Origin of the sequence: Paracholeplasma brassicae, assembly GCF_000967915.1 — a bacterium.
Classification (GTDB): Bacteria; Bacillota_I; Bacilli_A; order Acholeplasmatales; family UBA5453; genus Paracholeplasma; species Paracholeplasma brassicae.
In genome coordinates this window covers 1,038,084-1,095,754 of sequence record NC_022549.1, presented here as the reverse complement: position 1 = coordinate 1,095,754, position 57,671 = coordinate 1,038,084, and the positions used below count along the sequence as shown (strand labels likewise).

At 35.1% G+C, this 57,671-nt stretch carries 59 protein-coding genes, 2 riboswitches and 1 other annotated feature (2 of these 62 cut by a window edge); of the genes, 49 read left to right on the top strand and 10 right to left on the bottom strand.

Annotated elements, in window-relative coordinates:
• From cmk to BN853_RS05065, 5 genes are all read left to right on the top strand, one after another.
• A protein-coding gene (gene cmk, locus BN853_RS08755; protein ID WP_030004884.1) for a (d)CMP kinase crosses the window boundary here: on the top strand, positions 1 to 1,337 show its 3' portion. The gene continues 742 nt to the left of window position 1, outside the view; the window shows 1,337 of its 2,079 coding nt (coding positions 743-2,079); the start codon falls outside the window, past its left edge; it ends in the stop codon at positions 1,335 to 1,337.
• A gap of 16 nt (positions 1,338 to 1,353) precedes the next feature.
• Positions 1,354 to 2,661, top strand: a complete 1,308-nt coding sequence (der, locus tag BN853_RS05080; RefSeq protein ID WP_030004883.1) for a ribosome biogenesis GTPase Der — start codon at positions 1,354 to 1,356, stop codon at positions 2,659 to 2,661.
• A gap of 3 nt (positions 2,662 to 2,664) precedes the next feature.
• Complete coding sequence (locus tag BN853_RS05075) at positions 2,665 to 3,666, top strand: NAD(P)H-dependent glycerol-3-phosphate dehydrogenase (RefSeq protein ID WP_030004882.1); 1,002 nt, start codon at positions 2,665 to 2,667, stop codon at positions 3,664 to 3,666.
• A 129-nt stretch (positions 3,667 to 3,795) separates the two neighbouring features.
• Positions 3,796 to 4,071: an HU family DNA-binding protein gene (locus BN853_RS05070; protein ID WP_030004881.1), complete on the top strand. Its 276-nt coding sequence runs from the start codon at positions 3,796 to 3,798 to the stop codon at positions 4,069 to 4,071.
• A 104-nt stretch (positions 4,072 to 4,175) separates the two neighbouring features.
• Positions 4,176 to 5,129 (top strand): ankyrin repeat domain-containing protein, encoded by a 954-nt coding sequence (locus BN853_RS05065; protein WP_030004880.1) that lies wholly within the window; start codon positions 4,176 to 4,178, stop codon positions 5,127 to 5,129.
• Here the strand turns inward: BN853_RS05065 and BN853_RS05060 are convergent.
• Complete coding sequence (locus BN853_RS05060) at positions 5,104 to 6,258, bottom strand: CPBP family intramembrane glutamic endopeptidase (protein ID WP_030004879.1); 1,155 nt, start codon at positions 6,256 to 6,258, stop codon at positions 5,104 to 5,106. The genes BN853_RS05065 and BN853_RS05060 overlap by 26 nt on opposite strands.
• A 156-nt stretch (positions 6,259 to 6,414) precedes the next feature.
• Between BN853_RS05060 and BN853_RS05055 the strand changes: the two genes are divergently transcribed.
• The 8 genes from BN853_RS05055 to BN853_RS05020 all read left to right on the top strand — a co-directional run bounded on the left by BN853_RS05055 (position 6,415) and on the right by BN853_RS05020 (position 13,195).
• The gene (locus tag BN853_RS05055) at positions 6,415 to 7,068 is read left to right on the top strand and encodes a potassium channel family protein (protein ID WP_030004878.1); all 654 of its coding nucleotides are present in this window, start codon (positions 6,415 to 6,417) and stop codon (positions 7,066 to 7,068) included.
• Positions 7,069 to 7,131: 63 nt separating this feature from the next.
• The gene (gene rdgB, locus BN853_RS05050; RefSeq protein WP_030004877.1) at positions 7,132 to 7,725 is read left to right on the top strand and encodes an RdgB/HAM1 family non-canonical purine NTP pyrophosphatase; all 594 of its coding nucleotides are present in this window, start codon (positions 7,132 to 7,134) and stop codon (positions 7,723 to 7,725) included.
• The gene (locus BN853_RS05045) at positions 7,703 to 8,143 is read left to right on the top strand and encodes a metallophosphoesterase family protein (protein ID WP_052591272.1); all 441 of its coding nucleotides are present in this window, start codon (positions 7,703 to 7,705) and stop codon (positions 8,141 to 8,143) included. The genes rdgB and BN853_RS05045 overlap by 23 nt, the downstream gene beginning before the upstream one ends.
• Before the next feature lie 2 nt (positions 8,144 to 8,145).
• The gene (locus tag BN853_RS05040; RefSeq protein ID WP_030004875.1) at positions 8,146 to 9,000 is read left to right on the top strand and encodes a choline/ethanolamine kinase family protein; all 855 of its coding nucleotides are present in this window, start codon (positions 8,146 to 8,148) and stop codon (positions 8,998 to 9,000) included.
• A gap of 3 nt (positions 9,001 to 9,003) precedes the next feature.
• A complete protein-coding gene (locus BN853_RS05035) occupies positions 9,004 to 11,211 on the top strand; it encodes a hypothetical protein (protein ID WP_030004874.1) in 2,208 nt (735 codons plus the stop codon).
• On the top strand, positions 11,139 to 12,086 hold the full coding sequence (locus tag BN853_RS05030) for an EAL domain-containing protein (protein ID WP_052591270.1): 948 nt from the start codon (positions 11,139 to 11,141) through the stop codon (positions 12,084 to 12,086). Before BN853_RS05035 ends, BN853_RS05030 begins: the two co-directional genes overlap by 73 nt.
• Positions 12,087 to 12,108: 22 nt before the next feature.
• Positions 12,109 to 12,807: a hypothetical protein gene (locus tag BN853_RS05025; RefSeq protein ID WP_030004872.1), complete on the top strand. Its 699-nt coding sequence runs from the start codon at positions 12,109 to 12,111 to the stop codon at positions 12,805 to 12,807.
• A 52-nt stretch (positions 12,808 to 12,859) separates the two neighbouring features.
• Positions 12,860 to 13,195 (top strand): hypothetical protein, encoded by a 336-nt coding sequence (locus BN853_RS05020; RefSeq protein ID WP_030004871.1) that lies wholly within the window; start codon positions 12,860 to 12,862, stop codon positions 13,193 to 13,195.
• Between the two features lie 27 nt (positions 13,196 to 13,222).
• Here BN853_RS05020 and BN853_RS05015 read toward each other — a convergent pair whose 3' ends face one another.
• Positions 13,223 to 13,825, bottom strand: coding sequence for a DUF1836 domain-containing protein (locus BN853_RS05015; protein ID WP_030004870.1), 603 nt, complete (start codon positions 13,823 to 13,825; stop codon positions 13,223 to 13,225).
• A 134-nt stretch (positions 13,826 to 13,959) separates the two neighbouring features.
• Between BN853_RS05015 and BN853_RS05010 the strand changes: the two genes are divergently transcribed.
• On the top strand, positions 13,960 to 14,625 hold the full coding sequence (locus tag BN853_RS05010; protein ID WP_030004869.1) for an SGNH/GDSL hydrolase family protein: 666 nt from the start codon (positions 13,960 to 13,962) through the stop codon (positions 14,623 to 14,625).
• Between the two features lie 26 nt (positions 14,626 to 14,651).
• On the opposite strand, the gene cls is transcribed toward BN853_RS05010, so the two are convergent.
• The gene (gene cls, locus BN853_RS05005; RefSeq protein WP_030004868.1) at positions 14,652 to 16,166 is read right to left on the bottom strand and encodes a cardiolipin synthase; all 1,515 of its coding nucleotides are present in this window, start codon (positions 16,164 to 16,166) and stop codon (positions 14,652 to 14,654) included.
• Between the two features lies 1 nt (position 16,167).
• The gene (locus BN853_RS05000) at positions 16,168 to 16,866 is read right to left on the bottom strand and encodes a YaaA family protein (protein ID WP_030004867.1); all 699 of its coding nucleotides are present in this window, start codon (positions 16,864 to 16,866) and stop codon (positions 16,168 to 16,170) included.
• Between the two features lie 112 nt (positions 16,867 to 16,978).
• Here BN853_RS05000 and BN853_RS04995 point away from each other — a divergent pair, with 112 nt between their 5' ends.
• Together BN853_RS04995 and BN853_RS04990 are read left to right on the top strand one after the other, a co-directional pair.
• Positions 16,979 to 17,698: a DsbA family oxidoreductase gene (locus BN853_RS04995; RefSeq protein WP_030004866.1), complete on the top strand. Its 720-nt coding sequence runs from the start codon at positions 16,979 to 16,981 to the stop codon at positions 17,696 to 17,698.
• A 107-nt stretch (positions 17,699 to 17,805) separates the two neighbouring features.
• On the top strand, positions 17,806 to 19,242 hold the full coding sequence (locus tag BN853_RS04990; protein ID WP_030004865.1) for a nicotinate phosphoribosyltransferase: 1,437 nt from the start codon (positions 17,806 to 17,808) through the stop codon (positions 19,240 to 19,242).
• Positions 19,243 to 19,354: 112 nt separating this feature from the next.
• Here BN853_RS04990 and BN853_RS04985 read toward each other — a convergent pair whose 3' ends face one another.
• Entirely contained in the window at positions 19,355 to 20,488 is a 1,134-nt protein-coding gene (locus tag BN853_RS04985) for a glycoside hydrolase family 88/105 protein (RefSeq protein ID WP_030004864.1), read from the bottom strand.
• Positions 20,489 to 20,659: 171 nt separating this feature from the next.
• Here BN853_RS04985 and BN853_RS04980 point away from each other — a divergent pair, with 171 nt between their 5' ends.
• The 8 genes from BN853_RS04980 to BN853_RS04945 all read left to right on the top strand — a co-directional run bounded on the left by BN853_RS04980 (position 20,660) and on the right by BN853_RS04945 (position 27,862).
• The gene (locus BN853_RS04980; protein ID WP_030004863.1) at positions 20,660 to 22,075 is read left to right on the top strand and encodes an MATE family efflux transporter; all 1,416 of its coding nucleotides are present in this window, start codon (positions 20,660 to 20,662) and stop codon (positions 22,073 to 22,075) included.
• Positions 22,047 to 23,006, top strand: a complete 960-nt coding sequence (locus tag BN853_RS04975; RefSeq protein WP_030004862.1) for an epoxyqueuosine reductase — start codon at positions 22,047 to 22,049, stop codon at positions 23,004 to 23,006. The genes BN853_RS04980 and BN853_RS04975 overlap by 29 nt, the downstream gene beginning before the upstream one ends.
• Positions 22,981 to 23,517 carry a tRNA (cytidine(34)-2'-O)-methyltransferase gene (locus BN853_RS04970; RefSeq protein ID WP_030004861.1) on the top strand — a complete coding sequence of 179 codons (537 nt, stop codon included), beginning with the start codon at positions 22,981 to 22,983 and terminating at the stop codon, positions 23,515 to 23,517. Before BN853_RS04975 ends, BN853_RS04970 begins: the two co-directional genes overlap by 26 nt.
• Entirely contained in the window at positions 23,510 to 24,142 is a 633-nt protein-coding gene (gene trhA, locus BN853_RS04965; protein WP_030004860.1) for a PAQR family membrane homeostasis protein TrhA, read from the top strand. The genes BN853_RS04970 and trhA overlap by 8 nt, the downstream gene beginning before the upstream one ends.
• Positions 24,143 to 24,249: 107 nt before the next feature.
• Positions 24,250 to 25,425, top strand: a complete 1,176-nt coding sequence (locus BN853_RS04960; protein ID WP_030004859.1) for an acetate/propionate family kinase — start codon at positions 24,250 to 24,252, stop codon at positions 25,423 to 25,425.
• Between the two features lie 88 nt (positions 25,426 to 25,513).
• A complete protein-coding gene (gene rlmD, locus BN853_RS04955) occupies positions 25,514 to 26,842 on the top strand; it encodes a 23S rRNA (uracil(1939)-C(5))-methyltransferase RlmD (RefSeq protein WP_030004858.1) in 1,329 nt (442 codons plus the stop codon).
• A 124-nt stretch (positions 26,843 to 26,966) separates the two neighbouring features.
• Positions 26,967 to 27,314: an SdpI family protein gene (locus BN853_RS04950; protein ID WP_157869938.1), complete on the top strand. Its 348-nt coding sequence runs from the start codon at positions 26,967 to 26,969 to the stop codon at positions 27,312 to 27,314.
• Positions 27,311 to 27,862, top strand: coding sequence for a hypothetical protein (locus BN853_RS04945; protein WP_030004856.1), 552 nt, complete (start codon positions 27,311 to 27,313; stop codon positions 27,860 to 27,862). The genes BN853_RS04950 and BN853_RS04945 overlap by 4 nt, the downstream gene beginning before the upstream one ends.
• Before the next feature lie 47 nt (positions 27,863 to 27,909).
• Here the strand turns inward: BN853_RS04945 and BN853_RS04940 are convergent, their stop codons facing one another.
• On the bottom strand, positions 27,910 to 28,437 hold the full coding sequence (locus BN853_RS04940; RefSeq protein ID WP_030004855.1) for a phosphatidylglycerophosphatase A family protein: 528 nt from the start codon (positions 28,435 to 28,437) through the stop codon (positions 27,910 to 27,912).
• 158 nt (positions 28,438 to 28,595) lie between these two features.
• Here BN853_RS04940 and BN853_RS04935 point away from each other — a divergent pair, with 158 nt between their 5' ends.
• Together BN853_RS04935 and BN853_RS04930 are read left to right on the top strand one after the other, a co-directional pair.
• The gene (locus tag BN853_RS04935; protein ID WP_030004854.1) at positions 28,596 to 29,213 is read left to right on the top strand and encodes a formate/nitrite transporter family protein; all 618 of its coding nucleotides are present in this window, start codon (positions 28,596 to 28,598) and stop codon (positions 29,211 to 29,213) included.
• Between the two features lie 12 nt (positions 29,214 to 29,225).
• Positions 29,226 to 30,296: an endonuclease/exonuclease/phosphatase family protein gene (locus tag BN853_RS04930; RefSeq protein WP_030004853.1), complete on the top strand. Its 1,071-nt coding sequence runs from the start codon at positions 29,226 to 29,228 to the stop codon at positions 30,294 to 30,296.
• A 32-nt stretch (positions 30,297 to 30,328) separates the two neighbouring features.
• On the opposite strand, the gene pdo is transcribed toward BN853_RS04930, so the two are convergent.
• Both pdo and BN853_RS04920 read right to left on the bottom strand, forming a co-directional pair.
• The gene (gene pdo, locus BN853_RS04925) at positions 30,329 to 30,967 is read right to left on the bottom strand and encodes a protein disulfide oxidoreductase (protein ID WP_030004852.1); all 639 of its coding nucleotides are present in this window, start codon (positions 30,965 to 30,967) and stop codon (positions 30,329 to 30,331) included.
• 4 nt (positions 30,968 to 30,971) lie between these two features.
• Positions 30,972 to 31,937, bottom strand: a complete 966-nt coding sequence (locus tag BN853_RS04920; RefSeq protein ID WP_030004851.1) for an NAD(P)/FAD-dependent oxidoreductase — start codon at positions 31,935 to 31,937, stop codon at positions 30,972 to 30,974.
• Between the two features lie 123 nt (positions 31,938 to 32,060).
• On the opposite strand from BN853_RS04920, the gene BN853_RS04915 reads away from it, so the two are divergent.
• The 7 genes from BN853_RS04915 to BN853_RS04885 all read left to right on the top strand — a co-directional run bounded on the left by BN853_RS04915 (position 32,061) and on the right by BN853_RS04885 (position 36,550).
• The gene (locus tag BN853_RS04915) at positions 32,061 to 32,444 is read left to right on the top strand and encodes a DUF952 domain-containing protein (protein WP_030004850.1); all 384 of its coding nucleotides are present in this window, start codon (positions 32,061 to 32,063) and stop codon (positions 32,442 to 32,444) included.
• Between the two features lie 28 nt (positions 32,445 to 32,472).
• A riboswitch (SAM riboswitch) is annotated at positions 32,473 to 32,561 on the top strand.
• Between the two features lie 60 nt (positions 32,562 to 32,621).
• Positions 32,622 to 32,978, top strand: coding sequence for an ATP-binding cassette domain-containing protein (locus tag BN853_RS08810; RefSeq protein ID WP_030004849.1), 357 nt, complete (start codon positions 32,622 to 32,624; stop codon positions 32,976 to 32,978).
• A 1-nt stretch (position 32,979) separates the two neighbouring features.
• Entirely contained in the window at positions 32,980 to 33,588 is a 609-nt protein-coding gene (locus BN853_RS08750; RefSeq protein ID WP_030004848.1) for an NIL domain-containing protein, read from the top strand.
• Positions 33,581 to 34,234, top strand: coding sequence for a methionine ABC transporter permease (locus tag BN853_RS04900; protein ID WP_030004847.1), 654 nt, complete (start codon positions 33,581 to 33,583; stop codon positions 34,232 to 34,234). The genes BN853_RS08750 and BN853_RS04900 overlap by 8 nt, the downstream gene beginning before the upstream one ends.
• 13 nt (positions 34,235 to 34,247) lie before the next feature.
• Positions 34,248 to 35,060: a MetQ/NlpA family ABC transporter substrate-binding protein gene (locus BN853_RS04895; RefSeq protein WP_030004846.1), complete on the top strand. Its 813-nt coding sequence runs from the start codon at positions 34,248 to 34,250 to the stop codon at positions 35,058 to 35,060.
• Between the two features lie 23 nt (positions 35,061 to 35,083).
• A complete protein-coding gene (locus BN853_RS04890) occupies positions 35,084 to 35,521 on the top strand; it encodes a methylated-DNA--[protein]-cysteine S-methyltransferase (protein ID WP_157869937.1) in 438 nt (145 codons plus the stop codon).
• A gap of 54 nt (positions 35,522 to 35,575) precedes the next feature.
• Positions 35,576 to 36,550 carry a sensor domain-containing diguanylate cyclase gene (locus BN853_RS04885; RefSeq protein ID WP_030004844.1) on the top strand — a complete coding sequence of 325 codons (975 nt, stop codon included), beginning with the start codon at positions 35,576 to 35,578 and terminating at the stop codon, positions 36,548 to 36,550.
• A 66-nt stretch (positions 36,551 to 36,616) separates the two neighbouring features.
• Here BN853_RS04885 and BN853_RS04880 read toward each other — a convergent pair whose 3' ends face one another.
• Together BN853_RS04880 and arcA are read right to left on the bottom strand one after the other, a co-directional pair.
• Positions 36,617 to 37,465, bottom strand: a complete 849-nt coding sequence (locus BN853_RS04880) for an NAD(P)-dependent oxidoreductase (RefSeq protein WP_030004843.1) — start codon at positions 37,463 to 37,465, stop codon at positions 36,617 to 36,619.
• Entirely contained in the window at positions 37,462 to 38,682 is a 1,221-nt protein-coding gene (arcA, locus tag BN853_RS04875) for an arginine deiminase (protein ID WP_030004842.1), read from the bottom strand. Before arcA ends, BN853_RS04880 begins: the two co-directional genes overlap by 4 nt.
• A gap of 146 nt (positions 38,683 to 38,828) precedes the next feature.
• Positions 38,829 to 39,035: a binding site (T-box leader), on the top strand.
• Positions 39,036 to 39,232: 197 nt separating this feature from the next.
• Here arcA and BN853_RS04870 point away from each other — a divergent pair.
• The 16 genes from BN853_RS04870 to BN853_RS04795 form a co-directional block, all read left to right on the top strand.
• A complete protein-coding gene (locus BN853_RS04870) occupies positions 39,233 to 40,036 on the top strand; it encodes a transporter substrate-binding domain-containing protein (RefSeq protein WP_030004841.1) in 804 nt (267 codons plus the stop codon).
• 1 nt (position 40,037) lies between these two features.
• Complete coding sequence (locus BN853_RS04865; protein ID WP_030004840.1) at positions 40,038 to 40,709, top strand: amino acid ABC transporter permease; 672 nt, start codon at positions 40,038 to 40,040, stop codon at positions 40,707 to 40,709.
• Positions 40,699 to 41,451, top strand: coding sequence for an amino acid ABC transporter ATP-binding protein (locus BN853_RS04860; protein ID WP_030004839.1), 753 nt, complete (start codon positions 40,699 to 40,701; stop codon positions 41,449 to 41,451). Before BN853_RS04865 ends, BN853_RS04860 begins: the two co-directional genes overlap by 11 nt.
• 97 nt (positions 41,452 to 41,548) lie before the next feature.
• Entirely contained in the window at positions 41,549 to 42,154 is a 606-nt protein-coding gene (locus tag BN853_RS04855; protein WP_030004838.1) for a hypothetical protein, read from the top strand.
• Positions 42,155 to 42,263: 109 nt separating this feature from the next.
• Positions 42,264 to 42,812 carry an acetate uptake transporter gene (locus tag BN853_RS04850; protein ID WP_030004837.1) on the top strand — a complete coding sequence of 183 codons (549 nt, stop codon included), beginning with the start codon at positions 42,264 to 42,266 and terminating at the stop codon, positions 42,810 to 42,812.
• A 143-nt stretch (positions 42,813 to 42,955) separates the two neighbouring features.
• The gene (locus BN853_RS04845) at positions 42,956 to 44,086 is read left to right on the top strand and encodes a GGDEF domain-containing protein (RefSeq protein ID WP_052591263.1); all 1,131 of its coding nucleotides are present in this window, start codon (positions 42,956 to 42,958) and stop codon (positions 44,084 to 44,086) included.
• A gap of 113 nt (positions 44,087 to 44,199) precedes the next feature.
• Complete coding sequence (locus tag BN853_RS04840; protein ID WP_030004835.1) at positions 44,200 to 47,241, top strand: glycoside hydrolase family 3 protein; 3,042 nt, start codon at positions 44,200 to 44,202, stop codon at positions 47,239 to 47,241.
• A gap of 166 nt (positions 47,242 to 47,407) precedes the next feature.
• Positions 47,408 to 49,957, top strand: coding sequence for an EAL domain-containing protein (locus BN853_RS04835; RefSeq protein ID WP_030004834.1), 2,550 nt, complete (start codon positions 47,408 to 47,410; stop codon positions 49,955 to 49,957).
• Position 49,958: 1 nt separating this feature from the next.
• Positions 49,959 to 51,395: a bifunctional diguanylate cyclase/phosphodiesterase gene (locus tag BN853_RS04830; protein WP_030004833.1), complete on the top strand. Its 1,437-nt coding sequence runs from the start codon at positions 49,959 to 49,961 to the stop codon at positions 51,393 to 51,395.
• Between the two features lie 61 nt (positions 51,396 to 51,456).
• Positions 51,457 to 51,530, top strand: a riboswitch (cyclic di-GMP riboswitch).
• 55 nt (positions 51,531 to 51,585) lie between these two features.
• Positions 51,586 to 52,296 carry a hypothetical protein gene (locus tag BN853_RS04825; RefSeq protein WP_030004832.1) on the top strand — a complete coding sequence of 237 codons (711 nt, stop codon included), beginning with the start codon at positions 51,586 to 51,588 and terminating at the stop codon, positions 52,294 to 52,296.
• Positions 52,293 to 53,261 (top strand): hypothetical protein, encoded by a 969-nt coding sequence (locus BN853_RS04820; protein WP_030004831.1) that lies wholly within the window; start codon positions 52,293 to 52,295, stop codon positions 53,259 to 53,261. The genes BN853_RS04825 and BN853_RS04820 overlap by 4 nt, the downstream gene beginning before the upstream one ends.
• 52 nt (positions 53,262 to 53,313) lie before the next feature.
• The gene (locus tag BN853_RS04815; RefSeq protein WP_030004830.1) at positions 53,314 to 54,333 is read left to right on the top strand and encodes a hypothetical protein; all 1,020 of its coding nucleotides are present in this window, start codon (positions 53,314 to 53,316) and stop codon (positions 54,331 to 54,333) included.
• Positions 54,242 to 55,147 carry a hypothetical protein gene (locus tag BN853_RS04810; RefSeq protein WP_052591259.1) on the top strand — a complete coding sequence of 302 codons (906 nt, stop codon included), beginning with the start codon at positions 54,242 to 54,244 and terminating at the stop codon, positions 55,145 to 55,147. Before BN853_RS04815 ends, BN853_RS04810 begins: the two co-directional genes overlap by 92 nt.
• A 177-nt stretch (positions 55,148 to 55,324) precedes the next feature.
• Positions 55,325 to 56,047 carry a signal peptidase I gene (locus tag BN853_RS04805; RefSeq protein WP_030004828.1) on the top strand — a complete coding sequence of 241 codons (723 nt, stop codon included), beginning with the start codon at positions 55,325 to 55,327 and terminating at the stop codon, positions 56,045 to 56,047.
• A gap of 18 nt (positions 56,048 to 56,065) precedes the next feature.
• Positions 56,066 to 57,586: a hypothetical protein gene (locus BN853_RS04800; protein WP_030004827.1), complete on the top strand. Its 1,521-nt coding sequence runs from the start codon at positions 56,066 to 56,068 to the stop codon at positions 57,584 to 57,586.
• Positions 57,587 to 57,601: 15 nt separating this feature from the next.
• Positions 57,602 to 57,671: the beginning of a DUF2357 domain-containing protein gene (locus BN853_RS04795; RefSeq protein ID WP_030004826.1), read on the top strand. 1,925 nt of this gene lie beyond the right edge of the window; 70 of the gene's 1,995 nt are visible here — the first part of the coding sequence; the start codon lies at positions 57,602 to 57,604; its stop codon lies off the right edge, out of view.

Below are 57,671 nucleotides of genomic sequence, written 5' to 3'. Positions count from 1 at the left end.
ACAACGTTATCTATTTGACACTCGAAAACTTTGAAGAAGGCAGAATGTTCGTAGAGTTTTACGGTAAGAATATTACCTCTTTTAAAGATGTAGTGAAAGAAGGAGACAAAGTAACTGCAATCATCACAAAAATGAATGATGAACCTTCTTATATTTTATTAAGTCGTTTACCATTACTAAAAGACGAAAGTTTCAAAGTAATCGAAGATGCTTACAAAGACAACAAAACAATTGAAACAAAAATTACTAAAGTAGACGAAAAAGGCCTTCATTTAAAATACGAAGGATTTGACATATTCTTACCATATGGCTTACTTGATCGTGAACTTGTAGAAAGTAAAGACACATTAAAGGGTCAAACACTTGAAGTTCATTTAATCGAAGTGAAAAATGGAAAGAGACCACGTTTGATTGCCTCAAGAAAGCAAATTTTTGAAGCAAGACGTCAACAAGAACTAGAAGAAAGACAAAATGCACGTAAAGAAGAAATCGATCAAATCAACACAGGCGATGTGTTAAAAGGAACGATTGAACGCATTGAACCACATGCGGCAACCGTTAGATTTAACCACGTTGCAGGGTTGCTTCGTATTTCACAAATTCAACACAGACGTATTGAAGACATCAACGAAGTAATTAAACTTGGTGATGAAATCGAAGTCAAAGTAATTAAAAAAGAAGGCATGAGATTAGATTTATCTCATAAAGCGTTACTGCCAACACCGTTTGAAGCTTTTTCAGAAGAGCATAAAAAAGGTAGTGCGGTTAAAGGTGCCGTGGTTCAAAAACTGCCATTTGGTTTAATCATTGAATTAGAAGAAGGTGTTCGTGGTTTATTACACCAATCAGAATATTCTTGGAATCCAAATGATAATTTCGCTAATTTTGTTAAGATTGGCGATGTGGTCGAATCAGCCGTGTTATTAGTAGATGTTAAAAAGAAAAAGATCAGCTTAAGTAGAAAAGCATTATTTGACAACCCATGGAAAAATGTTTCATTTAAACGTGGAGAAAATGTTGAAGTCAAAGTGATTGAAATCATTACTGATAAAGGCATGAATGTTGAAGCTAAAGGTGTTGTAGGCTTTATTCCTGTATCTGAATTATCAACAGAAAGAGTCAACAAAATCGAAGATTTATTTGCAGTAGGTGATACTATGCAAGCAAGAGTAATCGATGTAAATCCAAAAGAATGGTATTTAAAGTTATCGGTTAAACAAATTGCAGAGGATTCATTAAGAAGTGAGTATGAACAATATTTAACACATGACGAAGAAGCAACGACAACCATCGGTGACTTATTCGAAAATTTATTAACTGAAAAAGACAAAAAATAAAATAGAGGTGATACTTATGCCATTTACGGTAGCGATTGTCGGACGTCCAAACGTCGGGAAATCAAGTTTATTTAATCGCTTGGTTGGCACGAGACTGTCCATCACAGATGACGCCCCAGGTGTCACAAGAGATCGCATTTATGCGAGAGCTGAATGGCTAACAAAAACCTTTGCTGTAATCGACACAGGGGGCATCGAAATAGGCGATGCTCCCTTTTTAGAACAGATTAAACAGCAAGCGTTAGTGGCCATTAATGAAGCAGATTTGATCGTTTTCGTTGTTGACTCAAGATCAGGGTTAACGGATGACGATAACGTGATTTCAAAAATGCTATATCAAACAGATAAGAAAGTAATAGTTGCTGTAAATAAAGTTGATAACGTTGACTTGAAAAACAGTATTTATGAATTTTACGCACTTGGATTTGGTGATCCAATTGCAATCAGTAGTAATCACGGGATTGGTATTGGTGAATTGCTAGATCAAATTGTTGCAGAAATGCCTGAGGACAATAAGATGCTTGAGGATGATGACATCATCAAACTTGCCGTTATTGGATATCCTAACGTCGGTAAATCTAGTTTAACGAATGCGATTTTAGGTCAAGAACGTGTCATCGTAAGTGAAATTGCCGGTACGACCCGGGATGCCGTTGATACACCATTTAAAAAAGACGGTAAAGAATATATCATTATCGATACAGCAGGTATTAAAAAACGTGGTCAAGTTTACGAAAGCACTGAAAAATACAGTGTATTAAGAGCTGTCTCAGCGATTGAACGCTCAGACGTTGGACTTGTTGTGCTTGATGGATCAAGGGATTTGATTGCTCAAGATAAACACGTTGCAGGTTATATACAAGATTATGCAAGAGCGGCAGTTATTGTTGTCAATAAGTGGGACGCTGTTGAAAAAGATGAAAAAACGATGAAGAAACTAACGGATCATATTTATGATGAGTTTAAGTTCTTAACGTTTGCCGAAGTTTGTTTTGTTTCTGCTAAGGAAAATAAACGAATTTCAACCATCTTTGAATCCGTTGAACGTGCGTATGAAAACTTTAATAAGCGTATTCCGACGAACATCATTAATGATGTCTTGTTAGATGCGGTTTCAATGAATCCGCCAGCAACCTTTAATCAAGGAAAAGCGAAATTTTCATACGTTACACAAGTATCAACAAAACCACCGACGTTTGTTATCTTCGTAAATGACCCATCATTTGTACACTTTTCTTATTTACGTTACCTAGAAAATCAATTTAGAAAATCATTTGATTTTACAGGCACGCCGATTAAATTGATATTACGAAAGAAGGATTAAGTTATGAAAGTTTCAATCATTGGCGGGGGCGCATGGGGAGCTACCCTTGGACAACTCTTGATTGATAATAATCATGAGGTTCTAATTTATGATATTAACGAATCTTTTGTTAACAAGATTAACCAAGAACACATACACCCATTTTTTAATGACGCACTATCAAAGAACTTATTAGCTACAAAGGATTTAGAAGAAGCACTCAAATTCTCTAATTACTTATTGCTTGCGGTTCCTACAAAAGTCATGAGATCTGTTTTAAAAACAATCAATCAAAAAATTACAAATAAAACCTATTTCATCAATGTATCAAAAGGAATCGAACCAGATACATTCAAGCGCGTAAGTGAAATTGTCACCGAAGAAATAGAAGCTGACAAACTTGCAGGCTTTGCAGTACTAACCGGACCATCACACGCTGAAGAAGTGATCAAACGTAAATTAACCCTTCTAACGGTTGCCTCGTTAAATCAATCATTTGCTGAAGAACTTCAAGTTATTTTTTCAAATGAAACTTATATGAGGGTTTACACATCTAATGATCTAATTGGATGTGAAGTGGGCGGTGCTGCAAAAAACGCAATTGCAGTTGTTAGTGGGATTGCAACAGGACTTGATTTAGGTGAAAATGCGCGTGCAGCCCTCATTACTAGAGGTATATTAGAAATTGTCCGTATTGTTGAAGTCTATGGCGGTAAACGTGATACCGCATTTGGGTTGACTGGGGTCGGTGACCTGATTGTTACGGCATCAAGTGAAAATTCTAGAAATTTTAAGGCAGGTAAAAAAATAGGTCAGGGTATGGCTGTTGAACAGATATTTTCATCTGAAGCACAGACCATTGAGGGAATTAGAAGTATCTACGCCCTTCATCAATTGGCCGTTTCAAAAGACATGAGTTTACCAATCATTTCAACCGCTTATAAAGTTATTTATGAGAGTCTTTCAATCAAAGATGCAATGAATGAATTATTAACTCGAACCCTTAAAAGTGAGAAAATAGAATAACTAAACTGAGTGTGTAAACGCTATTTCACGCACAGTTAACGCATAAAATTTAAAAAAATGTTTAAAATACATTGCATATCAAATTATTAAGTGTTATAATGGCCTTATAAAGACAAGAGGAGGTTCATTATGAACAAAACTGAATTAATTGCAGTAGTTGCTGAAAAAGCTGAAGTAACAAAAAAAGTTGCTGAAGAAGTTTTAAATGCATTTGTTGGAACAGTAGCAGACAGCCTAGGTAATCATGGCGAAAAAGTAGTATTAACTGGTTTCGGTACATTTGAAGTTCGTAATCGCGCTGCTAGAGAAGGTCGCGATCCTCGTTCTGGCCAAACAATTAGTATTCCTGCACAAAAAACACCTGCATTTAAAGCTGGTAAAGTTTTAAAAGACGCTGTAAAATAAAGAAAATGCCAAATTATTTGGCTTTTTTTTTGTCTCAAAATTGATTTAAAACCAGTGCTTTAATCGTCGTGAATCTATGTTATAATGGGTAATAGGTGATTACTATGGAACAAGCATTTAGTATGGCAGCGCAAAACAACTTAACTTTTTTCTATCAAAATCCGATTAATTTACAAATTCAGGATTCACGAAAACAATCACTACTCCATTACGCAGTACGGACAAGTGCTAATGAAGTCATAGAATACTTGTTAACTAATGAAATCGATGTTAATGTGATTGATTATATGGGTGAAACCCCTTTGTTTGACTGCGTACGGAAATCGAAAATTTCAATTGCTAAGCGATTAATTAGGCGGTTTGCAAACGTAAACATTAAAAACGCTAAAGGGGAATTACCAATCCATATCGCTGCTAGTAAAGCAGACGTAGAAATGATGAAACTGCTTGTAGAAAATGGTAGTAATGTTGATGAACTGACGAATCGAGGGGAATCGGTACTACACTACGCAATTAGAAGCAACCAAGTAGAGTTTTTGAAGTATACGCTTCAATTATCGAGTCGATTCTCGAGTGAAACGGATAACCAAGGTAATACCTTACTTCATGTTGCTAGTGGGTATGGATTATCAAACATTACAAAGTATTTGCTAGAATCAATGCACAACCCTCATCTAAAAAACGAACGTCTAGAAACACCGTTGTTTCACGCAATTAAGAGCGGTTCAATTGAAACAATATCGTTACTTCTTAATCATGGGGCATATGTCAATCTAAAAAATCGTTTTGGTGAATCCATCAGCGATATTGCCTCACAAAGCGATAGCATTGGTGTAAAAGAATTAATTGAAACACACCTTCAAGGCAGTTTATACCAAAAAAATATAAAAAAATACCCTCTTAGATACGCAGTGATCAAAGAGGATATGGATTTACTTAGAACATATTTATACCAAGGCACTAAAGATATTAAAGATGAATATCAAATGAATGCTTGTGAATACGCATCTAAAAAAGGGTTAAAAGAATTTATTAAACAGCTAAAAGAAAAATCATAATGACTGACACAGCGTTTGAAAAAGCATGTACAAATATGCTTGCCCAAATGTTGTGTTTATTTTTTATATAAACATAACCAAGCGCAAAGCCACTAACGATGTAGGTAACACCATTAACGACGAATGCCGCTAGACTCGCTTCTGAACTAACGTGGATCAATCCAAATAAAAGTGAACTAATTAATAACGCCATGTATTCGTTTTTGAATAAAGAGAAAATCGCTTTGCGAAAGACGAGTTCTTCAACAACTGGTGCAAAGAAAACAACAGGAATAATCATTAAAAGTCCACTAGAAGAAAGCATCATTTCTTCGATTGCTGCTTGATTTAGTGAGGTAGTCATCTCATAATTGAACAACGTCGATAGAATACCACTTAAGGCATTACCAACAATATTTCCCGCAATCATGTAGAAGTAACCAATTAAGATGATTGGTAGCCAACCAGCTAAGCTAAGTTTTGATGAGCGCCATTCAGATTTTAATTGATTAAAGAAAAGTGGTACAATACTAATCATCAATATAACATAAACGATAAACTGTAAAGTCGCAGCCGCTTCAGGTGCGAAACCAGCGGTTGCTTGAACCGTCTGATAACCATCTCTTGACTCAAACACGGGATCAAACAAAATTTGGAACTCATCATTGTCTGAGTAACGATAACGGATGATTTTTGTTTCGTTCGTATCGTTTTTCCATGTTGTGTCGGTATCGACGTAAATTGTAAGAATTTCATCAAGTAAATAAGGGCTATCATTCTTAAGGTAGTTATTCTCAGGGTTAGCTAAGAAAACAAAACCATTAAGTTCGTAAATGATTTTAACCTCAGATTTGAACGAAGCATCTAGTGAATCGAACTCATCTTGTGCCATGTAGCCAATGGCATACTTATTCTTATCAATTTGATACGCCATTTCTTCATACGCATTTCGTCTAACCACGGATTCCGGTTGGACTGAAATGAATATGACACTTACAATTAACCCACCTAAAATAGAGATTAATAGATAAACAACGATCGATATTAATGATCTTTGTTTAGAAAAATCAGTTGATTTCTTTATAAAATCAGTTTCTTTTTTATTGTCTTCAAATAATTCATCAAAATTGATTTCGTCTTTTTGATTCATAATTTATCACTCCTTTAGAAAAATGACAATACACATTTATTATACACTAACTTAATTAGGTTTTTACTTTTTTCTTGCATTATGATATGATAATAGAAGAACTTGTTAAAATTCCCATAATGAGAATCAAGTGCATGAACTAAAGGGGTAGAATATATGAAAAAAACATATTTAGTAATAGGATTAGATACGTTTGGTATTTCTGTGGCAGAAGAGCTCACTGAACTTGGAGCAGATGTGATTGCATTAGATATCAAGGAAGAAGCGGTTAACCGCGTGGCTACGCATGTTAATAATGCGGTCATTGGGGATTCCACCGATTACCATGTGTTGCGTGAGATTGGTGCACAACACGTGGATATGGCAATCGTATCAATTCCTGGAAATGTTCAAAATAGTATTTTAACGACGATGATCTTAAGTGACATGAACGTCCCTAAAATCATTGTAAAGGTCGATAACGATTACCACGCAAAAGTTGCCGAAAAAGTAGGAGCAACTGAAGTCATCTCCTCTGAAAAATCAGCGGGCAGACGACTCGCACGTAAAATTCTTAGTGATAATGTGCTGGATTACTATAACATCACAGACGACTATGGTGTTTATGAAATTATGGTAGGAAAAGACTTTGAGGAAACCACAATCTTAGAGATGGATATTCGTAATCGTTATGATGTGACGGTTTTACTAATCAAACGCGGGAAAGAAACAATTCTCCCTAAAGCGGAAAACTACGTTAAAGCAGGCGACATTGTCATTGTCGTTGGGAAACATAATAAAATATCAAAATTTCAATTACGTCTTGTATAAAAATCAGTTTACGCTGATTTTTTTCATATCAAATTATGTTATAATATAAGGGGGTTTTGAACAGTGAAAATCTTAATAGCAACACAAAATCAACACAAAAAACTTGAGATGGAAGCCATCCTAAGAAACGCATCAGTCACATTATTAACACTAAAAGACTTAAATGATTTTGATGAGGTTACTGAAGATGGCGATACATTTGAAAAAAACGCAAGTATAAAAGCATCGTACTTTGGGAATAAACATCAAATGTATACGATTTCTGATGATTCAGGCTTAATGGTCGATGCACTTAATGGTGCACCAGGCGTTCATTCAAAAAGATACTCATCCACAGGTTTGGATGAAGACAATAACCAAAAATTACTTAATTCACTCAAATATACAACAAATAAAAATGCAACTTTTGTATCAAACATTTGTTTTTATGACCCGTTTTTGAAAGAAGAAAAACACTTTACAGGCCGGGTAGAAGGCACCATCCTTGAAAAACCAAGAGGTACAAATGGTTTTGGTTATGACCCTTTGTTTTACATCGAAAATTATCAATTAACTTACGCAGAGATGTCAAACGATCTAAAAAACAAAGTATCGCACCGTAGTATAGCACTAAGTAAATTTAAGGAGGCTCTTCATGAAATTATTAATCACATCTGACGCACATGGTAGATTCGATTTATTAAGAAAAGTCCATGCCAAACACAACGACGTGCTTCATCACATTGATGCAGGTGATTTAATGTTATCGGTTAAAGAACTTGAAACCTTGAACTTGATTGCGGTTAAAGGCAATAGTGATCACTACCTAGACCTACCAAAAATACAATTGATCAATTTAGAAAATCTTGATATTTTAGTCGTTCACGGGCACGAACATAACGTTAAATACGGCCTTGAACAACTAATTAAAGTCGCTGAGTCGTATGACGTTGATTTATGCATTTATGGACACACGCATCAAAAACAAATGATTGTTCACAAAGGCATCACTTATTTAAATCCAGGGGCTATTTCTGGATTTAATGGGAGTTATTGTCTTTATGAAAACGGAAAAATTACATTCTACGAGGTATAAAAATGGAAAATTTAATTAAAGAAAAAGCAGAAGAAATATTAGGTCAAGGCGTCAATGTTAAGTATCGCTTACTTGGTGGTATGAGTAATTACACGTTTGTAATTGAAAAGGACAATCAGTTATACACGTTTCGTCAACCAGGTGAAAATGCGTTTCATTTTGTTGACAGACGCGTTGAAGAGAAAAACATTGAATTAGCAGAATCACTCGGAATAACCAATCATACCATCTATTTAAATAAGGATAATGGCATCAAAATTGCAAAATACGTTGAGGGAACAATTCTTTCGACGCTTGATAGAAGTAAGCATCTAGAAAAAGTTTCTGAGGTGTTAAAAGTGATTCATCAAAGTGGTCTAAAAGCAGAAAATGACTACGGTTTAATTGAACGTTTAACGAAATATGAAGGGCTACTTGAGTCGATTAACCCAAGATACACCGAACTTAAAAACGAGTGGCTTGAACTCTATAAAACGTATAGCAAAGTGACAAAGGTGCTGACTCATGGTGACGCACAACCATCAAATTTCTTAATTACAGGCGATCACGCATTAATCGTTGATTTCGAATTTACAGCAAATAACGATCCCTATTATGATTTGGCGTGCTTCGGAAACATTGATTTTAATGACGCACTTCTCTTGCTTGATGTTTATCTTGACCACAAAACGACCAATGAAGCCATCAAACGATTAATTTATAACCGTTACTTTCAGTGTCTTCAATGGCATTTGGTTGCGACTTATAAACACAACATCGGACTTAGTGAAAAATTACACATCCCTTTTGATAAAGTAGCTCTATTATATTTAGAAAAAATCGACGCATTAAAAAAACAATTTGATGAGGTGAAATAACCGATGTTAGAAGAATTGTTAAAAAAACCACATACACTTGAAACACTTCAAGAAATTGAGGTTTTTTTAACTGAAAATCATTCTAATGATGAGTTAGTACAAGCCAAAATTTTCTTGTCAAAGGTATTAATTTCTTTGAAACAAGAAAATACAGCAATCGAAAAACTGGATCAATTATATAACGAACTTCGGTTTCAAAACGCATCAGTCATAAAGGATCAAATCAGAAAATTAAAGATCGATGCTTTAATTGAGTTAAATGCGTTTCAACAAGCAAAAATTGAAATCGAATCACGTAAGATTGAGTTGCCGATTTTAAAGCAGTACGCGTATTATTTAGATTTGATTCAATTAAAGAAAAAAACAAAGGAGTCGTATAGAGACGAGATCACACTCGCATTAAACGAACAGCTCCCCTTAGAGACGAGACAAGCTTTTTTGATTGAAAAGCTCCATTTATTGGTTGAAGAAAGTGATTATGAAAGTGCTCTTCAAACCATCCAATTAATCAGAGAAATGCTTGTACTTCCTTCGACTGATCAAATTCTAATCAACATTGAATCTGAAATATACTACAAACAAAACGATTTCGAAAAGCTATTAGCCTTTGAGAGACTAAGTGAATTAGACAAGCAAGATTTGTACGTTTTAAAAGCATTGATTTCATTAGAGAAATATAGACAAGCAAGTATATATGAAGTCGAGCATGAAAAACGAATTGATGAACTTGATCCATACACGCGTAAAGAAATCTACGCACTACTAATTGATATGTATGAAAAAACAGGCCCAATTATTTCACTTGAAACTTATCAAAAGAAACATAAAAAAGTAATCAAGCAAATTCAGCTTGAAAGAAAAGAACAAGAAAAAGAAATAATCCCCGTTTTAGAATTAATAAACGAGAAAGTAGAAATACCTCAAAAATCAGATGAAAAAGAAGTGATTGTTTCTACTTTAGTTGAAGATAATATAACTGTTTCAAAAGAGAATTTAGATTACTTAAGTGATAATCACGAAAAGACACATCAAACCTTGAGTGTAGCATCAGAACTCTTAAAGATCGTTTCTGAACAAAATGAACACATTCTTTTTAGAGAGAAGCTAAGACTACTTTTAGTTTATCTTTCTAGACAAGTGCAATTTACAGACGCAATCATCTACGTTAAGCCTAATGTATATCATTATAAGAAAGAACGCTTATACGACAAAAACATACAACCGACGGATCTTTTGAAGACCGTTTTAGGTGCTTCATATGAGTTGTTAGAAGACATTGTTGAATCGACAGACATCATTAGTTATCCACTCGATATACTCTCAGGAAAACCGCTATTAGAACTTGGTATTAGACAAATATATAGTTATCCGATTGGACACATCGGCTCCGTCGTGTTTTATCAAGATAAAGAAGAAGACATCATGAAGTCCGATGACATTTTCAAACTGACATCAATGATATTAAACAATAGTTATTCAGCGGATAAAGCACTCGACAAAAAAAATCGTAATTCAAAGCAATTCGAACGTTTTTTCGAATCCAAGCTTGGTGTATTTAGGATTTTAACGGATCATCAAGTGAAATTTAACACGTATGGAAGGGAACTCTTTTCTTTTAACAAAACAGACTCGATTGATCACTATGTCTCTCGAATTCACTCAACCGATCAACTGAACTATCAAAATACGATAAGACGTCTTAAAAAGAAAGAAGATGTTCAAGCACGATTGATTTATGGTTATATGGATAAAATATTAAAAGAAACATTTTTTGTAGATACAACAAACTATCCATATGACATTTATTCCTACATTGAAGACATCACAAAAGAAAAAGCCTACGAACAAGCACTAAAAGAAAAAGCGATAAACCATGTCAAATATGAACTAAAGAATACAAACGCGCTTTCTGAGGAGTTTAAAGAAATCATAAACGAAAAATGTTCGTTTATCTTAATGGGACTTGAAAAACTAGAAGATCTCGAACTTATCTATGGGAAATCTACGGTCGATCTATACTATCAAGAATTGATTGTCTTTATTAATCAAAGGATTAAAGATATTCGATCAATATATTACTTAGACGACTACAAAACGTTGATTATCATGAATAAAAATGACATAAGAGCAGTGGAAAAATGGGTAAAATTTTTTATAAAACCATCGATGGATTGGAATCAACAACACTTAAAAAACAGCGTTACTTATTGAATTTAGGTATTTTAAGATACCCGATTAATACAGAAGAAAAGAACCTAGATAAGCTGATGAAGTATTTATCTATTGCACTTCTTAAGTCGAAACGGATCAAAGAAGGACTAAAATACCAATATTTCGACTACAACGATTACGTCGAAGATCAATTTGAAACAAATTTAATTAAACAAATCGATGATCAAATTACAAACGAAACACTAGATCTCTGTTTTACACAGATTATTGACTTAGCGAATAACCGTATCTACGGTTATGACGTCAATGTATATTCACATGAAATTGATATTTCAAGTCAATATTTTTATATTATCGCTAGTAAAAGAAATTTATTGGAAAAATTGGAAAAGTATCTCATTAAACAATCCTTCAAGGCACTAAACGAAATTGTGAAAAAGACTCAAAAATACGTGAGACTCAGTCTCTCAGTCTCTGCCAATACACTTAAATTAAATGAGTTTAATCGATTTATTTTTGGGTTATACGAACAATATCAAATCCCTTATCATTTAGTCGACTTTGTGTTTTTGATGAAAGATGGTACATTGAGTGATTTTCAGAAGTCAAAAGAACTGAATGAAGCTGGTATTTCGATTGGCGTTGATCAATTGAACTATACGTTAGAAACCTACACGAATTTCTATCACATTACCGATCGACCTAGAAGCTTTAGCGAACGATATTTAAGTTTGTTATCCCATCAAAAGGCATTTTTTGACACACATAAAATCGGCGTTGTCTTTTATAATGTATCGGATAAAAACGAGCAAAAGAAACTGTTAGAACTTGGCATCAAATACATCAAAAATCAAAAAACTGATCAAGTACTTAAGTTGAACCAAATCATTGATATTATTAATGAATCAACTTAAGATTTGAGGAAAAGAGGAAGCTATGTCTTATCTTTCAAGTGTCTTAGCCATAGAAGAAAGCACGATCAATCGAAAGAAAGATCAAAATTATTATAAGATTGCTTCTTGTATACAGGTGTTAAAGCATTCGATTTCAATCAATGAAGCATTCATGAATAACATTGAATTAACCGACAAAAAAGATGTTTTAATTCACTTGTTTGGATTGCTTCAAAATTTATTTGTTAGCATTGATGCACTATATGATATTTCAAAAGCAACCATGTCACATCGCTATTCGGTCAACCTGAATTTAAATAAAACCTTGCATGAACTCAAATACATCCGAAATGATATTGTGGGTCATCCAACCCATCGAACCTATAACACGGGTGGGTTTGGCTTTTCATTGATGAACATGGAAGAAACCACGATGAAATTCTTAAAGTACGAGACGCACATCTACAAAAGAGAGAAACACGATTATGTTTCTAGAGTTGTAAATACAGAAGAACTGATTAGTGAATTTTTAAATGAGGCAGAAGATATTTTGCACGAAATCAATGTCTCTATTTCAGATCGTGTTGAAAAAGGAAACATCTCAATTCTTATTTATGATTTCATTGCTGATTTAAACATAGGAAAATTTAACTATCAATTACTTAGCGAAATCAGTGAAATACAAAAAAACAAATGTAAAAGCCTCTCAAACGTCACATCACCGCATTTTATGGCGGATTGATCTTTTATATGTTTTAGATAATTGGAAAGAGAAGAACAAAGAAAAACAAGAAATGATTGAGTACATGAAACTTCAACAAGCCATCAAAATTTATGAAATGGCTTGTGTGGTTGAAAAAATAGAACCGAAATACGTTAAGACGGTACTACCAAGTTTATTAGATAGTTTCTATCGGTTTATTAAAAACGATGAAAGACGTATGAAATTTTTGAGCTATTTAAAAGATTTGGATCACCCATATCATCAAAGTGACTTGGATGAATTAATCGAAGACGCAAATCAGGATTCACGTGCTAGAACGGTATTAAATTGGCTTAAAAGACAACAAAATGAACACAAAGTGTTTCTTTTGGGTAGCGAACTAGAGAAGTACGACAAAAACAAATAAAAAAGAGAGCGATTTAGCTCTCTGTTGTCAATTCAGACAAGTCATCGACCTCTTTGGTCGATTTTTTGTTTTTTTCTTTTTTTGTTTTTTATCTTTGTGTGAATCCTCTACAGAAGAAAGTGCTAACAAGTCCGATTGAAGGATAACGTGTGCAATGTATGATTTGATGCTCGCATCAAGTGCTAACCTCAAAGCAAGCATCTTTAAGTCTTGTCTTTGTTCATCCGTACTTTCGATAATCGATTTCGCATCGGTTGCCATTTGGAAAGTCACATCGTTTAATGTCTTTTCATAAGCGTTATAAAGGGATTCAATGGTTTCGTTTTGGTCGGTTAGAATCACTTTGATGTCATTAATGGGTAAGACGCGTTTTAGATTAGCAATGATAATTAAAGAAGCAAGCGATTGTTTGTCATATTTCTTACTAATTGGTGCTTCAATCACTTTATCTTTGACGTAGTTATTGATCATTGAAGCAGTCAGTTTATTGTTTTGATCTAAATAAGAAGGCATGTACTTATCGATGTAAGTAAGGACTTGATCCATGTAGAGATCAATTTCAGGGAAATTTTCATATTCAGGTACTCTATATTTTGATAATTGATCAAATAGTCTTAATAATTTTTCCATTCTATCACCAAATCTATTATAGCATAGTTCAAACAACTGTGAAGTATTTTTTTTAACGGCTTGACATTGTTATTATAATGTTATAAACTAGTATTGAAAACTAGATGAACCACAAATCGATATGAGGTGATGACGTGAGTAAAATAAAAATTATAGGTGATTCCTTGTTAAAGGGGATTTATTACGACGAATCAAAAGATAGACATACCATCTTGAAAAACAGCGGTATTGAGCGATTGAAGAAGGATGGCTATAATATAACGAACGACACTAAGTTTGGTTTGACCACTCCAAAAGCGCTTGAAATATTAAAAAGAGACATCAATACGTTTCAACAGTTTGATGAAGTCTACATAGAACTTGGCGGTAATGATTGTAACTACGATTGGGATCAAGTGAGTTTAAATCCTTACAAGAACCACCAGCCGGTAACACCAATTGATGCTTACGAATCGGCACTTTGTGAGATAATAGACTTTCTAAGAACCTATCAAATAAAACCCATTTTGGTGAGCTTACCGCCACTCGATTATAAACAATTTTATTGTTACATCATCAAGGGAAGAAATGAAGCAAATATTATGGCGTTCCTAAAAACGAAAGAAGAAATCTACTTGCATCAAAAAAGATACAATGACGTCGTATACAAAATATCAAGACAAAAGAAAGTTGACTATATTCCACTGCGAGAAATGTTTCTAGATCGTGTTGATTTTCTAAACTTTATTTGTAAAGATGGCATGCATTTGACCGAAAATGGTCAAGAAGTGATTTATGAATCATTCTTAAAATTTATGTAAAAAAAGAGACTAATGTCTCTTTTTTTCTACATTAAGTGTGAAAATCCGACCAATATTGATTGATAGAAGCGATAAAGGAAGCCATTTTTTTTAAGCATTTCACTTGTGATTAAGTGTGAGGAATCGATGGATTCTTTCATGTAATTTTTGATATCATTAATCGCTTTTACTTGATACAACCAAACGTTATTTTCAAAATGAAGATATAAACTTCTAAAGTCAAAGTTTGTGGTACCGACAATGGCTAATTCGTCATCGATTAAGACAATTTTAGAATGAATAAAGCCTTTTTGGTATTTATGGATATAAATGTTTGGTGTCTTTAATAACTCTTTATAGTAGTACTCAGAGGCCACTTGTACGTAACGTTTATCTGGGATTCCAGGGACGATAATATCAACCCTAACCCCAGATTCTGCTGACACCTTTAAGGCAGTCATGAGCTCGTTATCGATAATGAAATAAGGGCTTGTAATTTGGATAGACTTTTTTGATTGCATGATCAAATTTAAATATGCGTGTTTTGTTATAAAATTGTCATCAAGAGGGGAATCTGCAAAAGGAATGACATACCCATCATGTTTGACATTGATGGTAGGTTTATATAGTGGATAGTCCGATTGGGTGTGCTTGTTATAATCCCAGTTTTCTAAGAAAATCAGTGTTAAGCTCCATACCGCATCACCTTTTAGCATGATTGCAGCGTCCTGCCAGTGGCCATAGACTTCTTTTAAATTCATGTATTCATCGGCTAGATTAATGCCACCTGTGAATCCGTAGTTTCCATCAATAACGATTATTTTTCGGTGATCTCGATAATTCATGGCTAAATTTAGACGTGGTCGCATTGGATTGAACACACTAACCTTGATACCATCATGGATTAATTGCTCTTTGAACGATTTAGGTTGTTTAAATGAGCAACCAAAATCGTCGTAGATGATACGGACATCAATGCCTTCACTTGCTTTCTTTTTTAATACATTATGAATTTGAGTCCATACAATGCCAGGCTCAATAATAAAGTATTCTAAAAAAATGAATTTCTTAGCACTTTCTAGTAGCGGAAGAAGCGCGTCAAGTTTATCTTGACCTGATGGAAAAAAGGTGGTCTCCGTTTTTTCATATAATGGCCATTTATCAAAACCTAAATGACGTACTTGTTTAGATATTTGGTCATCATAAAAGACGGCACTGCCAAGACTCTTCGTCAAGGTCTTTTTTCGGATTTCACGATAATGAGTCATGTCTTGCATCACTTTTTTTGAAAGTTTGTGGGGTTTAAACATAACGTAGAAAAGTCCACCAAAGATCGGTGCAATCAATATTGGAATGATCCAAGCGATTTTATAATGCATGGGTTCACTACTAACAAAAACATAGATGACAATCAAATAGCTGATGGCCTCAAAAAAATAAAGAAGTATCGTTGATAGCTTACTGACGTAAAAAACAACATAACCAAAAAAAACAAGTTGAAGTAGAATTAATAAGGCAATTATCGTACTTTTATGAGTCAAAAAACGAATGAATTTGTACATGTTATACTCCTTTTTTGTATATAATATGGTAGGAATCAATTGATTTTTGATAACCGTTGAACACCTCTGGTAAATCATCGATTTTCAGTATGTTTTCTTGGATGATGTATCTTAATAAGGCACCCCTATTTTGTTTATTAAAAACAGATATCGCCTTGCATTTGTCATTTTGACAATCTAAAAATGAAACGTCAAAAACAGGGATATCTCGCTTAATTAAACTTGAAAATTCAGTGGATGTCAACGATAGTATTGGTTCATTGAAACTCTCTAAATAGGCATTGATGACCGGTTTCCAAATGGTTCTAAGGTTTAAACCTTTTACCGTGAAATCCAAACGATAAGGTCTAATTGGATCGGTTGGTTTTATTAGGCCATAAAGTGCATCGATGACGATTACTTGGTCATTTAATCTCATTTTTTCATTTTTTGTCAGACTAGGGTAGTCTAGATGAAGATAAGAAACCCCTTTGTAAAGAGAAAATGCCTCAAAACTGTGTGCTTGATCAAATGTTTGATAAAAGTGATAGACCTCTTCACTGAGGGTTTCAGACGTTTTAAACTTAATTGATATCGCTTCTTTACTCCAAGATTTAATTAGGTTAACTAACTCAATCGTTTCTTTTCTAAAATGGCCTTTTTGTTTTGTTGGTTTGACGTTTTCATTAAACGTTTTTGCAGGCGCAAACAGTATTTTCATTTTTATCACCGTCCTAATTATACAATAATTTAAGCTGTTTATAAAAGAAATGTATATCTTTTGAGGTTTATTATTAAAAAAGCTATAATGGAAATACTTAAGGAGGCAACATATGAAAATAGAAGTATGGTTAGATTTCACATGTCCTTTTTGTTACATAGCAAAAAAAAGATTCGAAAGAGCAACAGAACAGTTTGAGTTCCGTGATGTGGTAGATGTGACTTATAAGAGTTATTTATTAAATCCTTTGGTGACTAAGACATTATCGATGGACGCCAATCAAGCCTTAGCACTGCATAAGGACATTAGTGTAGAAGAAGCTAAAGAAATTCATCATAAAATAGCTTTAATGGCATTTGAAGACGAAATCAGTATCAATTTTGATCAAGTCCAAGTGACCTCAACGTTTCATGCGCATCAATTGTTAAAGCTTATTTCAAATAAGAACGAGCAAAAGATTCTATCAAATGCCATTTACAAAGCGTATTTCGAAGAAGGAAAAGACATTTCATCGATACCGTTATTAATTGAACTAGGAAAACAAGTCGGTTTATCCTCTGATTTGATAAAAAAGACGTTAACATCAAATCTCAAACAAAGAGAAATTGAGTTTGACAATGACGAAGCGATTAGTTATGGTATTACAGGGGTCCCATTTTTCGTAATCGATCAAACGTATAGTCTTTCAGGCGCACAAAAAACTGAGGCATTTCTAGAAATGCTTTACCGAGTGTATAAAAGGACCGTCGATGACAGAAGAATAAGACTTTCAAAAACAGAATACTGTGTCGGCGATGATTGTGATTATGTACCAAAAATAAAGAAGGATTAAGGCCAAACCGTCATGAAAACGGTTTGTTTTTTTTCATCGTCCATAATTAAATTGTAAAGGGTCGGATATTTTGGTAAAATAGATATTACGTTAAGGAAGGTAATAGAATGAGAAATTTATCGATGTTAATTGATTTTTATGAATTAACGATGGCAAACAGTTATTATCATCATCATAAAAATGAAGAAGCTGTATTTGATTTGTTTTTTCGTAGTGTGCCAGATGACGGCGGTTATGCGGTCATGGCAGGGCTTGAACAAGCAATTCAGTACATTCAAGAACTGAAATTTGATGAAAAAGACATTGACTATTTAAGAACAAAGAAGTTATTTGATGAAGGCTTTTTGACTTATTTACTCAATTTTAAATTTTCTTGTGATGTCTCAGCCATCAAAGAAGGGACACCTATTTTTCCAAATGAGCCTGTCATGGTGGTTAGAGGACCGATTATTGAGTGTCAGTTAGTCGAAACGATGTTGTTATTGACCATCAATCATCAAAGTTTGATTGCGACAAAAACCTCGCGCATCGTTTATGCAGCCAAAGGCAGAAGTGTCTTGGAGTTTGGATCAAGACGTGCCCAAGGCTATGATGCGGCGAATTTTGGTGCACGTGCGGCTTATATTGCGGGTGTTATCGGCAGTGCAAATACAATGACCGATCGTGATTTTAAAATTCCAGCACTTGGAACTATGGCCCATTCGTTTATACAAAGTTTCGATAACGAGTACGATGCATTTTTAGCTTATGCAAAAACCTACCCAGATTCAACGGTACTTCTTGTGGATACGTATTCGACGATTCACTCGGGACTACCGAATGCGATTAGAGTCTATAACGACTATTTAAAACCAATGGGTAAAACCCTTAAGGGTATCCGAATTGATTCTGGTGATTTGACTTATTTATCGAAGAAAGCACGTGAAATGCTTGATGCGGCTGGATTAGCTGAAACAAAAATTACAGTTTCCAATTCATTAGATGAGTATTTGATAACTAATTTAGTTCAACAAGGTGCACAAATCGATGCATTTGGTGTTGGCGAAAGATTAATCACATCAAAAAGCGATTCGGTATTTGGCGGGGTATACAAACTTGCAGCTCTAAAAGACAATGGGGCAATGATTCCTAAGATGAAGCTTTCTGATAATGTGGTAAAGACAACGAATCCAGGTGTTAAAAAACTTTATCGTTTATTTGATCAAAGCTCAAATAAGGCGATTGCTGATGTGGTCACGTTAGACACAGAAGTAATCAATGAAAATGAACCTTATTTATTGTTTGATCCAAACTTCCCATGGAAACAAAAACTAGTCAGCGACTTTAGAGCGGTCTCTTTATTAGAACCAATCTTCAAAAAGGGCAAATTAGTCTATCAAAAACCGTCATTAGAAGAAATCAGAAGTTACCACAAGGAACAAATGTCAACGCTATGGGATGAAGTCAAACGGTTCGAAAACCCACACCCATATTACGTCGATTTGTCTAGGAAATTATGGCAACTTAAACAAGATTTAATTGAAAAGTACGCTAAAAACAGCTAAACATCCGATTTATATTTTTCCAATATAAAAAGGATCTTTATAATTCTTATGTAAAAAAAAGAGAACTTAAAAAATTCTCTTTTTTGTTTGTAGTAAGCTATGTTAAGAAAGGCTATTTTAGTGTTTTTAAAACCTCGGTGTATGCCATGATGAATGGTCCAACGCCCTTGGCATCATTTTTAACGATTGGTTCTGAAATATAGTATGCAAATGTACCATCACGTCTTGTGTTATTATCCGGTCCAAGACCAGCAACTAAACAAATACCGTCCATGTTTAAGTCACCGTCGTTATCGGTAATATATTTTTCGACAATACCATTAAAAATTGCTTTACCAATGGCTTCATAAGACGAATCAAGTGCACCTAATCTAACACCTTTTAAAATAGAGTATGCAAGTAAGGAAGAACCACTTGCTTCTAAGTAGTTACCAGGTTTATCCCCTTGATCAATGACTTGATAAAACAGTTTTGTTTCCTTGTCTTGGTATTGCAGTAAACCATCAACGGTTTCCTTTAGGAGTGGGAAGAAGAACTCTTTGACTGCTCTTTCTTCTTTAGACATGTAATCAATAACATCCACAATTGAGACAACAAACCAACCAGTTGCACGTAACCAAAAATTCGCACTTAAGCCAGTATCTTTGTTTGCCCAAAACATCGTTTTTGATGAATCATACCCATGATAATATAATTTTTTATTTTCATCAAACATCAATTTTCTGACGTTTTTGAATTGATTGATGATGTCAAAATAATAGGTTTGATTATTAAAAAGTGTTTCATAGCGTGTGTAAAAAGGTTGTGCCATGAATAAGCCATCTAACCAAACTTGTTGAGGGTAGATGAGCTTGTGCCAAAAGTTACCTTCGATGGTTCTTGGCTGTCTTCTAACGTGATGATAGGTTTTCTCGATTGCTTTTTTATATTTTTCTTCTTTAGTGTAGTCGAGTAAATCAAAGAGTATACGCGACTCGCAAATGTCGTCAAGATTGAATGTTTTTGGGTCATATCCTCTTAGTGTGCCATCTTCAAACACATAGTAATTCACAAAATTTTTGACGAATTCTAGGTATTTTTCTTCTTTTGTTTCTTTGTGTAACTCAAGTAATGACGTCATCATACAACCATCGACATAGTTCCATGCCGGTTCTTTGCCATGCTTAATGGATTCAATATTCCAAAGTGGCAATTCTGGTGTTGATTCAGTGATTAGTTTTTCAATAAAATCATTGATCAGTTTCATGTAAAAACCCCCTTATTTACTCTAATTATAACCGATAGTGTCTACAATATCAACCAGTATTTAAACGGTGTCTATTATGATAGATGATATTGTATTTCTTTGTTTTTTTGTATTGAATAAAGTTGGCATATTATGTATAATAGATATGTTAAATTAGTGAGGGTATTGACTATGGCTACCGTGATCGATGATAAACGCAAGTTTTTAATATTAGAAGATAAAAACATACTTAAGGGTATTTTCATCATGATGATCCCTTTATTTTTAAGTAATATGCTAAAGAGTTTACATGACATTGTTGACTCCTATTTTTTGGCAAGAATGGATTTAGGTAAAGACGCAATTGAATCGGCATTGGCTGCAGTTAACATTCACTGGCCAATTTATAATATATTTAATGCGCTTGGAGTGGGTTTGGGTATTGCTGGGGTTGGTATCATTTCGCAGTACATTGGTTCTAAGAAAGAAAAAGAAGCAACCAAGTACGCAGCTAAACTTGTAACTTATGCGGTTTTACTAGGTGCGCTTGTAAATGCATTATTATTCATTTTTGCCCCGACAATTGCAAATTTAATGGGTGCGAAAGATTTAACATTTGATTATGCGGTTACCTATTTTAGATATCGATCTTTCGAATTTATCTTTGTCTATTTATTCTTAGCTTACCAAGCGATTAGACAAGCCGAAGGTGACACGATGTCACCGGTTATCTTATCAGTCATCAGTATTGTGATAAACATGATTATGACCTGGTTATTCATTTCAGTATTTAATATGGGGATTCATGGGGCAGGCTTATCGACGCTACTCAGTCAATTATTAATTATGCCTTTTGCGTTATTTTCCCTGTTACGATCAAAAAAACACGTTAGACTCGATTATAAAGAACTTGGATTTGACAAAGAAATCATGAGTGAAATCACGCGTTTTGCAATGCCTTCTGCGGCATCACAAGCTTTTTCAAGTCTCGGATTCGCAGTAATTCAAGCAATGATATTAAGCTATGGTGACACGGTATCTTCAGGTTTTGGTACTGGAAACCGAATTTCATCACTGATTTTAAATCCGGTCATGGCGATTGGATCAGTTCTTGCGGCCTATGTGGGACAAAACATAGGCAATCAAAACCCAGAAAGAGCGAAAGCCTCCTATCGAGTTGCTAGAAATTTATCGGTAAGTATCATGCTTTTTGGCATCGGTCTTGCGATTCCGTTTTCTAAACAAATTGCCGAATTGATTGTTGGTGCTGAAAATCAAGCAATTGTAAAAGTGACTGTCGAATACAGTTTTTGGATACTAGGGACACAACCACTCATGGCAATCTTTCAAAATTATGTGTCAGTCTTTAATGGTTCTGGGAACACAAAATATTCATTCATTATGTCGTTTACACGACTTTGGCTATTAAGAGTACCTTTAGTTTTTATATTCATGCATTTGACCAACGTCGGATACCCAGGGATTTGGTATTCAATGATGTTAAGTAATATAATGATATTAGGCCTTGGGCACTATTTATTTAAGAAAGTAACGTTTGAACGTCGGGTGATCATACATGATGAAAAAGAGGTTGCAAGAAGCGTTTAGTCAATCATTTGATTTGGTGGGATTCGTTAATACATCAACGTACAATCAAGCGGTGAAAAACCCGGTAAGGTGGGTTTTAGAACCATTTAACACAATGGTTGTGGTTGGGTTAAGTTACCCCTCAAATCGAAAGTTTCGACACACAAAAGAAACACTCGTTCCAAGTATCTACACATTTGGACGTGATTATCATGAAGAATTAAAAGAACGTTTGACTGCTGTTTGTGAGTCATTGGGCTATTCGTATCAAATAGGTGTTGATAGCCATCCAATCGATGAACGTCTCGCATTTAAGCTTTCAGGCCTTGGTTTTCAGGGCAAAAATCAACTCATGATTAACAACGACTTTGGTTCTTACTTTTTTATTGGAATTGCTTTGTTCGAGTTTGAATTACCAACGTTTAATCAATTAGAAGATGATGGGTGCGGATCTTGCACCATTTGCCAAGACGCTTGTCCGACCGGGGCATTGAATCAAGAAAACGGTTATGAAATGGAAAAATGCATTTCGTTTTTTAATCAAGAGAAAAAGGAACTGACAGAAACAGAAATTAAAAAAAATCACAGCTTATTTGGTTGTGATATTTGTCAAACCGTTTGTCCAAAGAACATCGATATATTAAGACCAACACACAGCGGGTTTATGCTTAATGGTAATGAGCAAGTTGAAATCGTTGACTTGTTTAGAATGCCCACAAAAGCATTTAAAGAAAAGTACCATAATGCTGCTTATTTATGGCGCGGGAAACTCATCTTAATGAGAAATGCTGTGACGCTTTTATATAAAACAAGAAACACGCGTTACAATGACCTAATAAAGGAGAGTCTTTTGCAATTTAAGGACGTCAAATGGTACGTCAATACAGTTAGTAAGTTATTAGAAGAGTTAGAGAGGATGAAAATAAATGAAGTTAAACCTCGTATTATTTGAACCGGAAATACCTCAAAATACAGGCAATATTATGAGAACTTGCGTTGGTATTGGGGCAAAATTACACTTAATTGAACCAATGGGCTTCACACTAGAAGAAAAATACGTTAAACGAAGCGCACTTGATTATTTTTCACAGTTGGAATACGAAGTCTATCCAAATTTTCAAGCATTTGAACAAAAAAATAAAGGGCGATATTTCTTTTTGACACGTTATGGTAAAAAGACTTATTCCGATATTGATTTTAAATCAGTAGATGAACCAATTTACCTGATTTTCGGAAAAGAATCTACCGGTGTTGATAAACAAATTTTAGCTAAGCACATCGATGATTGTTTTAGAATTCCGACAACCTCGAACATTCGTAGTTTAAATCTATCGAACTGTGCGGCGCTAGTTAGTTATGAAGTACTTAGACAACTTGACTTTCCTGGTTTGGAGAGAATGGAGCCAGAATCACTAAAAGGTAATGATTTTTTAGAACAGTTCAAGGAGGTAAGTCATGAATAAACAGTCGAAAGTTCAGAGCTTGGGTGAAGAGATTGCAAATGCCATCAGCCATGGTATTGGTGCACTTTTGGGGATTGCTGCACTCGTATTGATGCTGATCAAGTCAAACGACGGTTACGATATTTTTGGATCACTTGTTTTTGGTATTAGTATGATTCTACTTTACACGATGTCGTGTTTATATCACGCATTTAAAAAAGACACATTAGTGAAGCGCATCTTCAAACGATTTGATCATATTTCGATCTATGTACTGATTGGTGGTACGTTTGCACCGTTATTTATCATTGCGATAGATAAACCACTCGGTTGGATTTATTTGGTATTACAATGGGCAATAATATCCGTTGGGATCATGTTTAAAGCCGTTAAGATTAATCGTTTTCAGGTCATGCACGTTATCTTATTTCTAGGTCTTGGTTGGAGTGGGCTAACGTTAGCACCAACGCTAATTGAAACCTATCCCAATGTATTTTACTTAATCCTTTCTGGCGGCATATTTTATTCAGTAGGTGTATTCTTTTACGCCACCAGGTTTTTTAAATACAGCCATTTTGTATGGCACATCTTTGTTTTATTAGGTACGGTTTCACACTTTTTTGCCATCTATTTGTATATTTTATAGAAAAAATCCACTAACCTGAATTTTAATTCATGGTAAGGGTTTGAATGGCTTGCAAAAAAGATTAATATAGATTATGATATTTATGATAAAAGAAGGAGCGTATTTTTATGAAAATTATGGCAGTTAATGCGGGTAGTTCATCAATTAAGTTTCAATTGTTAGACATGCCAAGTGAAAAACAAATTACAACAGGTATTGTGGAACGAATCGGTTCAGACAATGCATCTTTTACAATCAAGTTTGATGGTCAAAAATACCAAAAAACCACATCGATTTTAAACCATGGGGTGGGTGTTTCAATTATTCTTGAGGCATTAATTGAACATGGTGTATTAAGTTCAATCAACGAAATTGAAGGTGTTGGACACCGTGTGGTACAAGGTGGAGAAGTTTTTAAATCTTCAGTTGTGATCAATGATCAAGTACTTCAACAAATCATTGATTTAGGGGACATGGCACCGCTTCATAACCCAGCTAATGCAACGGGTATTAAAGCGTTTAGAGAAATCTTACCAAACGTCATCCAAGTTGCCGTTTTTGACACAACATTCCATCAAACAATGAAAGAAGACGCTTTTTTATACGGTACACCTTACGAGTGGTACACAAAGTATGGCATTCGTAAATACGGTTTTCACGGAACCTCACACCAATTTGTCAGTGAACGTGCAAACGAATTACTCGGATCAAATGACACAAAACTCATTGTATGCCATATTGGTAATGGTGCGTCTTTATCTGCCGTTAAAAATGGTCAGTGTGTGGATACATCGATGGGCTTTACACCGCTTGAAGGTTTTCCAATGGGGACAAGAAGTGGATCAATCGACCCAGCAATTACTTCCTACATGGAAAAGAAATTAAATGTTTCTTCGGATCGCATCACAGATATTTTAAACAAAGAATCAGGCTATCTAGGCATCAGCGGAATCTCAAATGACTCAAGAGACTTAGAAAATGCCATCTTAGAAGGTAACGAAAGAGCAAGACTTGCACTCGATGTTCAAGCAAAACAAATCGTCGATTACATTGGTTCATATTACGTCTACATGGGTGGACTTGATGCCATTTGCTTTACTGCAGGTATCGGTGAAAATTCAGCCATTTTAAGAAAAATGATTGCAGATCGTCTAGGTGTTCTTGGTGTTGAACTCGATGAACGTATGAATCAACTTAGAGGTGAGAATTTAATCTCTACAGCAAACTCAAAGGTTAAAGTCTATGTGATTCCAACCGATGAAGAAGTCATGATTGCAAGAGAAGTCATGTCACTTCAAAAATAAAAGTGATAAAAAGTCTCGGATATTTTCGAGACTTTGTTTTTTTTGAGTGCGAATTAAGGTAAAATAGTATTAGGAATGAGGGATTCAAATGAGTGTAAAATTAGTTTGTAGCCGCGTGGATGAACAAGGTTACGGCATTGTCTATTATAACGATCAAGCGTATAAAGTATCAAACCTACTTGAGGGTGAAGAAGCGGAAGTCGAACTATTCAGTCAATCAGGCAAAGTGGTTTCTTTAATCAAAAAGAGCCCAGATCGTGTGAAACCAGTTTGCGGGGTATACCATTTGTGTGGGGGGTGTCAACTCCAGCACATCCGATACGAACACCAACTCGATTTAAAGCATGACTACGTTAAAAATTGTTTCAAAGAAGTTAATCTTGATGTACCAGTGTTAAAACCAATCGGCATGAATGATCCATATCACTATCGTAATAAGCTGCAAATTGTTTTTTCTGAGAAAAAGAAAAAAATCGTTGCAGGTTTTTATGAAGAAAATACACATAAAGTCGTCAATGCTGAGGATTGTGATATTCAAGACCAAGTCGGTAATGAAATCATCAAGACATTTAAACAGTTAATGGCAAAACATAAAATCAAACCTTACTTAGAAGCCAAAGATGAGGGTTTAATTAAACACGTTTTAGTCAAACGAAGTCAAGTTACCAAAGAAGTACTCGTTGTTATTGTCACGAGGGATTTGGTATTTCCTGGAAGAAATAACATTTTAAAAGATCTTAGACAAAAGCATCCTGAGATCACTTCGGTCGTACAAAATATCAATCCAAGAAGAACCTCAGTCGTTCTAGGCAATGAAGAAAAAGTTATTTTTGGCAAGGGTTACATTGAGGATGTCTTACTCGGACACCGATTCCAAATAGGCTCAAAAACATTTTATCAAGTGAATCCAAAACAAACCGAAGTACTCTATCAAAAAGCAATTGAGCTACTAAATCTATCAAAAAATGATGTGGTTTTAGATGCTTACGCCGGTGTTGGGACCATTGGTATCTCACTTGCTAAGCAAGCAAAAGAGGTTCTTTGTGTCGAAATTAACCCTGATTCGGTAAAAAATGCTAAAAAAAATGCACACATCAACCAAATCAATAACATTGATTTCGTTTGCGAAGACGCATCTAAATACATCACGTACATGGTAAATCAAAAGGTTAAGCTTGATGCGATTGTCGTCGATCCACCACGATCTGGTCTAGAAAAAGCATTTGTTGATGCGTTAAATCAAATTAAGGTAAAGAAGTTAGTATATATCTCTTGTGATCCAAAGACACTATCACGAGATTTAAAACAACTTAGTTATAAATACGACATTCACCCAGTTCAACCAGTCGATATGTTTTCACAAACGTATCACATTGAAAATGTTGTTTTATTAACTGCGAAAAAACAAGTTCAGTAGGACAATAAACAATATAAATTCAGAAAACAATGACTACGGTTGTTGTTTTTTTTACTATTGAACAGTATAATTTACATGTAAGAAGGTGATCATTTTGATATGGTGGATGAATTATCTATTGAATATGAGTATACCAATCGGTTTTCTATTTATCGCTTACCTATTTATTAAGAAAACACCTAACCAAATTAATGATTTGTATGGTTATCGAACGAAGTGGTCGAAAAAATCCGATGAAACTTGGCACTTTGCTCATCGGTATTATGGCAAGATTTGGTTATCTTTAAGTCCCGTTTTGATGGTATTAATCACAACGGTACTTCTATTTATTATGAACGAATCAGATTATGTCCTATTTATTCGTAGTATCATTATCAAGTTTTTACTGATAACGGTTACTATATTATCGATTATACCTGTTGAAAAAGCACTAAGAACTCACTTTGACTCAAGTGGCATGAGAATTAAATGAAGAATAATCGAATACCTCATTACACTTTATACGCGATTGGTTTATTCTTGTTAGACTTCGTTTTGACCGTCTTTATTTTATCAAATAATCAGATAGTCACCGAGGCAAATCCGCTCTTTTACAGTCACTTTGGCTATGTAACGCTTTTGATTAATGTTTTATATTTGATTAGCATTTATTTAATGACTCTATGTATCAAACACTATCAGACTGTGATGTATGATGAAAAATCGAGCCTAGCCTACTTTTTTAAGCTTTATCGAAGTCATCATAGCCTTTTTATTGTCGTAAGTGTCTTTAGTGCGTATATAAAGTCAACGTTGGTTGCAAGAATGTTTGTGGTGGTTGAATGGTTAACCTTCGGTATTTTTGAAGAAGCTTTTTTAAACTCAGTTTACTTTACAATTAGAGAACGATTCCCACTGGAAAGATTTGATGTGGTTTTCGGCTTTGTGTTATTTGTGTATTTTTGGCTAGATTGGTATCGAAAAGAACACCTCAAGGCAAAAGACTTAGAGAGAAAGAGTAAGGCTAAAGAGTCTATATAATAAAAAAAATGTACGATGGCATTGAGCAATCGTACATATGTATGATTTTATTGAGCGTACTTATGAGCAATTGAACTGGCTGCTGCAGACGCGATGGCACCTACGATGTCATCTAAGAAAGTGTTACATTTGCCCTCTTCCTTACCTTCAGTGTCTAATCTGCCGATAATACCAGGTTTTGATTTGTCAACAAATCCAAAGTTGGTAAACCCAATGGAACCGTAGACATTGACGATTGAAAACGCGAGCACTTCATCAACACCAAATAGGCCATAATCACCGAGTAACATACTTAAAAGTGGTTCACTAAGCAGTTTTTTTTCTGCTAAAACATCTAGTTCAATGCCAACAAGAACTGCGTGTTGTACCTCTCTTTTAAGAATCACACGATCAACGTGGTCTAGGCAAATCTCTAAAGTCACGTCTTTTACGTAAGGTTTTTGCAGGTCGTATGTTATTTTTGCGATATCGACTAATTCAACACCTCTTTCTTTTAAACGTTCGATTATGATGTCGTATTTTTTCGTATCATTTAATCGGTTGTACTCTTTTTTTAATTCTAAATGCAAACTCATATTATTCCTCCCTTAAAATATGTTTAATGGAAATTTATTATACCATTTTTAGATGGAATGTCAACACCACTTTAAAGTCATCATCGGTTGTTTCAAAAAGGCTATTCATTTAAGCGATGTTATTTAGTATAATGGTATTGTAGAAAAAGGGGTATTGTATGAATAAAAATGTTATTGTAAGAGGAATTTACGCCGGTATTTTGATTGGGCTAGCGAGTCTCTTATATCTTAGTGTTGAGAACGCCTATTTGGGCAGTTTATTGTTTAGTTTAGGGTTGCTTGTTGTTTGTGCGGAAGGTCTTTACCTTTATACAGGCAAAGTCGGTTATCTTGCAAGGCAAAAGAATTATCTTAAAACCGTCATCACCACGCTTGTTTCAAACGCGATAGGTATCACGTTTGTTAGTGTTTTAGGGTTGATTGCTAAACCGAATTTAGTTCATAATGCAACGCTTTTAGTCGATGCGAAACTAAGTAATCCAATCGAAGCGGTCATCATTTTATCCATGTTTTGTGGAATGATGATGTACATTGCCGTGGAAGGGTATCAACGAATTTCAAATGAAACAGCAAAAGTGTTGGTTGTTGTATTTGCAGTTATGATTTTTATCTTAGCTAAATTTGAACATAGTATCGCAAACATGACTTATTTGATTGTTTCTAAAACCATTACATTGAAGTCATTATTTTATTTATTACTTATGATTCTTGGTAATGGAATAGGGGCATCAATTTTGTGTTTCATAGATAAAAAAATCGATCAATACAGTGTCTAAGGAGGCAAAAATATGAAGAAAATCATCAAAGTATTCGTAAAAGTCCTAATTGTCTTAATTCTTTTTATTGGTGGTTTTTTGGGCTACCTCACGGTAACTGAATATCGACCAGATCAAATAGAAGCACTAGAGATATCGAATAATCAAACACAAAAAGTTTCGTTAAATACCACTTATAAAGCCATGACTTATAACATCGGTTATGCTGGACTAGGTAGCAAAGAAGATTTTGTGATGGATGGTGGTTCTAAAGGTAGACCGGATTCAAAAGAGGTAGTTCTTGATTATCTTGAGGGAACCTTAGATATCTTAAGTAGTCACGAATCCGATTTTTACTTTTTACAAGAAGTTGACTTAAAAGCTAGAAGAAGTTTTAATTTAAACCAAGTGCGTTTGATTGAAGAACGTTTGGGTGATGGGTTCTCTAGTAGCTTTGCTTACAATTTCAAAGCCAATTTTGTTCCATTTCCCGTATCATTTACTGATTATATCGGTCACGTTGAAAGTGGTTTATTAACGCTTTCGACCAAACAAGTAGAATCCTCAAAAAGACATCAATTTCCGGGCGAATTTTCTTGGCCACTGCGAATCGCTAATCTGAAACGCGCAATGATGGAAAACACCTACGAAATTGAAAATAGCGATAAAAAATTAATCATGGTCAACTTACATATGTCGGCTTATGATGGGGATGGTTCACTCAGAAAAGCTGAAATGGCCTATTTAAAAGAGTTTATGGTGGCACAAGAAGCATTAGGTAATTACGTTGTCATTGGTGGTGACTTTAATCAAACATTTCCAGAAGTAAAAGATCTGTTTTTACCAAAACAGGACTATTACGTTGCCTATCCGATCGAGGATGATTATTTACCATCGGGTTATTCGTTTCAAATCGATCCGATCAAGCCAACCGCGCGCTTATTAAATCAACCATACGATAAACTAGATGAAAATACTCAATATTATCTGATAGACGGGTTCATCGTATCTTCAAATATCACCGCCTTTTCGGTAATCAACCTAGATTATGACTTTTTATATAGTGATCATAACCCAGTGGTTTTAAATTTCAAATTAAATTAAAAAAAAGTCCAATTTTGGACTTTTTTTATGTCTTATTTTCCGAGTTTATCTAAGAATGCTTCAATTGGTTGGTTACCAACGAGTTCTAAGGTTTCGTTAATGATGATTTTAGGTACACCTGAAACGTTGTATTTTTCTGACAAGTCATAGAATGTTTGGGCTTCAATCATCTCAGCTTTTACGTTACTATTTAACATTGCCATGCGGTGAGCGGTTTGAACAGCACCTGGACAGTGAGGGCATGAGAGTGTCACAAACACTTTGATGTCAACCGGTTCTTTGATTGATTTAATGCGATTAATAATGTCATCAGAAAATTGAAATTCAACACCAGACATTTCTAAGATAGCACTAATGAATGAATTAATCTCATGACCAGCAGGAATACCATTAAATTTAACACCACGATAATCACCGTTATGATCTAAGAAGACAAAGCTTGGTGCGCGTTTGATGTCGTAAGTTGATAATTCATCGGCTGCGTCTTCAAGTTCTAGCGTTTTAAGTGTGATTTTATCCGATAATCCAGCAGTTTCTTCTAGTAATTGTTTGGTTTCTTTACAAGTATCGCACGCCTTGTCAACGAAAAGTAAGATTGAAATTGGATTGATCATGTCCTTAAGAATGTCTTTGATTTGATCAGATACTTCATTTGAAAATAGTTTTGCCATAGTATTATTCTCCTTTATTGATGTAGATGGCTGCTTGAAGGGCTGCAATAGCGCCTTGGCTAGCGGCAATAATGACTTGCTTATGTGGCATTGAAGTCACATCACCAGCGGCATAAAAGCCTTTGGTTTTGGTTTCTTGTAATTCGTTTGTGATAATTTCTTTTTGATCGTTTCGCAGTACAAATTCACTGGCTAAATCGCTGTTTGGAATGTTTCCAATTTCAACAAAAACGCCATCAACGTCTAGTTCAATCGTTGACTCGTGATGCTTATCATAAAGACTGAGTGACTTTAAAACGTCTTGTCCATTGAATGATAGAACATCGGTTTCAAGATGAATTTGGACGTTAGGTAGTGACTGTAGTTTTAAAACAGACGATTGGTCAGCTCTTAATTGACTTCGTTGTATTAAGACGACTTGTTTTGCAATTTGTGCAAGGTCAATGGCTGCATCAACGGCGCTATTACCGCCTCCAATGACCGCGACCACTTTGTTTTTAAAAAACGGACCATCACAGGTTACACAGTAACTGACACCTCTTGATTGAAATTCTTTTTCACCTTTAACCCCTAGTTTTCTAGGGTTACCACCTAAGGTATAAATAATGGTTTTGCTTGATAGGGTTTCACCAGTTGATAGTGAAATGACAAATAGGTTATCCGATTTTTGGATTTCTTTAACATAAACACCAGTCAAAGTAGGCACATCAAATGTATTTACGTGCGATTGAAACGCTTCAATGAGTCTAGAAGCATCAACGGCTTTAAAGCCTAAGTAATTGTCGACATCTTTTGTGTTATTTAATTGTCCGCCAATTTCATTAGCAACAATGATCACATCCAGATTTTTTCTTTTGGCGTATAGGGCAGCATTTAAGCCGGCCGGACCGCCGCCTAAGACAATTAAATCATAAGTTTTATCATTTGATAGGTCTTTTTTCGGTGTCTTGTCAATGGTAAAATTAAACATAGGAGACCACCTTTCTAATTACTATTATAATGGGTATAGGTAACTTTTGATAATGATTTGCACTTGCAAGAACATAGTGATAAATAGGATCTTTTATGTTAATATTATTATTAGGTGATTATTATGTATATCATAGTGAATATGAAGTTAGAAGATTACTTAAGCGAGATTGATTATACGTATTTAGGTGAGCGTTATCTAACAGAAGCAGGTTTCATACACGCATCAACACCCAAACAGTTTTTTAAAGTTTCAACAAGGTTTATGAATGAAAAAATGAAACTAATCTGTTTAGTGATTGATACGAATAAACTCGAATCAACAATTAAATTTGAGCAAGCAAGCGATAAGGATTATTACCCACACATCTATGGAAGAATCAACGTCGAGGCTGTTTACGAGGTGTTTACTTATGAAAAAGATGAAAAAGGTCTTTTTTACCCCCTAAGGGGTATGAGAAGTATTTTAATGAAAGTGAGTAATTTCTCTTTACAAACGATTCGTTAATTGTTACAATAGCATCAATCAAATATAAAAATTATTAAGAAGACGGGAGAGATATAGCTCTGTGAACGTCTACCAACCAGCAGTTAGCTACGGTGGTACAGCTATAAACGATAAATTGTACGAATTTAAAGTCTCTTTATCGAGGCTTTTATTTTTTTATTTAAACGGAGGGGTAACATGATTCAACTATTAAATGTGTCAAAAAAATACGATGATATCAAGATACTTGAGAATCTGAATCTATCGGTAGACACGGGTACTATTTATGGCATTTTAGGTAGAAGTGGGGCTGGGAAGTCGAGTCTTATTCGAATGCTTAACGGGCTTGTTAAGCCCGATAGTGGACAAATATTGATTGATAATCAAGATTTAACCACATTAACAACGCTTGAACTTAGAAAAATGAGAAAGCGTGTTTCGATGATTTTCCAACAGTTTAACCTGCTTTATCAACAAGATGTATTAAATAATGTGCTAATTGGATACCAAGGCAAAGACTTATCTAAAATCGAAAAAACAAAAAAAGGCGATTAATTTGTTAAAGGTTGTTGGATTAGAAGGGTTTGAAAACAGATACCCTAAAACACTTTCTGGTGGGCAAATGCAACGAGTGGCCATCGCTAGAGCACTCATGAATGAACCTGATTATTTGCTTTGTGATGAAATCACTTCAAGTTTGGATCAAGAAACGGCTTATCAAATTTTGGACTTATTAAAACAAATCAACCAGCAAATGAATTTAACGATTCTATTTGTCTCTCATGACATTGATGCGGTAAAATACATCTGTAGTGATGTTTGTGTCATTGAAGACAAACACGTTATTGAATCAGGAAAGACCATCGACTTGGCATTAAATCATCAATCGAGTGTGTCAAAACGATTTTTAAATCATTTTGATGATCGCTTTTTAGATAAAGTGACAGAAGATGTCTATGAAGTCTATTTTCTAAATGAGATAAACTACCCATTGATTTCTCAAGTGTCTAAAAAGCATCTAGTCGATATCAGCATCTTGTACGCTAAAATCAGTGAGATTAATCATCAATCGGTAGGTTATTTACTGATTACAGTGAGCGGTAAGCATAAATTAAAAGCTATTGCTGATCTTAAAGAGAAAGTGTCGGTGAATCTATATGTTTGATAACGTCAGATTTGATTTACTTCAAGACGCTTTGATTGACACCATCTACATGACGTTTGTGACCTTAATCTTTGTATTAGTGTTTGGCTTTTTAATAGGCTATGTGTTGTATTTGACGGAGTCAAAGAAAGGCATTTTAAAGGTGGTTCATCAACTGTTGGTTTTTCTCACAAACATTGCAAGAAGTATTCCTTTTTTGATTCTGATGATTCTAATCATGCCATTAACCAAACAAATCATCGGCACCATTTTAGGCTCAAGTGCTGCAATCCCAGCGCTTGTGATTTCGGCAACCCCTTTCTACGCTAGATTGGTTTACCAATCGTTAAGAGAAATCCCGAAGTCCATCATAGAGATGTTAGAATCTCTAGGAAAAACGACCACACAAATGACGCCTATTTTACTTAAAGAATCATTACCTGGATTGATTTCAGGTTTAGTAATTACCTCAGTTACCTTAATTGGGTTTACCTCAATTTCAGGGGTGATTGGGGCAGGTGGGCTTGGCCACCTAGCCTATCAAAGTGGCTTTGTAAAAAATGATCAAACCATGATATTATTATCAACACTTACGGTGTTAGCACTGGTATTTTTAATCCAAGGTATCGGTGATTTCGTCGTAAAAAAAATAGATAAGCGATTATAGGAGAAAATAAAAAATGAAAAAATTCGTATTAATTGTATTAACAATTGTTTCAATCACACTACTGACTGGCTGCCAAAAAGATGACCCATCAGTGATCAAAGTTGGCGCTTCACCATTACCGCACGCGGCAATATTAGAACAAGCAAAACCCTTATTAAAAGAAAAAGGCTATACCTTAGAGATTATTGAATTTTCTGACTATGTTTTACCAAACGTTGCGTTAACGAATAATGAGATCATTGCCAATTTCTTTCAACATGAACCCTATTTAAATCGGTACAATAATGAAAACAACACATCGATCGTTAAGGCAGCTTCAATACACATTGAACCCATTGGTATCTATTCTAAAGTTTATGAGTCCTTAACAGAGGTAAAAGAAGGCGATACGGTATTAATGAGTAATTCACTATCAGACCAAGGACGATTATTAAATCTTTTAGTAGAAGCGGGCTTAATTACTCTCAAACAAGGCGTAAAACCATTTGATGCAACGTTAGATGACATCGATCAAAATCTTAAAAATCTCGATATAAAAGCAACCATCGCACCAGAAATGTTAGGGCTTGCTTATCAAAATAACGAAGCTGAATTGATCTTGATTAACACCAATTTTGCGTTAAATATCAATTTATCCCCTTCAAAGGACGCGCTTATTTTAGAGTTAGCGAATCAAACAAATCCATACAGTAACATCTTAGCGGTCAACGAATCTGACCTTGATGACCCACGCGTCATCGCGTTAATTGAAGTGTTAAAATCCTTAGAAATCCAAGCGTGGATTGAAGAAGAATTTGAAGGCAATGTGGTTCCAGTTATTAACTAATGAAAGACTCAGGAAAGCTATATTTGAAGACGCCCATCGGTAACTTAGAAATCATTGTTGAACACAATAACATTATCTTAATATCACTTGTTAAAGAGGCTCTTAAATCAGATTCGTTAAGGTTAGAAGAACGGATCAAAGACGAATTTAGTCGCTACTTTGATGGAAATCTTAAAGCATTTAGCCTACCTTACAAACTCGATGTAAGCCAGTTTAGAAAGACCGTCTTAGAAATGACAAGAGCGATTGCCTACGGGAAAACAACCACCTATTTGGAGTTATCAATCAATGCGTTTAATCATAATAAGGCTAGAGCGGTTGGACAGGCGTTAAATAAGAATCCATTGATGATTCTAATTCCGTGTCACCGTGTGATTGGCAAAAATCAACAATTGATTGGTTATAACGGTGGAATTGAAGTCAAATCCTATTTAATTAATCTAGAAAAACAGCATTCGTAAGGTACTTATTTTTGGTGGCATGTTATAATGTAGTTAGAAAGTGGTGTGGTTCTTATGGATCAAAATAATAAACGTATCAAAGAACTTCAAGATGAGGTTCAGTCATTAAAAACAATCATCAAACAAATGATCGATGATAATCATTCATTCGAATCACTCGATTTTGGCTGGACTGGTAACTTGGGTCGCTGGTACTGGAATTATCAAACCAATGAGGTCACGTTTAATCCATTAAAAGTGATGGCACTTGGCTATGTTTACGAAGAAATTCCAAAACAGGTCGACTACCAATTTTTCACCGAAAAGCTACACGAGGATGACTATGAACGTGTGATGTCAAATATGTTAGAACACCTTCAAGGAAAAAGAGACGCTTACGAGGTTGAATACCGTATTAAAAAAAGGGATGGGTCTTACCTTTGGTTTTATGATCGTGGCGTTGTAACCAAGCGAGATGAGAAAAACAGACCCTTGCTGATGGCTGGTATCGTCTTTGACATCACAAAGAAAAAAGAAATTGAAGAAGAATTAAAAGCAAAAAACAAATATTTAGAAGAATTAGCAATCAAGGATCCATTGACGGGGATTTGTAATCACCGATCGCTTTATAGTCAACTAAATCATCTTCTTACGGGAAAAAAAGTATTTGATACACTTGCGGTGGTGATGCTTGATCTTGATAATTTTAAGAAGGTGAATGACACAAAAGGTCACGTTTTTGGTGATGAAGTGTTAAAACAGTTTTCATCTATTGTCTTAAAACACATCCCCAACTCATCGGTGTTTGGACGTTATGGTGGTGAGGAGTTTATGCTTATTTGCTTAAATCAGACAAGCGATGAAATCCTAAACTGTTGTAATCGAATTAGAGAAGAATTTAAGAATTACTATTTAACAGAAACAATCAACATTAGTGTCAGTGGGGGAATAGAGTTTTATGACAATCAAACTTTATATCAACTAATTGATAACGCTGATCAAAAGCTCTACGTTGCTAAACGTAACGGAAAAGATCAATTCATCATTTAAACAATCGTTAAACATATAAAAAAAGCCAAGAATTTATTTCTTCGCTTTTTTTGTTAATCGGCTCTTCTAGATTTGTTTTTTTAAGTAGTAAGCTATAATTGCTTGCGTACCCTCATCATAGTAGTCTTTTGATAGTTGATCATAGATGTTTCTTACCGTCGTTAGTATTGGTAAATCCAAATCTTTCTTTTCTTCAATCGCAAGGTTTAAATCTTTTAAAAAGTGTTTGATGTAAAAACCGGGGGTGTAATCGTCTTTGATCATTTTTAATCCATTATTGACGGCTTGCCAGCTTGAGGCAGAACCGTTGGTGATCACTTGATAAGCACTGTTTAAATCTAAGCCTTGAACACGTGCATAGGTTAACCCTTCAGCAATCCCAGCGATGTTTCCCGCGATTGTGATTTGATTGGACAGTTTCATGTGTTGGCCACTACCCGATTTACCCATATAAGTGATGGTTTTCCCAAGGACAGTTAATAAGGGTAGAACCACATCAAATGCATTTTTATCGCCACCGACCATAATCGAAAGGGTTTGATTTTTTGCCCCCAAGTCACCACCAGTCACCGGTGCATCGAACATACTAAGTTCATAGGCTTCGGCTTTTTTTGCAAGATTAATGGCTAACGTTGGACTAGAGGTGGTCATGTCAACTAAAATAGTGCCCTTTTTTACGTTTGGAATGATGGTTTCGTAAATCTCTTTAACGTCCGTTGGATAACCCACAATGGAAAATACAACTTGAGCGTCTTTTACCGCAGAGATGAGATTATTTGCAATCGTTGCTTTCGTTTCTAAGCCCTTTGTTTTTTCTTTTGACCGGTTATAAACAGTTAGTTCGTGTCCGGCGTTAATTAAATGTGTGATCATAGGATACCCCATGACACCACTACCGATAAATGCTATCTTCATTCGTATTCACCCACATCGAGTCTCTCAAGTGGCATGCTCATGCATCTTGGGCCACCTCGACCTCTTGATAACTCACTAGAAGCCATTGGGATTACTTTAATGCCTTCTTGTTCTAATAATTTGTTTGTGATCGTATTTCTTTCATAAACAATGACAACGCCAGGAGAAATCGCTAATGTATTGGCGCCATCGTTCCATTGTTCTCTGTCGGATGCAATCGCGTCGTTTGCCCCACATGGAATCATGGTAATGGCATTTTTTAACAAGCGTGAGAACACACGTTTTAATGTTTCTTCCTTGTGTTCGATGACTAAATGGTCTTTTTTTGAACCACGTCTAATCAAATAGATATTTAACTTTTTTAAAAAGTCATGGTGTACTAAGAATTGATACGTATTAACCTGCGTTAAAATGGTATCAAGGTGCATGAATGCACGTTTTTTTGGCATGTCAATTGCCACCACGTATTCAAGCTCACTCGATTCAAAAAGCGATTTAGCAATGAGTTCAATGGCATCCGGGTTGGTTCGCTCAGAAATACCGATGGCGACGACCTTCTTGCTTAAAACTAAAATGTCACCACCTTCAATCGATGGTTTTTCCGTACGTTCATAAAAGCGTTTCTTGTCTTTAAATGAAGGGTGGTACGTAAAAATGTAATCCCCATAGATTGTTTCCCGTTCTCTGACATTTCGGTGCATTTTATTAATACTGACGCCGTCAAAGATGATCGAAAATGGATCTCTTGTGAAATACAAATTAGGCATTGGATCTGTAATGAACGGGTAATCCTCAATGCGTTCTTTGAGTGAGACCAATCGAACCCCTTCAAGTTTTGTTTTTGGGATACCTGACATGGTTTCTTTGACCATTTCTTTGGTATTAAGTGTACTTAAATACGCACGAAGTTTTTTCTTCGTTTGTTTATTGATGACGCCAGCTTCATCAATAAACTGTTCAATAAATTGGTTTTTTACCTGTTTGTTTGATAACGATTCAGAAACTAAATCCTCTAGATAGAAGACCTCAACTTGATGGTCTTCTAGAATTTTTTTGAATTCGTCGTGTTCCTCTTGGGCACGTTTCAGCCACGGAATGTCATCAAACAGCAGTTGGTTTAGCCATTTAGGGGTCAAATGTTCTAATTCGAGACCTGGCCTATGCAGAAGGACTTTTTTTAATTGTCCGACTTCAGAAGTTACGTTTAAACTAATCATTTTTTTGCCTCCTTATTCTTTTTCTATTATATCATACCCTAGCTTTAAATAAGGCGTTACTCGGGATATTGATTGGTTTTATTAAAAGTAAGAAATCGTTTTCAAATGAATAAAACTTGATTAATGACGCTAAATATTTATAATTGAAGTAAGCGAAGAACAAGAGTAGTAATTTGTAGGACTTCTTAAGAGAGCTGATGGTTGGTGTAAATCAGTGTGGGATACATATGAACGTGCTTGGGAGCTTTTAAATCGAATGATTGAGGTTTAAACGTATTAATCGGCGTTAACGATTTAAGTGCTAGTGTTTACACTAGAACTAAGGTGGTACCACGGAAAATTTCGTCCTTAGCTATTATGCTAGGATTTTTTTATTTTTTGGCCCCTTTACGTGTCACTCAATTTTAGGTTTAAACGTAGCTAGGCGTTAACTAGGTAAGTGCTAGTCTTTTTTAGACTAGAATCAAGGTGGTACCGCGGTAATAATCGTCCTTGGCAAGTTTTTTGCCAAGAGCGTTTTTTTATATAAAAATATAAGGAGAAGAAGAAAATGAAAAAATTAGTAAGTTTAATATTAGCAGTAACAGCGGGTTTGTTTTTAGCGTCTTGTCAGGGACAAAACAACATATTTACCTATACAATAGATGAATCTTATACGGAGTACATCACCTTAGGCACATCGGCTGACTATCCACCATACGAGTGGCCAATGAAAGTCAGTGGCAAACAAACCCTAGTTGGTATTGATATTGAGATTGCCAAGGAAGTTGCCAAAGCGTTGGGTAAGAACTTAAAAGTGGTCAATAAGGGCTTTGAATTCTTGTTAGACGATTTAGAAAATGGTAAAGTTGACTTTGTTTTAGCTGGGATGAATCCAAGTGAAGAAAGAAAAAAACAAGTGGACTTTTCAATTATCTATTACGAAGCCAACCAAGTCATTTTAGTGAATGAATCAGAAAAAGATTCCTTCGCAAGTTTGGAAAGCTTGAATGTAGCAAGTCTTAGAATTGGTGCTCAAATTGGGTCTGTTCAACAAACGCTTGTCGAAGAACACTTTAATAAAGCTCAAACACAATTCATTCAATCGGTGCCTGATTTGGTCTTAAGATTATCAAATAAACAGCTAAATGCGGTTGTTGTTGAACGTCCTGTGGCTGAAGGGTACTTAAAAAACATCAGTGGTTTACACATTCTAGATTTACAAATAGGTAACCCTGAAGAAGGTTCTGCAGCGGCTGTACAAAAAGGAAATACCGAACTATTAGCTGTAATTAATCAGGTATTAGAATCACTCATTTCGTCTGGGAAAATGGATCAAATCATTTTTGACATGACCGAACTAAATAAGAACTAAAATGGATTTCTCATTTGTCTTAGACCCTTATTACCTAGGGATATTATTTAGCGGCTTAGGCATGACGTTGTTGCTGGCGCTATTATCGGTTGTCTTTGGCTCAATGCTTGGTTTCATTCCGGCATTTATGAGATTAAGTAGGCATAAAGTCCTGCACGTGATTGCGAAAAGTTACGTTGAATTAATCCGCGGGACACCACTATTGGTTCAGGTGTTACTCATTTATAGTATGGTTCGTCTACCGGTTGTTGTCTTTTTAGGCATTGATTTATCGAGTTTTATTCCAGGGATGTTGGCGTTATTAATTAACTCAAGTGCTTACGTCTCAGAAATCATTCGTGGGGGCATATTATCCGTACCAAAAGGACAAAAAGAAGCGGCATTGTCACTTGGAATGAATCAAAAACAAACCATGAGAAAGATTATTCTACCACAAGCGATTAAACACATCATACCGGCACTCGGTAATGAGTTTGTGACGATGATCAAAGAAACATCGATTTTCATGTATCTAGGTATTGCAGAACTCATGTATGCGGCAACGATTGTACGTACCTCGACTTATGCCGTTAAAGAAACTTATATTGTGGTTGCGATACTCTACTTTATGCTAACGTTTCCAACCTCTAAGTTAATGGGGTATTTTGAAAAGAGGTTATCTTATGGCAAATAATAGCTTGTTTAAAATAGAAAAATTATCAAAAGTCTTTGAGGATGGAACTAAAGCACTTGATGACGTATCCTTAACAATTAATCAACACGAAGTTACAATCATTATTGGACCTTCTGGTAGTGGTAAGTCAACACTTTTACGAACACTAAATCTCATGGAATACCCAACTGAGGGTACCATAGAATTCGAAGGTAAGAATATCTTAAATCCAAATTATGATGTTTATGAACATCGTAAGCACGTCGGGATGGTCTTTCAAAACTTTAATTTATTTCCACATCTAACGATTTTAGAGAACTTGACACTTGCACAAGTTGACGTCCTAAAAAGAGACAAAAGTGAGGCAATCTCTAAAGCCATGACGCTTTTAGAAAAAGTCGGTTTAGCAGAAAAAATCAACAATTATCCAAACCAGCTTTCAGGCGGGCAACAACAACGTGTGGCAATCCTAAGAGCGTTATTAATGGATCCTACCGCCATTTTATTTGATGAACCAACCAGCGCACTAGACCCAGAAATGATCAAAGAGGTTTTATTGCTTATGAAAGATTTAATCCAAACGGGGATCACGATGATTATCGTGACACACGAAATGGGATTTGCAAGACATTTTGCAGATAAAATTGTTGTGATGGATAAAGGTGGAAAGATCATTGAAGAAGGTCATCCAAGTGTCATATTCAATGAACCAAAAAATGAGAAAACCAAACAATTTTTATCGAATGTCCTAACCTCATTTTAAATTAAATATTTTTTATATAATATTATTCTTTCATAACTCTTTCTTTGGTATAATAGAGGTACTGATGTTTAATTAACGAAATGAAAGAAGGCTAAAAATGAATAGTAATAAAGTATATCAAGAAAAAAAAGTGTTTTATGACCGATTGGTTAAAATCACCCTAGCACTTAGTCCACTTTTTCTAGTAAGTGCGATTATCTTAATCCTGATTAGAAAGCATCAAGTCCTCATGATTATTCTGACAATCTTGTTTTTACTTGGATCAACCCTAACGGTTTATTTTGCCAAAGAAGCGAAAAAATACTACTTAAAACATAAAAAACAACAGTACTTATCCTACGCTAACGAAAACGATTTAGCTTTTTCAAGGATCATCAGAGCGTATGATTCAAAGTTATTCATCAAAGAACTTCAAAAGATGAACTTCACACGAATTAAACACTCAATCGATACCATTGATGAAACAATCATCATCACCATTTCAGGCATGTTTGAAGATTACTTTATTGAGCTTGAATTAGATGAAGAGGAATTTGGTTTTAACATGAATAAAGTAGAAGTTGAAGATCTGATTTATTATCGTTATGAGGAGTTCATTAAACCAGAAGACATCAACCAAAGTTTCAAGTTGGTTTGTGAGAAAATCGAAATGCTCATTCAAGAATTTGATGCAAATGAAATGAAAATTATAATAGAAGACTAGATAGATAAAAGAAATAGTAAGCATTTCAAAGAAAATACTAGACTATTTCTTTTTTTTATGTATAATATGCATTGTTGTCTTTTAAAAAAATAGAAATGGGGAATACAGTATGTCAACACAAAAACAAATGAATCCAGGCCCACTCGGCTTACTTGGATTTGGTCTTGCCACGATTTTATTAAACATCCACAACGCGGATTTTATTCCATTAACGATTGTCATTATCGCAATGGGTGTCGCGCTTGGTGGTATTGCTCAAATCATCGCTGGTATTTTAGAATTTAAGATTGGAAATACCTTTGGTGGTACTGCGTTTACCGCGTATGGTTTATTTTGGTTATCGCTTGTCATGATTTGGACTCAAGCACCGGCTGGGTTTGAAGCAGATAATCTTTCGATGGGATTTTACTTGCTTATCTGGGGATTATTTACCACGTTCATGTTTGTTGGTACACTTTCGCACAACACAAGTTCAAAAGTAATTTTTTCAAGTTTAGCGGTATTATTCTATTTATTAGCGCTCGCAAACTTCTTAGACTCACATTTAATCCATGTGATTGCTGGTTACGTTGGAATTTTCTCAGGGTTATCGGCATTTTATAGTGCTGGTGGACAAATTGTAAACCAAGAATTGGGTAAAAACGTATTTCCTTTATAGAAATCAAAAAAAACTTAGGAGAAATCCTTCGTTTTTTTCATATGTTTGAAAAATGTCGTAATGGTATTACTTAATTAGTTTATTCGGGTTATCATTTATGATATAGTGTAGTTAATCTATTTCGATTAAAGGGGGTGGTAAGGTTGGATTTATTTCAAAATAATATGGTTTTGAGTTTTTATTCCATTATGATTTTGGTCATATTTTTGTATTTTACCTACAAGTACAAGTATCAAAAAACGGTGGAACAGACCTTGTTCAAATACTTGATTATTTCAAATATTGTGATGAACGTATTGGATGTTCTCTCGCGATTTGATGGACTTGAGCAACCTTATTTCGCCATATTCAACCAAATTGGTAATTACCTAGTGTTCATTCTTACCCCGCTTTTACCACTGATATGGACACTATACGTGAACTACCGAGTGAATTTATCAAAACGTAAATTAAATCAATGGATCTCAATTCTCCTTATATTGTTCGCCATAAACCTAGTGTTTGCGACAATCGCAATTTCAAGGGGGCTTTATTACACCATCAATGAACAAAACATCTATGAACGCGGGCCGCTTTATGTCTTATCATTCGTTTATGCGTATGGGTTGATGATTTTTAGTATGTTTTACATCATCAAGAATCAATCGCGTATCGATAAACGCCAGTTTAAGTCATTGATTGCGTTTGTTATTCCACCGGTTTTCGCCTCAATTATTCATATTTTCTTTTATGGGTATTCGCTTATTTATAACAGTATAACAATCTCGATTTTACTTGTGTTTATCGATACACAAGCCAATCAAATGGAAATTGATTATTTGACCAATGTCTTTAATCGAAAAAAATTACAACAGCATCTAGTTGAGCGAATCAATAATGCTTCAAAAGAACATTCGTTTGCCGCATCGATGATTGATTTAGATAACTTTAAGCAAATTAATGACACCTACGGACACACCGAGGGTGACATCGCATTACAGGTTGTTGCTCAATTACTCAAAGATGCCACATCAAAAGACGCGTTAATTGCACGATATGGTGGCGATGAGTTTTGTATCGTTATCGACATCGATGACGAAGATGAAATTAAACAATTGAATCAGGCGATTGAACATCGGGTTCAATCCTATAATGCGTTAGGATTAAAACCGTATTTGATTGAGTTTTCAATCGGTTATGAAGTCTTTGATAAAGAAAAACATCAAAACGCGAATGCTTTTATCGACGTACTGGATCAGTTCATGTATCAAGACAAAGAAAAGAAGAAAAACTAGCTCTTAGTTAAGGAAACATCAGGAAACTTAAATTTCTTGGTGTTTTTTCGTATTATTGGGTATCATATCACCAATTGATTTGTTATAATTAGATAAGAAAACGGGGTGGCGATGTGACAACATATTATGAGTTAGAAAAAAGAACGCCTTATAAACCTATGGACGGGTTAGCAGGCTTATCAAGATTAATGGCAAAAGAAGGCATGGTATTACTAAAAAACAACGGTGTTTTACCGTTGATTCATCAAAAAGTGAGTGTTTTTGGTCGAATTCAATTTGACTATTATCAATCAGGCACAGGCTCTGGTGGTCTTGTGAATGTGAGAAAAAAATACAGCATTCTTGAAGCACTTCAAATGAACCCAAGATTAGCGTTAAATGAGGCGTTGATCAAGACCTATCAAGCTTGGGTCAATGAGCACCCATTTAACAGTGGCAACGGCATGTGGGCAAGTGAACCATGGAGCCAGATTGAAATGGTTCTTGATGAAAAAACCTACATAGATGCCGCTAAATTTAGTGAGATTGCACTTGTGTTTCTTGGTCGTACGGCTGGTGAAGACAAAGACAATCAAAAAGAAAAAGGCAGTTATCTTTTGACTGATGAAGAAGAACAATTACTGAAAAACGTCAGTACACACTTTAAAGAAACTGTTGTCGTCTTAAACGTTGGTAACTTAATTGACATGTCATTTATCGAAAAGTATCAAATTTCTGCTTGTTTGCTTGCTTATCATGGCGGCTTACAAGGTGCACTTGCGATTAGTGATCTTTTATCAGGTTATGATAGTCCTAGTGGTAAACTAACCGATACCATCGCAAAAACGATCGAGGATTACCCTTCGAATCAAACGTTTGGGGCAATTGAAAACAAATATACCGAAGACATTTATGTCGGTTACCGATATTTTAACACGTTTAAGAAAGAAGCCATTTTATACCCATTTGGTTATGGGTTAACCTACACAAAATTTAAACTTCAAACCTCTACAGTATCCCTTAATAAGCAACTTATTACGATTGAAGGTCTCATTTCAAACGTTGGAAAATACGCCTCAAAACAAGTGATTCAAGTCTACATAAAGGCACCTCAAGGCGCACTTGGTAAACCAGATAAAGAGCTCATTGGCTATTACAAAACGAACGTGATTAAACCTGCCTTTGATGAACACTTTTCGATTACCATTGACTTAACTGAAATATCAAGTTATGACGAAGAAGGAAAAAGTGGCTATCCAAGCAGTTATGTCTTAGAAGCAGGCGATTATCATGTTTATGTTGGATTTGACTCCATGGATTTAATGCCATGCTATAAGTATCATCTAGATCAAACCTATTTAGTCAAAAAAGTAAGTGAGGCGCTACGTCCTGTGGTTCGATTTGAGCGGATAAAGCCTAAACTAGATCAAAACGGCTACGTAATTTCATACGAAGATGTACCAATTCGTAAAACGTCACTGAAAAAACGAATCGTTGACATGCGCCCACAAGCTCTAACAAATGCGCACGTCTCAAATTTAAATGAAGTCTTTAATAATAGAAGCTTATTAAACGGTTTTATCGCCTCATTAAGTGACGATGACTTAATCTGCCTCACCCGTGGTGAAGGCATGAGTAGTCCAAAAGTCACACCTGGAACCGCGTGTGCGTTTGCCGGTGTAACTGATGAATTAAAACAAAAAGGGTTTCCAATTTTGTGTGGTGCCGACGGTCCAAGCGGCATACGCATGGATAGCGGCTATGAAGCTACCTCTATACCAATCGGCACGCTGCTGGCATCTAGCTTTAATGAATCACTCGTGAGTGATCTCTACTATGGGATTGCTTTAGAGATGCAAAATTACAACATTGAGCTTTTACTTGCCCCAGGGATGAACATTCATAGACACCCACTAAATGGACGTAACTTTGAATACTTCTCAGAAGACCCTTATTTAACCGGTCACATGGCAAAAGCCGTCATTCATGGGTTAGATAAAGGTGGGGTTACAGGCTCACTAAAGCACTTTGCTTGCAACAATCAAGAACATCTTCGGTTTGATAGTAACGCCATCGTTTCAGAAAGAGCGTTAAGAGAAATCTATTTAAAGGGATTTGAACTTGCAATTAAACATTCCAATGTTAAAGCAATTATGACTGCTTATAATCCAATCAACGGGATTTGGGCAGCCTCAAACTATGATTTAAATACGACCATTCTAAGACACGACTTTAAATTTAAAGGCATCGTCATTACCGATTGGTGGGCTAAAATGAACGACGACCAAGACCGTGCATCAAAAGACAACACGGCGATGATGGTTCGGGCTCAAAACGATATTTACATGGTAATTACTGATGCGAAAAATAATTCTGGTAATGACAATACCAAAGACATGCTTCATAAAGGCCAGATCACAAGAGGTGAGCTAGAACGAATTGCCTCAAACATAACCAACTTTGTTTTAGATTCTTATACGTATCAAAAACAACAAGGAAAATTGAATAAACACCATGAAAATCTTTTAGAACAACCACAAATTGACGATCTTTTAATTGATGGAAAGCCACTTTTTGGCTTTCAAAAAGATGTGATGGTGTATCATCTAGAACAAAACGTCTCTGTGAACCAATTAAGAGTAATCACTAACCATGATTATAAAATCGAAGCCAATCTGGATACGATTTTAATCCTAGTCGGTCAACAAGTGATTTATCAGCTGACAAGTAAACCACTAGTCAAACAAAGCATGACCTTAGAATTTAAAAAAGACAAGCCAATCAAAGCCTTGGCAGTTAACAAAGAGCCGTGGGGAAAAACAGAGCTAGCACTCGAGAAGACCCATTTAAAGAGTCAAGCCATCAAAACAAGTAAAAATGGTCTAACCAATTGCCTAAAAAACGAATACGTGTATTACGCCATTGATGTATTAGAAACCTCTAAGTACATTGTGGAATTTAAATTACAAAGTGACGAACCAAGCTTATCACAAATGCCTTTTTCACTTTTAATTGAAAATACCATCAAACAAACCATCACCAGCAATGGAACCGATGGTAAAGAACTAACGGTCAGTGCACAGATCATCATCGAAAAAGGCCTCACGTTCTTAGGTTTAAGATTCAACCGAAGTGGTCTAGAAATTAATGAAATTAGTTTAATTAGACACTACTAACAAACTCGATAAAATGCGTTTGATTTCATTCAAACGTGTTTTTTTTTCTACTTTTGATGTGATTCGGTTTATTTTTAGAGTTTTGTTGTATAATGGTAATAAAGAAATACGCGTTTTTTCTTTGTTTTTTTATGATACAATGTTCAATTAGGAAGGATGTGATGGCGTGAAACGGTTTCAAATTCGATTAAGTATCTTTATGATTTTAGGATTTAGCGTGCTTAGTGCACTGCTTTACTCATCGTTTTTTCTAATTACGAACAATTTCTTAAAAGAAAGAACCACCGACAATCTAAGTTTAATTGGTGAATCGATGAATACGCACCTATCGTCCACCTTTAAAAAAGATTACGACGCATTTTTAGTCTACCTTGATGCTCATATGAATGATGTAAATCCAATCGACGGTTTAAATGATCATAAAGAAAGTGTCACATTTAATGGCTTAACGCCCGTTACCTTTGGGAAAAAAGAAGGAAACACACTGTCCTTGTTCGGTGAAAGCTTAGTTTATCAGCAAGTGTTTTTCGAAACGAATTATTTTCAAATACCCGTATCGATTTACCCACTAAGCACCGTATTTAATACAGAAGATCAAACCAATTACGTTGTCTTTACCTCAAATGATTATGTCATGTTACTTGATGCCAACGCTTACGTCGAAAACATCTTTAATTCAAATCACGCAAGTAGCTATCAAAGTTACATTATCTCTCAAGACGGCTATGTGTTTATCAGTTCGGATCAACAATACTCAACGACCAAATTTGGCAACCATTTTTTACTTGAGGTTGAACGCAAAGACTTCTTTTTGAATCTTCGATCAAATCAATCTGGCTTGATTGAAACAACCTACCTAGATGAAGTCTCTTTTATTACCTTTAATGAAGTCAATTATGACTCATTAGAACCGATTTACTTCGTCAATGTCTTTTTGTATGACGATGTGATTGGATCAAATCAAGCCTTAATTGAAACACTGATTCTAATTTTTAGTCTATCCGTGGTATTATTCATCGGCTTCTTATTACTCGGTTATAAGTTAGTCGAAATGAAAGTAGCGGACATTGAAAACTCAAGGTTTAAGTTTTATTACGACAAGCCAATGATGGTAAAAATTAACCGTTACGGCAAAATCTTAAAGAAAAATAGAAGTTTTAAAGAAACCATTGTTGCTCACGATAAATTAGTTAGTGTGCGTGATTTTCTATTAGTTGAGGACAATCAAAACCCTCTAGACATCATTAAACGTCAAAAAGTGTTATCAACACGCTTTGATTTAGAGAAGCATCAACTCTATTTAAGATTTATTCCACTAAAAACAACGTTTGGGTATTTACTCGTTGCGGATAACTACACGAAACTTGAATTAAAGTTTCAGTCTTACCGTTCGATTGCCCATTTTAATTCGATCTCTAAATTACCAAACATCAATCATTTAAAGTATGACTTAGCGGCATATGTCAGTCAAACAGAGACACATAGCAACAAAAATGCCCTACTCGTTTTTTCGATGGTCAATTTTACTAGTTACGTTAAGTTATTAGGTGAAGTCGTAGTAAATAAGATGATTATAAACATTAGAAATACGACATTAGAGTTATTAAAAAATAAGAATGCAACGCTTTATAATTTATATCAAGATCATTTTGCGATATTCTTTAAAGACCTGGCTAGTTACGAGGACATTAAACCATTTGTCGAAAAACTATCTCAAACGCTTGAACAAACCATCGACGTGGATGAGAATAATTTCTTGTTAGATTTCCGTTTTGGTGTCTTTAACTTAGAGCACGACAACTACGTTAGCCTAAATCAAGATGAAATTTATGATAACGCCATGCTTGCCTTAAACAAATGTAAGACCTTATTAACAAGCAAACTGGTGACTTATGACATCACGCTTGGTCAGTTTGTGAATAAAAAAGAACAAATGGAAAGAGATTTGATTGAGGCGATTGAAAAAGAAGAGTTTGTGATGTTCTTACAACCTCAGTATTCGACCGTTTCAGATAGAATTGTCGGTTTTGAAGCACTTATTCGCTGGGATAACAAAAAGTATTTAAGTACATCACCAGAAGAGTATATCTCTCTAGCTGAATCAAACAACTTAATTATTGATATTGGTAGACAAATCATGCACCAAACCTTTAAAATGGCAAAAGCACTTGAAAGCTATGACATCAACATCTCAATGAATATATCACCCGTTCAAATGCTACAAGCAGGGTTTACAAATGAGTTTATGCAAATCTATCAAAGTTACGATTTAAAACCAAATTCGATTTCGATAGAAGTGACTGAAACGTTCTTAATGACCTCATTTGAACTAATCATAGAGAAACTTAAAATATTACAACGTTTTGGGGTTTCAATTCACCTAGATGACTTTGGGACCGGTTATAGTTCACTCTTATATCTAAAAGAGTTACCGATTGATTCAATTAAAATCGACCGCAAGTTCATCATGTACGCGCTTAGTGATAAATATTCTAAGGCCATCATTAACATGATCATCTCCTTAGCTAAGAACTTAGATTTAGAGGTGATTGCTGAGGGCGTTGAGGATGATAAGCAGTACCAATTACTTAAAAAGAGCGGTTGTAACACCGTTCAAGGCTTCTACATTGGAAAAGCGATGCGCTTTGATGATGCAGTTGTCTTGCTAAATGAATTTTCACTTGATAAACTATCTAAGAAAAAAGAGGTGAAATAACATGTTTAAAATCATTTTACAAACTGAAATGGGTAGCGTTACCTCGACAGTTATCTTTGTTGTTGTTCTAGGTATTACGATTGCATTGTTGTATTTTCTTGCAAAAAATGTACTAACAACCGAAAGACGATACAAAGAAGAAAGAAATATTCTTGTTGAAGGTGCACTATCTAGAAGTGCCATGAACTCATATGTTTCTTCATATATTGCAAAAATTGGTAAAGATGTCTCTTTCTCGATGATCTATTTGGATCTAGATAACTTTGCTGATATTGATAATACTTTTGGAACCAAAGAAACGGATAAAATTATTGAGAAAATTACCAAGAGAATGGTTGATATTATGCCTAAAAACATCAAAGTTTCTCGATATGATTCAGATTCTTTTATGATATTTGTGCCACTAGATTACGATAAAATGCAAGCCTTAAACTACGCAAGGAAATTAAATGAAGCCATCAATGAGTCGATAGATCTCTTTGGTGAAACAAACATTAACCTCACCGCCTCGATTGCGCTTTGTTATTACCCAATCCACGGTAATAACATCAAATCGATGCTAAACTCCTTGAAGTTAGCGGTTTATACCGTTAAGAAGAACGGTGGAAACGCGATTCGTATTTACTCTGAGGACATGAGTCAAACCGATGGTGAATTCCTAGAGTACTATTATCAAATTAAAAAAGCGATTGAGAAAAAAGAATTCGTTTTGTATTATCACCCAATCATCAAGCTTGATGAAAATAAAATATATGGCGCAGAAGCACTCTTACGGTGGGAACACCCAGAGCACGGATTACTCTCGCCTTATAAGTTTATAAACATCATGGAACAATCTGGTGACATTTACTGGGTTGGTTTATGGGGATTAGAGTCACTAATCAAAAGTTATTATCAACTTAAACAAGCCTACCCTACTGAAGACATTAAGCTATCGTTTAACTTATCGCCCAAGCAGTTAATGTATGAATCGATTGCAACAGACTTTCAAAAACTCTTAAGAAAGTATAAGATGAATGCGAACAATATCATCTTAGAGCTTGCAGAGTACGCACTTTTTGAAAAACATCAAACCGTGGTTGAAAGCATCAAGAAGTTAAAACACATCGGTTTTAATATCGCAATTGATGGCTTTGGTCTTGATTACGCGACACTAACAAGACTTGAGACGGCACCAATCGATATTATTAAATTATCGAAGAGTTTTATTAGTGAAGAACAAACCTACGTCACAGAAAAGTTTGCAAACTTATTAGTCGAATTCGGTAAGAATAACAAGAAAGTGATCATCGCAGAAGGTATTGAAAATGATGAAATGCTTCAAAAAATAGTCAATTATGACATCCATTATGGCCAAGGTTACCACTTTGCGCACCCGATGAGCTTCGATGATTTAAAGGGTTATTATCAAGTTTTAAAGCACAACGAAAAAATATAATACAAAGTTATTGACAAAGATAATCCATCATGCTAAAATGACACTGTATCGAAAAGTATGTCATGTTAAAAGGCAAAACTAGAGAAATCTAGTGACGCAAAACTATAGGGCCTGAAATGGTAGCCAGTTGCACACGTTAAGTGAGCGACTGGCTTTTTTATATACTAAGACATAGATAGAAGGTGATTATATGAGGCTATCTGAAGTACTTGGTGCACAAAAAAAACCTAAATTAAAAAGAAGATACGTCACATTAATCATTTTGATCAGTGGTCTACTTTCCTTAGGATTTGGATTTGTGACATTCTATGGGCTTCAAACTGGGACTTATGCATTAACAATGAGTCCTGAGGCAAGTGAAAAGAATATTCAATTGTCTGAGAGTTTGGATTTTACAAATGCAGCATCTAGACTCTTTGTAAACCCAACGATGGATGCACTTGATACAACTTATCTATTTTTGAATGTGGAAGCCGCAATTAATACTGACGGTAGATACACTGATCCAAACAACAAAGACTATACCGCGTACACATTTTATATAAAGAATAGCGGGCTTGAAATGGTTGATTTGACTTACACCATTTCACTAAATGATATTCACAATAATTTAGATGATGCGATTCGAATACTTGTGATTGAGGACAACCTCCAAGGTGAAGTCACCAGGACCATGTATCAAAAAGAAGACCCATTTCCTAAAAATTATGTGAACCTTCCTGAGGCAGTCACCTTTAGCGGAACGACAGTTGCCGAAAGAGATATTAACAAATTACAAGCAGGACAAATTAGAAAATTTACTTATCTTATGTGGATTGAAGGTCAAGACTCAAGTGATGAGATGTTAGGTGGAAGAATAAGGTTTCAAATCAACTTTGAAATTTCAAATGCGGATAGATGATAAAAAAAATCTTGTTATTATCGATTTCATTTACACTCTTAACAATCACACTTGGCGCATCGACCTTCGCATGGATTACCATTACAACGGTTAATAGAGTCGAAGGCATTGGCATCAATGCTACACTAGGTAACCGACTTGAAATGTCTCTTGATGGCATAAACTATGAGCAAAACCTTCAAGGGCAAGCAATCTTAGACGAGTTGTCTAAGTTAAAATTAACGGATGTGACCAGTTATGATGGCAAGACTTTCTATACTGGTATCCAACAAAATTTAAAAGAAGCAGGAAAGAATCGTGATTATATCTCGCTTGATTTCTACTTCAGATCAACCTCTCCCTATCGTAACGTATATCTATATGAAAACGTAAACGTAGGTGCGATCTATGACACACCACCAGATGAGGGGACCTACTTCTTATCTAAGGGTGTGGATTTTAGATCAAAAGTCACATATCAGCATTCAGAAACAAGAATCGTGAATGCAGGTGAAACATTTAAGGCGTTTGCATCAAACGCAGTTCGGGTATCATTTGTTGAGCAAAAGCTTAACGAACAAGACTTAAGAGAAGAAGACAGTCTACTTACAACCATTTATGATCCAAGTGAAAATGAGCTAAGAGGTTTTGGTAAGCCTTACGGCGGGCTTGCTTACTACAATCAAGTAACCAGTCGTAATCTAACCCCACCAAAGATCATACCTGAAACGATATATCAGCTATCAAAGTTTGCAGAATATAACCCAAACTTAGCCTTAGGTGATGAATCCTTGTTGTTAAGGCTCATAGAAACAAACGAGTTAGATGAGTACGGTAGAGTTTACTACAAAGGCTTACTAACAATCAACATTTGGCTTGAAGGCTGGGACGCGGATATGTTTGATGCCATTTTGAATGACACAATCAAAATACAACTCACATTCAAACCAGCAAACAGTCTTACCGAAATAAATGAAAACTTATAAAAGAGAAAATGGAGAAAAAAGAAAATGAAAAACTTATACAAAAAAATTGGTGATGAGCATTGTTGCAGTAACCTTAGTCGTTGCAGCACTTGGCGCATCAACATTCGCATGGTTTACTCTATCAAATAGAGCAGAAATTGGTTCATTCGATGCAGAAGTTACAGCAGGGGAAGGTATTGAAGTATCTATCGATGGAACGAACTGGTACTCAACACTTCCAAGTAGTGTTATTAATGCATTTTTAGAATCACAAAATGATGGAGAAACGCCAATTTTAGAAGCAGTAACAACAACCAATGCAGTGGCATTCACTAAAGTATCAATTCAAGATGTTACAGGTGATTCTGTTGGGACATTAGTACCAACTGCTGCTCCTGCTAGCTCCTACATTTCATTTACATTATTTTTCAGATCACAAAATGCAACTGAATTATATTGGCAAAATGCAACGATAGGATCCGAAGTCAAATCATGGACACCAGACACAACTTTCTTAATGGCAGATGGCACAAGTGTAAATCCATCAGCTCCAGTCAATGTTAGAGCTGCAAACGCAGTTAGAGTTGCAGTTGTGGGAACAGTAACAAAAGCATTTCAAGTAGCATCAGGTTCAGTTGAAGGTGTTGTGAATAGTGCTAGTAACTCAATCGTTTTAAATGGTGCAATTGCATATCACAATGCAAAAAACCCAGACAATGTGTATCCTGAATTATCTAGTGTTAGCATATTAGAAGCAGCTACAAGTTTCCCTGAAAGTACTGTTGTAGGAACACCTAATGGATTTGACATACTCGATTTAAATGGTACAGCTACTGATAATGGTATAGACTATAATACAGGTAATTTAGTTGTAAAAGTGTGGATTGAAGGTTGGGATGCAGATACTTTCAATGCAATTTTAAAAGAAGCGATTAATGTTACACTTTCTTTCGAAGGAAAAGTAAAAAAAATAAGAATTAAAATAAAGGAGAAAAATGAAAATGAAAAAATTATTATTATCAATTACAGCTGTAATCATTACGGTTGCGGCTTTAGGAACAAGCACATTCGCTTGGTTCACATTATCAAATAGAGCAGAAATTGGTCAGTTCAATGCTGAAGTTACAGCAGGTGAAGGTATTGAAGTGTCTCTAGATCAAACTAATTGGTATTCAACACTTCCAAGTAGTGTGATTAATGCATTTTTAGAATCACAAAATGGTGGTGAAACACCGGTGTTATCAGACGTAACTACAACTGATGCGATAAACTTCACTAAAATCTCAGTTTCCGATGTTACAGATAATCCTGTCGGAACTTTGGTATCAAACACAGCTCCTGCCGGTTCATATATATCGTTTACTTTGTATTTTAGATCACAAAATGCAACTAAATTATATTGGCAAAATGCAACAATCGGTTCTGATGTTAAATCGTGGACACCAGACACAACGTTTTTAATGGCTGATGGATCACAAGCCACACCTGCAGCTCCAGTTGATGTTAGAGCAGCAAATGCAGTGAGAGTAGCAGTTGTTGGGACAGTCACAAAAGCATTTCAATTAGCCGATGGTGTAATTGAAGGTGTAGAAAACAGCGGAAGCCAAATTATTATTACTGATGGAGCAATCGCTTATCATAATGCTAAAAACCCAGATAATCAGTTCCCAGCTTTAAGTGGTCAAACGATGCTTGCGACAGAAACAAGCTTCCCAGCTGGCACAACAGGAACACCTAATGGATTTGATGTTCTTAACTTAGCTGGTGCAGCTACTGAAAATGGAATTACATATAATACAGGTAATCTAGATGTTAAAGTATGGATTGAAGGATGGGATGCCGACACTTTTAATGCCATTTTAAAAGAAGCAATTGCTATAACCTTATCATTTGAAGGAAAAGAATAAGATATTTAATAACTGAATTTTATTAGACAAACATTGGTTAGATCTACTCACAAGTAGTGGATCTAACCAAATTTCTAATAACCAATAGAAAAAATCAATAAAATATAGATTTTAAAGCGTTTTTATATTATAATTTAAATTAGATAAATTCGGCTAATTTAAAAGGAGATGCGTTAAGTGAAAAACAAAAACACGGTTCAACGAATATTAAGTATTACTGGAAATGTAGTATTTTACATTATCCTTGCAGCTTTATTGATTTTTTCAATTGCGAATATGAGAATTAAGAAGGCTAACGACATCCCTAACGCATTAGGTTATGGGTTCTTATCGGTCGTTTCAGACTCAATGGAAGGTTCAAAAGAAAACTCATTTGATAAAGGCGATTTAATCATCGTACGTATGTTAAATGATAAATCAATTAAAGATTTAAAAGAAGGCGATATTGTTACCTTCTATGATTGGAATATTTTAAGAATTAATACCCACAGAATCGTTGATATTGGATCAAACTACGTGATCACACAAGGGGATAAAGCAGCCAATAGTGCGGCATACGTCAAGGGTGAAAACAACGAAGGTAAACAGTATGAAACAGTATTACATGACGATCTAATCGCAGTACACAGAAGTACTTGGTCAAATGCAGGTACAACACTTGATAGACTTCAAACACCGGTTGGATTTGCAATCGCAATCATTCTACCAGTCTTTGTTTTACTAGTGATTCAAGGCATAAACCTTGCAAGAGCGGTATTATCAATTAGTAAGAATAAGATGGAAGAAAAACATCAACAAGATAAAGAAAAAGTTTTACAAGAACTCGAAGCCGAAAAAGAGAAATTAAGAAAAGAATTATTAGAAGAATTAAAGAAAGAACAACAAAACAAACAATCCTAACTAAGTAGAGGTAATACGATGGTCAATTTTGCACGTTATTATGTCGACTTTATTAGAAGGTTATTTTCAAACATCGGCGAATTTTTCAAAAGAATTTTTGAAGCGTTTGCCGATTTACTTTTTAATGACGTCGTTAATTATTTTAAAAATTTAATCGATGCGAGTAAAACGTTCGGATTCCTAGACTGGTTAATCGCCATTGTCGTAATTGGAATCAACGTCATATTCATTATTTTTATTGTCATAAGACTTTACCAGTTTTTAAGACATTACATTCGTTTTGCGAAGTCTGAGCTAGATAAAGACGAACTCTTAGAAGAAATTGCTCTTTTAAGCCAAAAGACCGTAGAACTTGCGGATGAAAAGAATAAAATTCTTCAACTCAAAATGGGCAATGTCACTGGTTATTCAGGACAAGATAACCCATTTGATGATAAACCAAAAGTCATTACGTCCCGTTTTGCTAAATTGATTCAAGTAGATAACACCTATAAGAATCAAATTACATCCGTTACAATGAGTCCTGAGGATATGATTGGTCTACCAGAATTAATTAATCGTTTTATCAATTTCTCAGCATCTAAACTGGGACTTTATTACGATAAAAAAACAATCGCAACCTATTTTTCAGGTATGGCTACATCGAAAATTATGATATTAGAAGGTATTTCTGGGACTGGTAAGACCAGTTTACCTTACGCAATGGGGAAGTTTTTTAGTAACGATTCAGCCATCATATCGGTTCAACCGTCATGGCGTGATCGTGCCGAAATGATTGGATACCTTAACGAATTTACAAAGAAGTTTAATGAAACTGACTTCTTAAAAGAACTTTATGAAACAACGTATCGCGAAGATTTAAACTTCATCGTCCTAGATGAATTAAACTTAGCTCGTATTGAATACTATTTTGCTGAGTTCTTATCAATTATGGAAATGCCAAACGTGAGTGAATGGAAAATCGATATTGTGCCGGATACTCAACCTGGTGATCCAAGACGTTTTGAAAATGGTAAGTTATTGGTGCCACAAAACGTTTGGTTTGTTGGCACGGCTAATAAAGATGACTCTACCTTTACGATTACTGATAAGGTCTATGACCGTGCGGTATCGATCATCATGAACCAAAAGGCGGAATTCATAGATGCGCCACCAACAGATGGTATAACAATGAGTCATGAATATTTAGAGTCGTTGTTCCTAACGGCTCAAAAAGCAAACCCAATTACGCCAAAGACCATGGATAATCTTGAAAAATTAGATGATTTCATTGCAGCGAAATTTAAAATCACTTTCGGTAACCGTATCACAAAACAAATTAAAGCGTTTGTGCCTGTGTTTGTTGCCTGTGGTGGGTCTGAAATTGAAGGCTTAGATTATATGGTCGCAAGAAAGATCTTAAGAAAGTTTGAAACGTTAAACTTACCATTCTTACAAGATGAACTTGCAGAATTAATTACCGTGATGGATAAACTATTTGGTAAAAATGCCTTTAAAGAATGTACATTATTCATTAATGATTTAAGAAAACAATTTTAATAAGCAGGGATAACTATGAAAAAACCACAGGACCAGTTGGATTTGATTTACCAAAATTACATCGATCTACTCACACAAGTCGAAA

What these genes read in the sequence shown, in the direction of transcription:
- BN853_RS04810 (WP_052591259.1), top strand. Translation starts at nt 54,242, where the DNA reads ATGAAAAAATTATTATTATCAATTACAGCTGTAATCATTACGGTTGCG.
- BN853_RS04960 (WP_030004859.1), top strand. Translation starts at nt 24,250, where the DNA reads ATGAAAATTATGGCAGTTAATGCGGGTAGTTCATCAATTAAGTTTCAA.
- BN853_RS04980 (WP_030004863.1), top strand. Translation starts at nt 20,660, where the DNA reads ATGGCTACCGTGATCGATGATAAACGCAAGTTTTTAATATTAGAAGAT.
- BN853_RS04800 (WP_030004827.1), top strand. Translation starts at nt 56,066, where the DNA reads ATGGTCAATTTTGCACGTTATTATGTCGACTTTATTAGAAGGTTATTT.
- BN853_RS04855 (WP_030004838.1), top strand. Translation starts at nt 41,549, where the DNA reads ATGAATAGTAATAAAGTATATCAAGAAAAAAAAGTGTTTTATGACCGA.
- BN853_RS04975 (WP_030004862.1), top strand. Translation starts at nt 22,047, where the DNA reads ATGAAAAAGAGGTTGCAAGAAGCGTTTAGTCAATCATTTGATTTGGTG.
- BN853_RS05045 (WP_052591272.1), top strand. Translation starts at nt 7,703, where the DNA reads ATGAAATTATTAATCACATCTGACGCACATGGTAGATTCGATTTATTA.
- cls (WP_030004868.1), bottom strand. Translation starts at nt 16,166, where the DNA reads ATGTACAAATTCATTCGTTTTTTGACTCATAAAAGTACGATAATTGCC.
- BN853_RS04820 (WP_030004831.1), top strand. Translation starts at nt 52,293, where the DNA reads ATGATAAAAAAAATCTTGTTATTATCGATTTCATTTACACTCTTAACA.
- BN853_RS04860 (WP_030004839.1), top strand. Translation starts at nt 40,699, where the DNA reads ATGGCAAATAATAGCTTGTTTAAAATAGAAAAATTATCAAAAGTCTTT.
- rlmD (WP_030004858.1), top strand. Translation starts at nt 25,514, where the DNA reads ATGAGTGTAAAATTAGTTTGTAGCCGCGTGGATGAACAAGGTTACGGC.
- arcA (WP_030004842.1), bottom strand. Translation starts at nt 38,682, where the DNA reads ATGATTAGTTTAAACGTAACTTCTGAAGTCGGACAATTAAAAAAAGTC.
- BN853_RS04900 (WP_030004847.1), top strand. Translation starts at nt 33,581, where the DNA reads ATGTTTGATAACGTCAGATTTGATTTACTTCAAGACGCTTTGATTGAC.
- BN853_RS05075 (WP_030004882.1), top strand. Translation starts at nt 2,665, where the DNA reads ATGAAAGTTTCAATCATTGGCGGGGGCGCATGGGGAGCTACCCTTGGA.
- BN853_RS04950 (WP_157869938.1), top strand. Translation starts at nt 26,967, where the DNA reads ATGAGTATACCAATCGGTTTTCTATTTATCGCTTACCTATTTATTAAG.
- BN853_RS05065 (WP_030004880.1), top strand. Translation starts at nt 4,176, where the DNA reads ATGGAACAAGCATTTAGTATGGCAGCGCAAAACAACTTAACTTTTTTC.
- trhA (WP_030004860.1), top strand. Translation starts at nt 23,510, where the DNA reads ATGAATAAACAGTCGAAAGTTCAGAGCTTGGGTGAAGAGATTGCAAAT.
- BN853_RS04985 (WP_030004864.1), bottom strand. Translation starts at nt 20,488, where the DNA reads ATGAAACTGATCAATGATTTTATTGAAAAACTAATCACTGAATCAACA.
- BN853_RS05015 (WP_030004870.1), bottom strand. Translation starts at nt 13,825, where the DNA reads ATGGAAAAATTATTAAGACTATTTGATCAATTATCAAAATATAGAGTA.
- BN853_RS05060 (WP_030004879.1), bottom strand. Translation starts at nt 6,258, where the DNA reads ATGAATCAAAAAGACGAAATCAATTTTGATGAATTATTTGAAGACAAT.
- BN853_RS04970 (WP_030004861.1), top strand. Translation starts at nt 22,981, where the DNA reads ATGAAGTTAAACCTCGTATTATTTGAACCGGAAATACCTCAAAATACA.
- BN853_RS05025 (WP_030004872.1), top strand. Translation starts at nt 12,109, where the DNA reads ATGTCTTATCTTTCAAGTGTCTTAGCCATAGAAGAAAGCACGATCAAT.
- BN853_RS04990 (WP_030004865.1), top strand. Translation starts at nt 17,806, where the DNA reads ATGAGAAATTTATCGATGTTAATTGATTTTTATGAATTAACGATGGCA.
- BN853_RS04945 (WP_030004856.1), top strand. Translation starts at nt 27,311, where the DNA reads ATGAAGAATAATCGAATACCTCATTACACTTTATACGCGATTGGTTTA.
- BN853_RS04995 (WP_030004866.1), top strand. Translation starts at nt 16,979, where the DNA reads ATGAAAATAGAAGTATGGTTAGATTTCACATGTCCTTTTTGTTACATA.
- BN853_RS04825 (WP_030004832.1), top strand. Translation starts at nt 51,586, where the DNA reads ATGAGGCTATCTGAAGTACTTGGTGCACAAAAAAAACCTAAATTAAAA.
- BN853_RS04870 (WP_030004841.1), top strand. Translation starts at nt 39,233, where the DNA reads ATGAAAAAATTAGTAAGTTTAATATTAGCAGTAACAGCGGGTTTGTTT.
- BN853_RS04815 (WP_030004830.1), top strand. Translation starts at nt 53,314, where the DNA reads ATGAGCATTGTTGCAGTAACCTTAGTCGTTGCAGCACTTGGCGCATCA.
- BN853_RS05055 (WP_030004878.1), top strand. Translation starts at nt 6,415, where the DNA reads ATGAAAAAAACATATTTAGTAATAGGATTAGATACGTTTGGTATTTCT.
- BN853_RS04880 (WP_030004843.1), bottom strand. Translation starts at nt 37,465, where the DNA reads ATGAAGATAGCATTTATCGGTAGTGGTGTCATGGGGTATCCTATGATC.
- BN853_RS08810 (WP_030004849.1), top strand. Translation starts at nt 32,622, where the DNA reads ATGATTCAACTATTAAATGTGTCAAAAAAATACGATGATATCAAGATA.
- BN853_RS04915 (WP_030004850.1), top strand. Translation starts at nt 32,061, where the DNA reads ATGTATATCATAGTGAATATGAAGTTAGAAGATTACTTAAGCGAGATT.
- BN853_RS05040 (WP_030004875.1), top strand. Translation starts at nt 8,146, where the DNA reads ATGGAAAATTTAATTAAAGAAAAAGCAGAAGAAATATTAGGTCAAGGC.
- BN853_RS05035 (WP_030004874.1), top strand. Translation starts at nt 9,004, where the DNA reads ATGTTAGAAGAATTGTTAAAAAAACCACATACACTTGAAACACTTCAA.
- BN853_RS04850 (WP_030004837.1), top strand. Translation starts at nt 42,264, where the DNA reads ATGTCAACACAAAAACAAATGAATCCAGGCCCACTCGGCTTACTTGGA.
- BN853_RS05020 (WP_030004871.1), top strand. Translation starts at nt 12,860, where the DNA reads ATGATTGAGTACATGAAACTTCAACAAGCCATCAAAATTTATGAAATG.
- BN853_RS05000 (WP_030004867.1), bottom strand. Translation starts at nt 16,866, where the DNA reads ATGAAAATACTGTTTGCGCCTGCAAAAACGTTTAATGAAAACGTCAAA.
- BN853_RS04895 (WP_030004846.1), top strand. Translation starts at nt 34,248, where the DNA reads ATGAAAAAATTCGTATTAATTGTATTAACAATTGTTTCAATCACACTA.
- BN853_RS04830 (WP_030004833.1), top strand. Translation starts at nt 49,959, where the DNA reads ATGTTTAAAATCATTTTACAAACTGAAATGGGTAGCGTTACCTCGACA.
- BN853_RS04920 (WP_030004851.1), bottom strand. Translation starts at nt 31,937, where the DNA reads ATGTTTAATTTTACCATTGACAAGACACCGAAAAAAGACCTATCAAAT.
- BN853_RS04935 (WP_030004854.1), top strand. Translation starts at nt 28,596, where the DNA reads ATGAATAAAAATGTTATTGTAAGAGGAATTTACGCCGGTATTTTGATT.
- BN853_RS04930 (WP_030004853.1), top strand. Translation starts at nt 29,226, where the DNA reads ATGAAGAAAATCATCAAAGTATTCGTAAAAGTCCTAATTGTCTTAATT.
- BN853_RS04940 (WP_030004855.1), bottom strand. Translation starts at nt 28,437, where the DNA reads ATGAGTTTGCATTTAGAATTAAAAAAAGAGTACAACCGATTAAATGAT.
- der (WP_030004883.1), top strand. Translation starts at nt 1,354, where the DNA reads ATGCCATTTACGGTAGCGATTGTCGGACGTCCAAACGTCGGGAAATCA.
- BN853_RS05030 (WP_052591270.1), top strand. Translation starts at nt 11,139, where the DNA reads ATGGGTAAAATTTTTTATAAAACCATCGATGGATTGGAATCAACAACA.
- BN853_RS05070 (WP_030004881.1), top strand. Translation starts at nt 3,796, where the DNA reads ATGAACAAAACTGAATTAATTGCAGTAGTTGCTGAAAAAGCTGAAGTA.
- BN853_RS04885 (WP_030004844.1), top strand. Translation starts at nt 35,576, where the DNA reads ATGGATCAAAATAATAAACGTATCAAAGAACTTCAAGATGAGGTTCAG.
- BN853_RS04865 (WP_030004840.1), top strand. Translation starts at nt 40,038, where the DNA reads ATGGATTTCTCATTTGTCTTAGACCCTTATTACCTAGGGATATTATTT.
- pdo (WP_030004852.1), bottom strand. Translation starts at nt 30,967, where the DNA reads ATGGCAAAACTATTTTCAAATGAAGTATCTGATCAAATCAAAGACATT.